35 protein-coding genes and 4 pseudogenes (1 of these 39 running past the window's edge) are annotated in these 57671 nt (G+C 62.4%); 16 read left to right on the forward strand and 23 right to left on the reverse strand.

The annotated features are described in order from the left end of the window. The first annotated feature begins 469 nt into the window (after positions 1-469). Both J2X92_RS28540 and J2X92_RS29625 read left to right on the forward strand, forming a co-directional pair. Entirely contained in the window at positions 470-1645 is a 1176-nt protein-coding gene (locus tag J2X92_RS28540; RefSeq protein WP_307581095.1) for a hypothetical protein, read from the forward strand. A gap of 243 nt (positions 1646-1888) precedes the next feature. After that, positions 1889-3334, forward strand: a pseudogene (locus tag J2X92_RS29625) (ISNCY family transposase). Positions 3335-3527: 193 nt separating this feature from the next. Here the strand turns inward: J2X92_RS29625 and J2X92_RS28550 are convergent. Together J2X92_RS28550 and J2X92_RS28555 are read right to left on the reverse strand one after the other, a co-directional pair. Continuing rightward, on the reverse strand, positions 3528-3869 hold the full coding sequence (locus J2X92_RS28550) for a transposase (RefSeq protein WP_307581096.1): 342 nt from the start codon (positions 3867-3869) through the stop codon (positions 3528-3530). A 197-nt stretch (positions 3870-4066) separates the two neighbouring features. Continuing rightward, positions 4067-4903: a WYL domain-containing protein gene (locus J2X92_RS28555; RefSeq protein ID WP_307581098.1), complete on the reverse strand. Its 837-nt coding sequence runs from the start codon at positions 4901-4903 to the stop codon at positions 4067-4069. A gap of 47 nt (positions 4904-4950) precedes the next feature. Here J2X92_RS28555 and J2X92_RS28560 point away from each other — a divergent pair, with 47 nt between their 5' ends. From J2X92_RS28560 to J2X92_RS28580, 5 genes are all read left to right on the forward strand, one after another. Continuing rightward, positions 4951-6366 (forward strand): Wadjet anti-phage system protein JetA family protein, encoded by a 1416-nt coding sequence (locus J2X92_RS28560; protein ID WP_307581100.1) that lies wholly within the window; start codon positions 4951-4953, stop codon positions 6364-6366. Positions 6367-6369: 3 nt separating this feature from the next. Continuing rightward, entirely contained in the window at positions 6370-7020 is a 651-nt protein-coding gene (locus J2X92_RS28565) for a DUF4194 domain-containing protein (protein WP_307581103.1), read from the forward strand. Beyond that, positions 7017-10412, forward strand: a complete 3396-nt coding sequence (locus J2X92_RS28570; RefSeq protein ID WP_307581104.1) for an SbcC/MukB-like Walker B domain-containing protein — start codon at positions 7017-7019, stop codon at positions 10410-10412. Before J2X92_RS28565 ends, J2X92_RS28570 begins: the two co-directional genes overlap by 4 nt. Further along, a complete protein-coding gene (locus tag J2X92_RS28575; protein WP_307581107.1) occupies positions 10409-11647 on the forward strand; it encodes a Wadjet anti-phage system protein JetD domain-containing protein in 1239 nt (412 codons plus the stop codon). Before J2X92_RS28570 ends, J2X92_RS28575 begins: the two co-directional genes overlap by 4 nt. A 339-nt stretch (positions 11648-11986) precedes the next feature. After that, positions 11987-12220, forward strand: a complete 234-nt coding sequence (locus tag J2X92_RS28580; RefSeq protein ID WP_307581109.1) for a LuxR C-terminal-related transcriptional regulator — start codon at positions 11987-11989, stop codon at positions 12218-12220. A 6-nt stretch (positions 12221-12226) separates the two neighbouring features. On the opposite strand, the gene J2X92_RS28585 is transcribed toward J2X92_RS28580, so the two are convergent. Further along, positions 12227-13306: a hypothetical protein gene (locus J2X92_RS28585; RefSeq protein WP_307581111.1), complete on the reverse strand. Its 1080-nt coding sequence runs from the start codon at positions 13304-13306 to the stop codon at positions 12227-12229. A 149-nt stretch (positions 13307-13455) separates the two neighbouring features. On the opposite strand from J2X92_RS28585, the gene J2X92_RS28590 reads away from it, so the two are divergent. The 6 genes from J2X92_RS28590 to J2X92_RS28615 all read left to right on the forward strand — a co-directional run bounded on the left by J2X92_RS28590 (position 13456) and on the right by J2X92_RS28615 (position 26822). After that, positions 13456-15885 carry a tellurite resistance TerB family protein gene (locus J2X92_RS28590; RefSeq protein ID WP_307581113.1) on the forward strand — a complete coding sequence of 810 codons (2430 nt, stop codon included), beginning with the start codon at positions 13456-13458 and terminating at the stop codon, positions 15883-15885. Further along, a complete protein-coding gene (locus J2X92_RS28595; protein WP_307581114.1) occupies positions 15882-17189 on the forward strand; it encodes an ATP-binding protein in 1308 nt (435 codons plus the stop codon). The genes J2X92_RS28590 and J2X92_RS28595 overlap by 4 nt, the downstream gene beginning before the upstream one ends. A gap of 7 nt (positions 17190-17196) precedes the next feature. Further along, complete coding sequence (locus tag J2X92_RS28600; RefSeq protein WP_307581116.1) at positions 17197-19398, forward strand: DEAD/DEAH box helicase; 2202 nt, start codon at positions 17197-17199, stop codon at positions 19396-19398. A 276-nt stretch (positions 19399-19674) separates the two neighbouring features. Further along, complete coding sequence (locus J2X92_RS28605; protein WP_307581118.1) at positions 19675-22323, forward strand: PD-(D/E)XK nuclease family protein; 2649 nt, start codon at positions 19675-19677, stop codon at positions 22321-22323. Continuing rightward, positions 22323-25706 (forward strand): UvrD-helicase domain-containing protein, encoded by a 3384-nt coding sequence (locus J2X92_RS28610; protein WP_307581120.1) that lies wholly within the window; start codon positions 22323-22325, stop codon positions 25704-25706. The genes J2X92_RS28605 and J2X92_RS28610 overlap by 1 nt, the downstream gene beginning before the upstream one ends. A 411-nt stretch (positions 25707-26117) precedes the next feature. After that, complete coding sequence (locus tag J2X92_RS28615) at positions 26118-26822, forward strand: hypothetical protein (RefSeq protein WP_307581122.1); 705 nt, start codon at positions 26118-26120, stop codon at positions 26820-26822. A gap of 266 nt (positions 26823-27088) precedes the next feature. Here the strand turns inward: J2X92_RS28615 and J2X92_RS28620 are convergent, their stop codons facing one another. The 9 genes and pseudogenes from J2X92_RS28620 to tnpC all read right to left on the reverse strand — a co-directional run. After that, positions 27089-28366 (reverse strand): MBL fold metallo-hydrolase, encoded by a 1278-nt coding sequence (locus J2X92_RS28620; protein ID WP_307581124.1) that lies wholly within the window; start codon positions 28364-28366, stop codon positions 27089-27091. Positions 28367-28601: 235 nt separating this feature from the next. Next, on the reverse strand, positions 28602-28775 hold the full coding sequence (locus tag J2X92_RS28625; protein WP_307581126.1) for a hypothetical protein: 174 nt from the start codon (positions 28773-28775) through the stop codon (positions 28602-28604). 278 nt (positions 28776-29053) lie between these two features. Then, positions 29054-30751 (reverse strand): phage integrase family protein, encoded by a 1698-nt coding sequence (locus J2X92_RS28630; protein ID WP_373424900.1) that lies wholly within the window; start codon positions 30749-30751, stop codon positions 29054-29056. A 309-nt stretch (positions 30752-31060) separates the two neighbouring features. Continuing rightward, the gene (locus tag J2X92_RS28635) at positions 31061-31642 is read right to left on the reverse strand and encodes a DUF5710 domain-containing protein (RefSeq protein WP_307581128.1); all 582 of its coding nucleotides are present in this window, start codon (positions 31640-31642) and stop codon (positions 31061-31063) included. Then, on the reverse strand, positions 31605-32435 hold the full coding sequence (locus J2X92_RS28640) for an AP2 domain-containing protein (RefSeq protein WP_307581130.1): 831 nt from the start codon (positions 32433-32435) through the stop codon (positions 31605-31607). The genes J2X92_RS28635 and J2X92_RS28640 overlap by 38 nt, the downstream gene beginning before the upstream one ends. 9 nt (positions 32436-32444) lie before the next feature. Next, positions 32445-32879: a hypothetical protein gene (locus J2X92_RS28645; RefSeq protein ID WP_307581132.1), complete on the reverse strand. Its 435-nt coding sequence runs from the start codon at positions 32877-32879 to the stop codon at positions 32445-32447. 45 nt (positions 32880-32924) lie between these two features. Further along, a pseudogene (locus J2X92_RS28650) lies at positions 32925-33269 on the reverse strand (ShlB/FhaC/HecB family hemolysin secretion/activation protein); the annotation flags it as partial. A gap of 11 nt (positions 33270-33280) precedes the next feature. Further along, positions 33281-33628: pseudogene (locus J2X92_RS29610) on the reverse strand (hypothetical protein); the annotation flags it as partial. Between the two features lie 317 nt (positions 33629-33945). Further along, positions 33946-34877: pseudogene (gene tnpC, locus J2X92_RS28655) on the reverse strand (IS66 family transposase); the annotation flags it as partial. A gap of 590 nt (positions 34878-35467) precedes the next feature. On the opposite strand from tnpC, the gene J2X92_RS28660 reads away from it, so the two are divergent. Continuing rightward, positions 35468-36625, forward strand: coding sequence for a sialidase family protein (locus J2X92_RS28660; protein WP_307581134.1), 1158 nt, complete (start codon positions 35468-35470; stop codon positions 36623-36625). A gap of 718 nt (positions 36626-37343) precedes the next feature. Further along, positions 37344-37430, forward strand: a complete 87-nt coding sequence (locus J2X92_RS29630; RefSeq protein ID WP_444875723.1) for a hypothetical protein — start codon at positions 37344-37346, stop codon at positions 37428-37430. A gap of 272 nt (positions 37431-37702) precedes the next feature. Here J2X92_RS29630 and J2X92_RS28665 read toward each other — a convergent pair whose 3' ends face one another. The 5 genes from J2X92_RS28665 to J2X92_RS28685 all read right to left on the reverse strand — a co-directional run bounded on the left by J2X92_RS28665 (position 37703) and on the right by J2X92_RS28685 (position 40900). Beyond that, positions 37703-38326 carry a 2OG-Fe(II) oxygenase gene (locus J2X92_RS28665; protein WP_307581136.1) on the reverse strand — a complete coding sequence of 208 codons (624 nt, stop codon included), beginning with the start codon at positions 38324-38326 and terminating at the stop codon, positions 37703-37705. Continuing rightward, on the reverse strand, positions 38323-38940 hold the full coding sequence (locus J2X92_RS28670; RefSeq protein ID WP_307581138.1) for a 2OG-Fe(II) oxygenase: 618 nt from the start codon (positions 38938-38940) through the stop codon (positions 38323-38325). The genes J2X92_RS28665 and J2X92_RS28670 overlap by 4 nt, the downstream gene beginning before the upstream one ends. Beyond that, the gene (locus J2X92_RS28675) at positions 38915-39526 is read right to left on the reverse strand and encodes a 2OG-Fe(II) oxygenase (protein WP_307581139.1); all 612 of its coding nucleotides are present in this window, start codon (positions 39524-39526) and stop codon (positions 38915-38917) included. Before J2X92_RS28675 ends, J2X92_RS28670 begins: the two co-directional genes overlap by 26 nt. Continuing rightward, entirely contained in the window at positions 39527-39826 is a 300-nt protein-coding gene (locus J2X92_RS28680; protein WP_307581141.1) for a hypothetical protein, read from the reverse strand. It lies immediately after the preceding gene. A 72-nt stretch (positions 39827-39898) separates the two neighbouring features. Beyond that, positions 39899-40900: a hypothetical protein gene (locus J2X92_RS28685; protein ID WP_307581143.1), complete on the reverse strand. Its 1002-nt coding sequence runs from the start codon at positions 40898-40900 to the stop codon at positions 39899-39901. A 747-nt stretch (positions 40901-41647) separates the two neighbouring features. Between J2X92_RS28685 and J2X92_RS28690 the strand changes: the two genes are divergently transcribed. After that, entirely contained in the window at positions 41648-42298 is a 651-nt protein-coding gene (locus tag J2X92_RS28690; protein ID WP_307581146.1) for an integrase core domain-containing protein, read from the forward strand. Positions 42299-42589: 291 nt separating this feature from the next. Here J2X92_RS28690 and J2X92_RS28695 read toward each other — a convergent pair whose 3' ends face one another. The 6 genes from J2X92_RS28695 to J2X92_RS28720 all read right to left on the reverse strand — a co-directional run. Then, complete coding sequence (locus tag J2X92_RS28695; protein ID WP_307581148.1) at positions 42590-43138, reverse strand: hypothetical protein; 549 nt, start codon at positions 43136-43138, stop codon at positions 42590-42592. Between the two features lie 1061 nt (positions 43139-44199). After that, positions 44200-44907 (reverse strand): hypothetical protein, encoded by a 708-nt coding sequence (locus J2X92_RS28700; RefSeq protein WP_307581150.1) that lies wholly within the window; start codon positions 44905-44907, stop codon positions 44200-44202. Between the two features lie 346 nt (positions 44908-45253). Beyond that, positions 45254-45436, reverse strand: a complete 183-nt coding sequence (locus J2X92_RS28705) for a hypothetical protein (RefSeq protein ID WP_307581152.1) — start codon at positions 45434-45436, stop codon at positions 45254-45256. A 120-nt stretch (positions 45437-45556) separates the two neighbouring features. Beyond that, complete coding sequence (locus J2X92_RS28710; protein ID WP_307581154.1) at positions 45557-46549, reverse strand: exodeoxyribonuclease VII large subunit; 993 nt, start codon at positions 46547-46549, stop codon at positions 45557-45559. 235 nt (positions 46550-46784) lie between these two features. Then, entirely contained in the window at positions 46785-47222 is a 438-nt protein-coding gene (locus tag J2X92_RS28715; RefSeq protein ID WP_307581157.1) for a DUF6386 family protein, read from the reverse strand. Positions 47223-47225: 3 nt separating this feature from the next. Further along, a protein-coding gene (locus J2X92_RS28720) for a LysM peptidoglycan-binding domain-containing protein (protein ID WP_307581160.1) crosses the window boundary here: on the reverse strand, positions 47226-57671 show its 3' portion. Its footprint extends 1299 nt past the window's final position; the window shows 10446 of its 11745 coding nt (coding positions 1300-11745); its start codon lies beyond the right edge, outside the window; it ends in the stop codon at positions 47226-47228.

Consider the following 57671-nt stretch of genomic DNA (forward strand, 5'->3'; position numbering starts at 1 on the left):
AGATGTCGCCATGGCCATGCCTTCGAGCTCGGGGCGGCCAACTTTGCGACATTTGAACTTTGCTGGAATGCGACATTACAACTTTGCTCCCACACATCCGAGAAATACAATGTATGTTATGTTAAATTCATAACACGAGCCGTGGCCATCAAAATCGGGCCGACAAAGTGGTTCTAGTAATTCGTTTGACACTCCACAACCAATTTCTTTGACATATTGGCGGCCACAGATCCCGGCACATACGAGATCCGTCAAACGCTCTGCCAAAGTGGATCGGGCCGAATCCAGGCGGCCCATTCATTGTCGACAGCATCAAATCTCGCTAGACTGGGTGCCGGCTGCCCAAGCCTGCTGTGCACCCGCTTTTCAGCGGAAGGTGAACCCGGGCCGTTTCTCCCCCTCCCGCTTAGTACCTTGAACTGGGCGCGGCAATGTGCACACCGCAACGCCCAAAACGTTCGAGGTGAACATGAAATCAACCAATGCGTCCGGCGATCTCACACGCGCGGACAACGACGTCGAGCAATCCCTGTTGTCGGGGCCTTGGGAAAAAATCCGGCAGAGAGTTGAACCTTTGCTCGGTGACCTGGAAAGTCATTTCGAAGGCCAGCAGTTCCGTTGGCAATTCGTTCTCGACCAGCTGTTCACTGCCGAGGATCTGCGCGTCGCGGCACCCGTGGCGCGTGATGGGAATGCACCTTCAAACTGGGTCGCGGTTCAGCCCTTAGCGCCCCGCCGTGAAGACAGCCACGACTTCAAGACGAGGTACGCGCCCAGCTTTGTCGAGGCGATCGCGTCGCTGATCGATGAGTGCCGACGACTAAGCATGCTGCCCTCGTCCGTATCGCTCGATCCGAGCGGTGAGGCCCTCGAATTGTGGTCAGGTCCTCAGCAGATGTTCCGCATATCGCGGATGAACCTCCGTGCGGTGAGCGACGCGCAGCGCGCTCGTTCGGAAGGCACTGTCATTGGGTTGAGAAAATTCGATGACCCGGAAATGGAACTCCTTCGTCGGGTTCGGCGCTGGCCAGGGCTGTCCGGCGTCGTGCTCAAAGACAATCGTCATACGGAGGATCGGGATCGTGCCGTCGCCTTTCCCTCCGCGGCGTATCCGCATCACGCGGTGCCGAAAGAATGGTTGCTCTCCGTGCGGGCGCTCTGTGCCCGATGCGGTCACCCGGATCCCGACCGCAGGTTTCTGGAGGCCGTCACGGCAGCTGTATTCGATGTCCCAACGTGGAACCACCTCGCGTCGAAGTGGCGCGGCCGCGCGTCCAGTGCTGCCCTTGGTCCATGGCGGGTTTCATTCGCAAAGGACTCATCGTCGAAAGAGCAAGACCGCGGTTTTTATGCCGATGGAATCGATGCGGTCGCTGACTTGCTGGCGCGCGCTCCCAACGAATTTATGGGAGGCCTGCCACAAGCAGCGCTGATGTTCTCCTCACGCCTTGGAGTCCCGGAGTACGGGTTGGTGCAACATGATCCCGCGTACCATGGGCCCGACAGCGAGCGCGGCGATGCTGGTTGGTCGGTTTGGGTGGCTCGCCTCGAAAGGATGTCCGCGCCCGAAGATGGATCGGTGGCGGCAGTGAAAACTGCTCTGGCCCAATCGACAAGTGCCATGCTGGAGTCACTTTTCGCATAGGCCCGCCCAACGGAGCGGCTCGATCAACTTGATCGCTGACCACGCGGAACAATACTTTCCTGACACGTTGAACGACAAGTTGCTGAGCCGGGGCTCGCGCGGCGGGCCGAGTTCGTCAATTATTTAACATAATTAAGCTTGTATCGGACGAATTTGTAGCGGCTGATTAGTAATGTCGTGTTTTGACCGAATAGAAATGTCGCATTGTTGCCCCGGTCCAGCTTCTGGATCCGAGGCACAGCGATGGCAACACCGGCGGCAACTATCACCATGTCGATGCGCGAAGCTGATCGCCTCAAGACCATCCAGGCCGTGGTCGACCGGATGGCACGCGTGGGCCAGGCCGCGCAGCGGCTGGGTCTGAGTCGACAACTCGAGCGTCTGGTCCAGCGGTACAAGAACGAAGGTGTTGCCGGGCTGGTCTCGCGCAAGCGAGGTCAGCCCAGCAACCGTCAACTGGCGCCAGGCGTCGCCGAGCGTGCCACTGCGCTGATCCGGGACCGGTATGCTGATTTCGGGCCAACACTTGCGTGCGAGAAGCTCCGTGAGTGCCACGGGCTTGCGTTGGCCAAGGAGACCGTCAGGGCGCTGATGACGGCGGCCGGCCTGTGGACGCCCCGCAAACAGCGCGGCCAAGATCCACCAGCCTCGCAACGCCGGGCGTGCGTCGGCGAGTTGATCCAGATCGACGGCAGCACCACGCCTGGTTCGAGGAGCGTGATGTGCACTGCACGTTGCTGGTTTTCATCGACGACGCCACGAGCCGGCTGATGCAGTTGCACTTCGTGCCGACCGAGTCGGCCTTCGCGTACTTCGAAGCCACGCGGGCCTACCTCGAGCAGCATGGCAAGCCGGTGGCGTTCTACAGCGACAAGGCCAGCATCTTCCGCGCGGTGCGCGTCTCGACCGACTTCGGCCGCGGCACCACCCAGTTCGGGCGCGTCCTCTTCGAGTTGAACATCGACATCATGTGTGCCAACACGAGCCAGGCCAAGGGCCGCGTGGAGCGCGCGAACCTGACCTTGCAGGATCGCTTGGTGAGGGAACTGCGCCTGCGGGAGATCAACACGCGCGAAGCGGCCAATGCGTTCGCACCGCACTTCATTGCCGACTTCAACACGCGTTTCGCTAAGGCGCCGCTGCGCGAGTTCGATGCGCATCGCCCTGTGCGCGATGACGAAGATCTGGATCTGCTGTTCACCTGGCGGCTGCAGCGCAAGGTGTCGCTATCGCTGACGTTGCGGCACGAGAGAACCATCTATCTGCTCAAGGAACGCTGGCCAACCGCAAGCTGATCCATCGGTACATCGATGTCTACGAGTACCCGGTGGCCGGATCGAGCTGCGGGCCAACGGTGCAAACCTGGTCTACGAGCGCTACGACCGACTGCCGCAGGTCGACACGGCCGCCATCGTCGAGAACAAGCGCCTGGGCCATGCGTTGCAGGCGGCCCTCGTGATCCAGGCTCAACGTGACGATCGCCATGCATCGAACACGCCCTCCAGGACGAACTCGGGCCAACCTCCGTATGCCAAGAAGGCTGTGCCTGGCAGCAAGCGCTCTCGTCAGTTCGCGGCTGCAGATCTTGAGGCTGCGATCCGCGTGATCGGGCGCCCCACCCTGCCCCTCCAGAACCGGAAGCTCAAGGGCACTCCTGAGCTTGAGGCGGTACGTCCCGCCTCCGGCTGAAGGGTCTGTGAGAGTTCAAAAGCAAGGCAGTCACGGCGTTCGCCGGGCTCTATCAAGAAAGAAGAAATGCGACATCTGAACTTGGCGTTGACAGAATTTGTGCGAGCAAAGTTCAAATGTCGCAAAGTCGCTCGACCCGCGTTCTGGGCATGGGGTACGGCCATGGCGACACCTGCGGCGATGATCTCGATGATCATGCGCAGACAGACTCAAGACGATTCGGGCAGTGGTCGACCGGATGCTCGCGCTGAGGAACTCGCTGAGGCTGATCTTGTTCACCCTCTACGCGCACGGCAACGAATGCCGCATCTTGCTTTCGCGCGATGTCGCCCGCTGGCACCTGGTAAGCCGCGATCCACGTCCTCAGCAGGTTCGTGTTGACACCGTGCTCCATCGCCATGCGGGCCACCGACACTCCCTGCTTGAGACAGGCAACGATCAATTCCTTCTTGTCGGCCTCGTCGCAGACTCTGCGACCGTCACTCTTGCGCCCCACAACCAACCGGCCTCTCAATTCTGCGTATTGCTCTGTCATGTCTACATGTCCATGTTGCTCTACATGGGCACGTAGCCTCACAGCTCATCGTTCACTGAACAAGGGCGTGGTTAATTGACGTCTTACGAAAGATTCTGGGTATATGCATTGCTCCGATAGGAGCTCCTCGACTGAAAAAGAGACAGCAGATGCCAGTTGGGCTGCACTTCTCTAGTACAGCGCTCCATTTCTCGGAGCTACAGATCTTTGGGAAACAAAGGAAGAATGTCCTTGGGCCGTGCTACGCAGAGTTGAAACTGCGGGGGCAGTTGCGTATCGGGCGTTGTCGCGATGTTCAGTTCCTGGATCACGTAGCCGATCAGGCATCGACGCATCTTCAGCTTGCGAGCCGATACGCCCGGGAAATACTCGTCCGCGATCATCTTCTGCTGTTGTGGTGCTAGCGCTGGATGAGCAACAACGTCTACGCTTATCAGCGTGTTCCATGCCTTGTCTTCAGCACGCCCTGCCGGTGCAGTCTGATCAAGCGCTTCGATCGCGGCAATCCGTCCGAAATTGAAATCCCGAAAGTCTTTTCGCGTGTCGCACCAAGCTCTGACGTGCCACCGTCTAGGTGCGCGAACGACAGCGTGGGGATAAATGAGGCGTGGCGCGCCAGCAGGATTCGACATCGAGCGGTACGCCACCTTCAACCCAGTCCCGTGCCTGATTGCACCGGCGACCATGGCAAACGTCGTCGGAGAAATCACGGACAGGTCTCGGCGGCAGTCTTCCACTTCAGCGCTGGCCCCTTCGGACGCCAGCAGCACCCGGAGGTAATCATCGGCGGAGTGGCCGCGCTCGGGGAGGGATGCCCCAGGCCGAATCCGCAACGGCGAGTGGCTGGTCTGGCGGTAGGCGATGTCCGAAGAGTCCGCGGCAAGGTCGGCGATCAATCGACTCGCCCACACCGCCTTGATGCCGAGGAGGTCCCTGACTCGGGGGTTGTCGATCTGACCTTCCCAGATCAGGACGGTTCGAAGGTCGCGCAGGCGTGCTCCGGAGTTCGGTTGAGTGACCAAATTAGCGCTCACAATAATTTATCTTGCAGTATAAATTATAGTCGACTATAAATTCGTCAATGAACCTCTTCGATCGACTGCCGCGAGATCTGTTTGCGCCGCTGACCGGCCGCAACAACCGTCGGGCGTGGGAGTTGCTGCATCGCCTGTCGGATCGGTTCTTCGGTGTGGACTCTGTGCCGCCGTATGTTGAAGGCTATCTCAGGGATCAGGTCGTCAAGGAGGTCGAGCGATTTCTCCTGGACCGCGGGTGGGATTCCGAAGACGGAGATGCCGCAGTGCTCACGCCGATCGTGATCCAGGCCAATCAGCTTTTGGCACGGCTTGTCGAGACGGGATGGTTGGTTCAGGAGCGAGTTGGATTTCGGCAGTTCATCTCGATGGATGACACGGTGGCCCGCTTCATGGACACCCTGCAGCAGTTTCTAGTTCAAGGACCGCGCCTGGTGGGTGGAGACATTCTGATGATCTACAACCAGGTGCGCGAGGCAGCCAAAGACCCTCGCGCCCAAGCCAGTGGATTCATCAGCGCAGCGCAGTTGTGCGTCGGCCTCATCAACTCTCTTCGCACCACCACGGCCCGGGTCAGCGACTTGATGAAGCAGCTCACGCAGGAGTCGGACACCCCGGTATTCGTGAAGCGGTTTTTCACGGAACACATCTCCGAACTCTATGTGCGTGACTTCAAGCAACTGAAGACAAAAAACCATCCCCTTCGGCTGCGATTCGAAATTCTTCAGGCCGTCAATACCATCGCTTACGACGACGGGGCGCGCCGTCAGCTCCTTTCAGGCTATGCCGAACTACCAGGAGCCAATGGCGCTGACGTCGCTGAGCAGGTAGAGGCTGATCTGCAGCGATTTCGACGGTTGCTGGACGTCGAAAAATTCCTGGACCGGTTGGACAACGTCGTGGATGCGGCCACCCAACGGGCAGTCGCAACATTGGGCTATCGCCTGAAAGCGTCAGAACGGTTGGTTGAGGTTCTCGACGACACGGTGCGCGCCGCGCTGCTGACGGTGAAGTCCGGGTTGCCCCTCGAGGGCGCTCTGTTCGGCACACCCCTTCCATTCAGCGAGAACCGTCTTCGACTTCCCGTCGCTCCCGCGCCAAGGCCGGTGCGGCGCGCGCTGTCCAAGCGCGAGATGACCCCCCGCGAGCGCGCATTGATGCTGTTGCGCAAGGCAATGATCGAAAACCGCGACGTGTCACCCAAGGCGCTCAAGGCCTACGTTGCTGCCCACATTTCGCCGGGATCCCGCATCACCGCAAGTGAGTTGCCGATTCAGACTGTCCACGACGCGATTTCATATCTCGGGCTGGTGCGTCTGGCCCTGATCTCCACGCGGCAGCCCCAACTGCTGGAGAAGAATCCGATGTTGCGCAATCTGGGCTTCCGCGCCCAACTTGTTGCGGGTAAGCGTGCAGAGACAGTTTTCTTCGAGACGTCCGACTTCATCATTACCCGGGAGTGAACCATGCCCAAGAACTGGAATGCGGTCGCCGACCGATCTGACGGCCTCTATACCGTGGATATGTGCAAACAGGCATTGCATCAGCTACTCACGCAGCAATGCCTGTATCGCCGCTTTCTGCATCAGGTGACGGCCTATCGGCTGATCAGCGCCAATCGTCCGGAGTTCGAGGAAGCGGTGGAGCTCTCGGGCTGCCGGCTGTATTTCAAGGACCATCGCGAATTCTGCTGCATCGTGCCGGATGTCGCCAAGCCCACGCTGTTGGATCTGCAGCAAACGGTCTTCCTGCTTGTCCTCAGGCGGCTGTATCACGAACACGGGAGCGTCGGCGACTTGACCCCTGACGGCGATGCAATCGTCACGGCGACCGAGCTGACGGCGACCTACATGGAGATGTGCGGCAAGCCGCTGGAAAAAGGGCGGGGCGATGTCATGGCGCTGATCAAAATGGCATGGAGCAATGGTTTGGCCAAGGAAGCCGATACAGCGGATGACGATCCTCAGCCTTTTGCCGTAGCGATCCTGCCCGGAATCGCAGAGGTTCTCAGCGAGCAAGCGGTCGGTCGGTTCGGCGCCAGCCTCAAAGCCGCGCTGGCTGTCTCCGGCATCGCGCCTGACGAGAAAGAAGTAACCGAAGAGGACGTGCAGCAATGAAGATGCTCTCGAAAATGCACCTGGTCCAGTACTCGTTCTGGGATTACGAGACCTTCAACCTGCGCGCGGAGGGAACCGCCTTCATAGGACCCAATGGCGCTGGCAAGACAAGTCTTTTGGATGCCATCCAGATTGCGCTTCTGGGCGCCCATGGCCAGTACACGCAGTTCAACGCGCAGTCGATCTACAAAGACCGTCGATCCGTGCGGGACTACGCACTGGGCATGCTTCGCTCGGACTCGGACAAGGGGATCGTGACACGCAAGCGAGATGAGGCGCTCGCATACATCAGCCTGGTGTTCGAGGGGGATACGCCAGCGGATTGTGTAAGTTGCGGAGTCTGCATCCATGCGCTTGCGACAGACAAGCAGCATCGCGTGCTCGGACTGTACGTGCTGCCGGGAGTGAGGCTTCAGCTCGAGGATCACCTCGGGGCATTGGACACAGGCGGGAAGGCGCCACTCGATTGGTCCACGTTCGACGCACTCGCTCGGAACCTCGCCCGGACGAGCGGCCGCACACCAACCATCACATCCAAGCCGGAGGCGTACCTCGGGGAGCTGCTCCACGCGCTCGCACCGCGCGGCCGGGGCATCGACAAGGAGAAACTCGTACGCTCTCTGATGCAAAGCCTGCGCTTGAAGCACGTGTCGAGTGTCGACGACTACCTTCGCGGATATCTGGTGGATGCTCAACCTATCGACAAACAGGGAACACTCAAACACATCAAGACCGTTCGATCGCTGCTCAAGCAAATCGACGAGGTGGGCACACAGATCGTGGCGCTGGAAGATATCGACAGGCGCTTCAATGGCGTGTCAACCCTGTACCGGAATCGCGCCGTTTCGAAGGCAGTCCGGATGCAGTTGGAAGTGGAAGCGTCGGACCAGCGAGCGTCTGATCTGGACATACAGATCTCTTCCTTGGAGAAGAATCTCAATGAATTGACTCAGGCCAAGATCTTGAAGACCACGCAGTCGCTGGACCTCAACGCCTCGCATATCAGGTTGCTGACCGAATTCAATTCCGACCCGGCCGCCAAGACACCGGTGCAGGCGAAACTGGTCGCGAGCGCGCTCGCCACGAACTTCCGCAATGCGCGTACCAACCTTGACCGGCTGTGCCTGGCCGTGCGTGAAGCATTGGAGGTGGTGCCGCAGGTGCTCGAAGAGCCTGCCGAGAGCCTTCTCTTGCTGAAGGCCGATGCCCAAAACTGGGAAGCTGCGGCTGCAACCGACGAGTACGTTGACTTGCATGGGTTGCGCGCAGTGCTGGAGCGGTTGCGGCTGACACTGCCGGATCTTGAGCATCGACTCAACGCCCTTCGAATCGAAAAGATTGATGCAGAAAGAGATCTTGCTGCAACCACACAAAAGATCAGTGCTGCCAACAACGGCATTCGCCTCCCCAAAGACAACGACATTGCCATTGCGATGAGCCTTCTGGAGGAGATGCGGATCGCCTGCAGGCCGGTCGCCAGTCTTGTCTCCGTCACCGATTCGGCCTGGCAACCTGCGATCGAGACATTTCTGGGACGCAACCGCTTCGCACTTGTTGTCGAAGAGGGCCGCGAGAACGAGGCGGTGCGCGCACTTCGAAGAACCCGCCAATACCTCTACGACGTCACCATCGTGCAACCATGGCACCTGCGCGATGCGATAGGTAGAAAGCCTGGTGGGGGCACGGTCGCAGAACTGATCACAGGCAAGCATGCCACTGCCCTGGCCTTTGTGCACAGGCTCTTCGGCCGCATGGTGCGGGTCGACACCGAGGAAGAACTGCGCACCAACGACCGCGCCATGACCGTCGACGGCATGCTCAGCGCCAATGGGGGGACCCGGCGTCTGCGCACTGACGCAGCCAGACCTTGGGTGCTGGGCGTGCAGATTTCAGAAGCCGAGAAGAAGCAGCTACGGGAGGATCTGGGCAAGCACACGCAGGCTGTTTCCGTTGCAAGTGAGCGGTGGGCTGCCGCCGATGCCGCTCTTGCGATGGTCAAGGCTTGCCTGAAGACCACGACGCTCGCAGCGTATGAAACAGCCCTGACGGCGTATCGGTCGGCAGCTGAAGAACAGGCGGCTGCCGAACTCGCGGCGGACGTCCAACTGCCTGATCACCTTGAAAAGCTGGGAGCGAAGGTCAAGGGCGCGGAACGTGCAGCGAAAGAAGCTAACGATGCGCTGCAGCTCCTGGCTGGTCAGATAGCAACCGCATCCGCAAGCCTTGGGAACAAGCGTGAGGCATTTGAAAAGGAGTCCGCGAAGCTGCTCCTCTTGCAAGAGGAGTACACCAAAGCGGTCGGTGACAGCGACTTCGATTCAGACGCGGCGGTCGAGAAATACGAGCATCTTGTGGCGGCTGCGCAGGACATGGCCGTGACATTGAATCGCCTGGTCAGCGAGGAAACCTCTGCAGGAAGCCGGATCGCCAATGCGGAAGCCGCGGCGCGCTCGGACCTCAAGGACTACATCAACCAATGGTCGATCAATCTCGTGGATGAGCGCAGCGACTGGCGCTTGGCCGCACTCTGGACAAAGCGCCACCTGAGCAAGCTCAAGGACTCCACCCTCGTCGAGTACCGCCAGCAAGCCGAAGAGGCGCGTGAGGCGGCGAATCGGTCCTTCAGGGCGGATGTCGCCTTCCGAATGCGGGAAGCCATCATGCGCATGGAACTCGATATCAAGGACCTGAATCGCATTCTTCAGTTGTGCCCGGAATTCACCAACAACGAACGCTACAAGTTCCTTGCGGAGCCAGCCGAAACTCACAAGCACATCTATCAATTGATCATCGACAGCGCAGCCGCGGAATCGGGAGAGCTGCCGCTGGAGCAGACAGGGACGACCCAGGATCAACTCGTCAAATTCCTGGAAGATTGCGAGAAGGGGCTGACGACTGACAACCCGTTGGAAGACTATCGGTTGTTGTTCCGGTTCGATCTCGGCATCTTCGTCAATGGCGGCGAGGTCGATCGCCTGAGCAAGCGACTGGGCGTGGCCTCCAATGGGGAGCATCTCGTCCCTTTCTATGTGATCGCAGGGGCGTGCCTGGCAAATGCTTACAGAATCAAGGCCGGCGAGCGGCATGATGGATTTGCCCTGATGCTGACCGACGAGGCCTTTCATGGATTCGATGAACAGAACACCTACGTGACCGCCAAATTCCTTTCCGCCCTCGGCTTGCAATGCGCATTTGCGGCTCCTGATTCAGACCGCGGCAAGCTGGTGTCGGTATTGGGATCGCTGTACGACCTCTTTCGCGTCGGCTCCGACGTGTTCGCGGAGGAGGAAGTGATCAAGGAGCCTGCGCGTGCGCTCATGATCAGTGACATGCCGATGCAGAATCCGGAACTGATAGACCTGATGGTCGAAAAAATTGCGGCTGCCGCATGACCTCTTTGGCACAGGAGGCACTGGGAAAATTGCTGCGGCGTGCGGAGAATGCTGCCGCCAAACCAAGCGCAAGGAGTGTCACCTTGCGCTTTTCCGAGTCAAGTTTTCCAGCGTACTTTGATTTGCGACTGACGCGCGAAGAGCGCACTCGCTGCCACGGGGAGTTGGAGCTCGCAAAACGTGCGGGCGCCATCGAAATCCAGTGGGACCGGCGAGCCGGGCCCGGCAATCAGGTCGAGGCTCTGCGATTGATTGATGCGAGTGCACTGGCAAAATTCCTGGATGCCGATCCGCGCTGGGATGTAGTGGCGAGGGCCGAAAGCGCGCTGGCCGAGGCTGCGGGTCGCCACCCCGTGCTGCTGGGCTTGTTTCCCACCTGGCGAACGGGCAAGAAAGTCTGCAACACCACAGCAGCCGAGTATCAGCGCTGGATCGATGCGGTCCGGATTCTGGACCTGTGTCGCAGTGAGCCCGCAAGGGACGTGGCGATCCGGCGCTTCAGCACCCGCGTCCTCGGCAACAGCAAGAAGGTCGAGTCGCTGACGCCACTCTTGAATGTTCTGCTGCAGGCAGAACTCGATGCGCCGGATCGAGACGTCGAAGACATATTGCACGAACTCGGCCTTGTGAAGTACCCACCCACGATTCTTTTGGCAGGCGCAGCCCTGGTGAGAACCAGCAAAGGCCGAGCTCACCATGCCGATGAACCATATCTCGGGCTCCCGCCGGCTTCGATCGAGCGAATCGAATACCTTACCGATTGTCCGAGCCTGATGACCATCGAGAACCTCGAGACATTTCATGAAGCGGCAAGGCTTGCAGCCGACCGTCGTGATTGGGTAGTTCTGTACACGGGGGGAATGCCGTGTCCTTCATGGAAACAAGTCTTCTCCAAGCTCGTGGCAAGCCTATCCGCCATGTCCACCATTTGGCATTGGGGGGACATTGACGCGGGTGGATTTCGAATTGCCGATCACATCGCAACCTGCTGCGCTGCTTTCGGGCAAACCCTGCAGCTTCACGGCATGGTCGTCCCCACGGGCCTTGATTTCGGTGCGGAAAATGCGCCGCGGTCACTGAAGCGCAATGAACTAGCGGCAATCGCGAAGGTATGTGAGCCTCGCGGCTGGACGACTGAACTGGAAGCTCTTGTACAGCGTCCCTACGCCATCGAACAGGAACTTCTGGATGTTGTATTTCCAAGAGACGGCGCGGCCATTGAACCTAGATCGTGACAGCACCACTCTTGAAATCGCGGAATCGACACGAGGCGTACTTCCTTTGGCTAGCGACCGGTATCGCGGTAGCGCTGGTGGGCGTCGCCATGGCCGTGTCGGTTCACGCGGCGGATAAGCGCTATCCGGCAGTCTTCGTAAAGTCGATCAAGATCGACCAGCCGTCGAGCAAAACAGCGTGGGAGAACAAAGATTTTCTAGACTGCCAAAATGTCGTCTTGACTGTCGAAGATGTGCTTTTCGCGCTACGCCATATGCGGAGGGTCTCGAAGAGTGTTCAAGGCCCTAACCACGGTGCTCGCGTGTCGGAAGGTCTTCCCATGCACCGCCAAGGGGCCGGTGAACTTGACCCGCCGGCAACGGGAAATCCTGCACCTGATTGCGCGCGGGATGACATCGAAGGAAATCGCCCAGCAATTGAAATCAACGCCCGGCTCCATCAACAACCACATCATGGCCTCGATCGCGGCCTTGGGTGCAGACTCACGCTCGGAAGCGGTCACGAAGGCGCTGAGGCTCGGTCTCGTTCGTTCCGAAGCTAGTGCGTTGGCCGACTTGGCTCAGGAACGTTGAGCGTGCTCAGGCATTCCCTTGCAGATCCGCTGGAGGGCAAAGCGCCTCTGCCGCCCACGGCGGCGCAAACTCGTTGTTGAGCCTTTGCATCCATGAGAGCTCGGTGTTCGATGCGGCTTTGGGCAGCAGGAAATCCGTCTTCGAAATCGCCTCAACAACACAAAGACCACTGCTGCCAATACCGAGCCTGAATTCCGGATTGGCAACGGCAGTCACCGCCGAATGCGTGCGAAACTGGCCGACAGGGTCGTCCACCAGGGTTGCCAACGTGCGGACCAAAGCGGAGATTTGATCGCATGCCAACGTCAGGCGCCGCGGCGTTGATGCCGAGGTCACGCCCCCGCCAGGCGATCTAAACAGTGTGCCGTTGAAGTTGTAAAAGGCCCCGACTCCAGCCTCCCGGAATTCACTGACCTGGACCGTGGTCAATGGCGCTCCCGACTGAAGAAGCTGCCCCCTGATCTTGAACTTGTCCATGAACTCGGGCCAGTTTCTTGCCATCGTGTCGAAGAGATCAACATTGGCGAAGCCAAGTTTTTCAGGATGGGGAAGGACGTCCAGGAATGCAACCCCATTTCCGCCGACAAGGCAAAACGCCAAATAATCGTCCGGCTCAGAGAAAAAGCGGCCTGGACGGATGGGTTTCGTTGTCAGATGGAAGTGCAAGATGCCCCAATCCGCGAACAAGAGATCCGTTCGTGCATGCTTGGCTTCGCCGCTGGTGTCATTCTTCCGTATCAGCCCACGGCCCTGATAAGGGTTGACATCAGCGCCTTGTTCGAACCGTTCGATCAGCTGCTGCAAGCCCTTCTGTGTTTCATCAGGCAGATTGGCAACCGGAAACTTGTCCGACAAAACGACAGGCCTCGGATACGGATCAACATGGCGCTGACGAAAATCGAGCCAGCGCAGCAACGGTGAACTGAGGTTCGGCTTTTCTTTGTTGAACTTCAGGCCAAACTTGTCCACAAAAGCCGCAGCGAGATCCTCGAGATCGGATTCAAATCTTGTCGCGGTTGAATTGGGGCGAGCATCGCTGAGCATGGTCTCGATATTATTAGCAAGTCGTCGCAAATCGGTGATCAAGCACTACCACTCAGTGGCCATGCTTGAGTCGGAAACAAGCGGGTCCTGGTTGAACGGCTTTTCTTGCCCGCAAAACTCGGTTACAAGGCTACCAAGGGCCTTGTTTGCCCCAAAACTAGTGCCCGCGACGGAGGGTAAGGGAGTTCGTTTTGGCAAAGAAGAAATCGGGAGGCGGAGCAATTGGCGCCATCGTCTTGGTGGGACTGGGCATGCTGGCCGCGGTCCCCAAGGAAGCGTGGATAACGATCGGGTTCGTCGCCGTTGGCGGCTGGCTGTTGTATCTGTTCTTTCGCGGCAAGGGAAGCAGTTCGAGTTCTTCCCCTCAGGCGTCCGAGACACGGGCGAAGCCGTTGGACTCGCCGCGTCCCTCGTACACGCCATCTCGCACCAGCCGGACCCCGGCACCTGCTCGCTCCGACGAAGACGAGCCGGTATTGGTGGGAGGGCCGGCGGCACCGACGCAAACCTTCAAGATCCCTGACAGTGCCCTTCCGAAAGGCACGGGGCGCTGGGTTCCGCACGGGGAAGCCGTGACAGTGGCTGGAACCACCCTCGCTGGCGGCATGCTCTACGTGGGTGCGTCGCTGCCGACCCTCGCCGGCCGAGACGACCCTGCCCTGATCAACACCCAGAAGAGCGTCCCCCGCGATGGCGACTATCGGGAGCGCGGCTTCGGGTATTGGCCAAGCTATTCGGAGGTGCCGCCATCGGCGCGACGCGCCTACCTCAACTGGCTCGCGGATGGCCGCAAAGACCCGGCCGCCGAGATCGGGTACGTCTTCCTGTACTTCTACGGCCTGGAGCGGCGGGCCCTGCTGGACGCGCCGAAGGACGCTGCGGCGCAGGCCGACTGGCCCTTGATCGCCGAGGAACTCAACCGCCTGCTTGCCATCTATGGCCACAACGGTTCCTTCAACGGCTATGCGAGCAAGCTTCTGTCGTGGGTGACCCTGTCGACGTACGCGGGCCGGTTGTACCTCGAGCCGCTCCCCAGGTACGAGCGAAGCTGGGAACTTCCACTGCACCTGCGTCTGGTACTGGGGCAGTGCGCCTTGGACAGGCATCCGGTGCCCGCCCACGTGGCACTGGCGTGGGCTCGCCTGGACCCGAACCGGTATCTGCGCACCCCCGCCGTGAGGTGTGCCGAACAGTTCGAGCAACTGTTCGTGCGCAAATACGGCGAAGCCTTCGGGGACGGCATGCTACTGCCGAAGAGCAAGACGAAGCTCAAATTCGCCTATACGCCCGCCTCTTCTGGCTTCCATGGCTACGACAACATCAATCTGGCCTTTGGGGATGTGCCTGACGTCACGGTACTCACCAGCCCATTGAAGAAGCTGCAGGGCCTGGTCGAAGCGACAACCGTCGAGCTTGAAAGCTACAGCCGGTACCTGGGCCGCAATCCCACCGAAGGGGCCTCCCTCAATGCGCTGCTTCTCTTGCCAGCCTCGCTGTGGCCGAACACTGTCCAGCAGCCGTTGGCGGAACTCAAGTCCCGTGCAGAGCGGGGCATGGTGGTGATGAAACTCGGCGACCTGCTCGATGCGGTCGGCGCCAGCGGCACGGTCACGAAAGACAAGCTCGCCGCATTGGTCCGTGCACTGGAGACCCTGCACATTGGCGTGGAGCCAGACGTTCTCGGGGGCGCCAGGACGCCGAAATCCGAGGAGAGCATTGTCCTGTTCGGAGCCGGTGCAAACGAGCCGGAAAACCGAAGCAGCGCAGCCTACCAGGCAGCCGCCCTCACCCTTCAGCTGGCCACGGCCGTGGCTGCTGCAGACGGGGCAATGGGCCCCGAGGAACTGCGGCAGCTGCGAACGCAGGTCGAGGGCTGGACGCACCTTTCTCCCGCCCACCAGCAGCGGCTGCGGGCGCACTTGCGCCTGCTGATGGACTCGCCCGTCAGCCTCACGGCGCTCAAGAAAAAGCTGGAGCCCATGGAGGCCAAGGCCAAGGAGGCCATCGCAAAGTTCATGGCAGTCGTTGCCCAGGCCGATGGCGTTGTCTCCCCAGCCGAAATCAAGATGCTCGAGAAAGTCTACAAAGTTCTGGGTGTCGACCCCAAGAACGTGTTCACCGATGTCCATGCCGCGGCGGCGGCGGGAATCTCCGCGACTTCAGCCCGCGTGGCATCCGCATCGGCGCCGGGGCCCGGCGCTTCCACTTTGGCCCAGAAGCCGGGAGGCTTCCAGCTGGATGCGGCGAAGATTGCCGCACTGCAGAAGGACACCGAGCAAGTGTCCGCACTTCTGGCGAACATCTTCAAGGAAGAAGACGCGCCGGCACCGGCTGCTGTACACGACATCCCTGACGAGGAGCCCCTGGAGAACACACCCGCCGTGCTGGCCGGGCTGGCTGGACTGGATGAGGCACACACCTCGTTTGTTCGTCTGTTGCTCTCACGCCCTGCGTGGAACCGCGCGGAGCTCGAGGACACGGCGTCCGACCTTGAGTTGATGCTCGATGGCGCTCTCGAGCGCATCAATGAAGCCTCATTCGATGCGCATGACGTCCCCTTTACGGAGGGCGAAGACCCCGTAACCGTGAACAAAGAAATCGCAGAAAAAGAAACCGCATGAGCTCGCCCACCACCATTCGCCCGAAAGACCGGGACGCAGTCATCCAGTCCCTGCGTGCGGGTGTCGTTCCGCGCGCGGGACAGCACCTCGTGCAGGTCGGCCGTACCCGAGAAATCCAGACGCTCGTCACCGACATCGAACGCATTGCCGATGGCGGCTCGACTTTCCGTCTCGTCATCGGTGAGTACGGCGCCGGCAAGACCTTCTTTCTGAACCTGGTCCGCGCGATCGCGATGGAGAAGAAACTGGTCGTCGCGTCTGCGGACCTGAATCCGGACAGGCGCCTGCACGCGAGTGGCGGCCAGGCGCGGTCACTTTACGCAGAGTTGATGCGCAACCTGGCCACTCGCACGAAGCCTGAAGGTGGCGCCCTGGCGGGCATCGTCGAGAAGTTCATCGCAACCGCCAAGGCGGAAGCCAAAGCGGGCGGGCTGGAGACCGAAGCCGTCATCCGGCAGAAGCTCGAACACCTGACCGAACTGGTGAACGGGTACGACTTCGCGGATGTGATCGCTGCCTACTGCCGCGGCTTCGAAGAAGGCAACGACCAACTCAAGTCGGACGCGATCAGGTGGCTTCGCGGCGAGTTCGCGACAAGAACCGACGCCCGCCAGGCACTCGGTGTCAGGTCGATCGTGGACGACGCGGCTGTCTACGACCAGCTGAAGCTCCTGGCGCGCTTCGTGCGCTTGGCGGGCTTCTCGGGACTGTTGGTCAATCTTGACGAACTGGTGAACCTGTACAAGCTGGCCAACACACAGGCGCGCAACTCGAACTACGAGCAGCTACTGCGCATCCTGAACGACTCCCTGCAAGGTACCGCCGTGGGACTCGGCTTCATCCTCGGCGGAACGCCGGAATTCCTGATGGACACCCGACGCGGTCTCTACAGCTACCCTGCCCTTCAAGGGCGGCTGGCCCAGAACACCTTCGCGGCTGGCGGTCTGGTGGACTTCAGTGGGCCCGTCGTGCGGCTCTCGAGCCTCACCCCCGAAGACTTCTATGTGCTGCTGCAGAAGATCCGCCATGTCTATGCACTGGGAGACGCGTCGAAGCACTTGCTTCCGGAGCAAGGCATCGGCAGCTTCATGGAGCATTGCGCGAACAAGCTTGGGGAGGCGTATTTTCGGACGCCACGCACCACCATCACGTCCTTCATCAACCTCCTCGCAGTCCTTGAGCAAAACGCAGGCACGGACTGGAGGCAATTGCTCGGTGGCCTCGAAGTGGCGCCCGACGATGGCGGAGCCTCAGACCTGACGCTCGAAGACGAAACGGACGAGCTGGCTTCGTTCAAGCTCTGAATTCCCGATGGCTGGCGAGAGTTCCTCCTTCCATCTGCTGGACGAGCGCATTCAGCGCTTCATCTGGCAGCAGGGTTGGGAAGATCTGCGCGAGGCTCAGGAGCTGGCGGTACCGCTCATACTTCCTGCGGACCAGGACGTCATCATCGCCGCGGCGACTGCCGCCGGAAAGACCGAGGCGGCGTTCTTGCCGGCGCTCACGAATCTGCTCCATGGCAGCGGGGAGGGCCTCATCGTCTACATCAGTCCCCTGAAAGCGCTCATCAACGACCAATTCGGCCGTTTGGACCGGCTGTGCGAAGCGCTGGACATCAAGGTCTGGCCCTGGCACGGCGACATCACTTCCGGTGTGAAGGCCAGGTTCTTGAAGAAGCCCGAAGGGGTTCTGCTCATCACCCCAGAGTCCCTCGAGGCGATGCTTTGCAACCGAGGCACCTCGATCGCCGCTGTGTTCAAGGAGGCGCGGTTCTTCGTGGTGGACGAACTGCATGCGTTCATTGGTTCGGAGCGGGGAAAGCAGCTGCAGTCGCTGATGCACCGCATTGACCGAGCGGCTGGCCGTCGCATTCCGCGCATCGGATTGTCCGCCACGCTCGGCGACATGAGCTTGGCCGGCAAGTTTCTGCGCCCTGGTGGAGCGCCGGCGCTTGTCGAATCAACGTCTTCGGGAGTCGAGATCAAGATTCTGGTCAAGGGATACGAGGAGCCGACCGCCATCAAGCAGGTCGACGGTCAAGAACCTGACCCTGTAAGCCCGGCGCAGATTGCCGCGCACCTCTTCAAAGTCCTGCGCGGCTCGAACAACCTTGTCTTCCCGAACTCCAGGCGGGAGGTCGAACGCTACACGCACATCCTGAACGAGCTCTGCGAGCGTGAGCAGGTACCCAACGAGTTCTGGCCGCACCATGGCAGCTTGTCCAAGGAGATTCGCTCCGAGACCGAGGCGGCGTTGAAGCAGAAGGAGCGCCCAGCCACCGCCATCTGCACCAATACCCTGGAGTTGGGCATCGACATCGGGGCCGTCAAAAGCGTCGGCCAGATCGGTCCCCCTCCTTCAGTCGCGAGCCTTCGCCAGCGGCTTGGTCGCTCTGGTCGGCGCGAGGGTGAGCCGGCCATTCTGCGTGGCTACGCTGTCGAAGATGCCCGGTCCGGGCTGACTTCCCTGAAGGACAGGCTGCGATTGGACACGCTGCAGATGGTCGCAATGATTTCGCTGCTCCTGGAAGGCTGGTTTGAGCCGCCACAGGTCGCAGGCACCCACTTCTCCACGCTCATTCAGCAGCTGCTTTCGGTCATCGCCCAGAACGGCGGCGCGTCGGCCAAAGAGCTCTTCACCCTGCTGTGCGCGCCAGGCTCGCCTTTCGCCGGCATTACTTCTGGGGAATTCCTGGAACTCCTGCGGCACCTCGGGACGAAAGAGCTGATTCTTCAAGAGTCGTCCGGCGTGCTCCTGCACGGCCCGCTCGGTGAGAAATTCGTCAACCACTACACCTTCTACGCGGCCTTCGCCTCGGATGAGGAGTTCCGGATCGTCGCCGGCGGCCGCACGCTCGGAACGCTGCCGGTCAGCCAGATGTTGACTGCCGGCCAGCGGATCCTCTTTGCTGGCAAGACTTGGCGCGTCGAGGAAGTGGATGACGCTCAGAAGACCATCTTTGTCACGAGAGCCTCGGGTGGTGTCCCGCCCCTCTTCTCTGGTGGCCCCGGTCGCACCCACACCCGTGTGAGACAGCGCCTGCGCGAGCTTCTCCGCGGCCAGGAAGTACCCGCCTTCCTGGATGTCACGGCTCGGAAGTTTCTCCGCGAAGCGCGCGATGAGTATGAGCGTCTGGATCTGGACAACAAGGTGACGCTAGACCAGGGGAATGAAGTGATGCTGCTGACGTGGCTCGGAGATGCCGCGAACGAGGCGCTAGCCTGCCTGTTCATGCGACGAGGGTTCACGGCCATGGCCGCGGGACCGGGCGTCGAGGTCCACAAGAAGGCGGGCGGCGTCCAGGAGGTGCTGGATGCCCTTGGCGATTTCGCCGTTGAGGACGTCCCCGATCTCGACTTCCTCCTTGCGGACGCCAAGAATCTGGCCCGGGAGAAGTGGGACTGGGCCTTGCCCGATGGGCTTCTCCGCAAGGCTTACGCCAGCCAGTACCTGGATCTGGCCGAAGCCGCGGATTGGGTCAAGGCAGTTGGCCAGGCGCAGGCTGGGTTGTAGGCATCCGCGATCCCTGTGTAGATGTGCGGCGCCGAACACTTCACGATCGCGCCAGCGCAGTCTCCGTGGCGGCATGCATGTCGGTCGGCGCGGTGGCCAACCGGGGGAAAGCGCCCTAGTGGGCAACTCCAGGCAAACACCGCACGTTCGGAGGTTGTGCTGACAGTTTTATTCTGCTGAAATGAACTTGCAGTTCGGGCCGGAGGAGAGAGCGGGCGACGGCATCTGAGCGGTCGCTTGGCGCATCACGTGCCGAAGAACAATGAGGAGAACGTGATGAGCGCACCCGTTCGGAATACGGCCGTCGTCTTTGGCCGCCTGCAGTCCAGAGAGCTACGGCTCGTCGCAGCGCGCAACCGCGCCGCAGGCCTGCAAGTCATGACCATCGAGCAACTGGCCTGCCGCTTGGCGGGAGGTTTCTGCCGGCCGGTCGAGGATGGGGCGCTTCGCAAGGCTCTCCAGACTGCGCTTGGGCAGACCGCGCTGGGAGAACTTGAGGAAATCAAGCTTCTCCCAGGGATGGTGGATGCCTGCGTGGGCACGCTGCGAAAGGTTTGGACGGCTCGCATCGACCTGTCCAGCTCCGGCGAGCATCCACGATTGGCTTCGCTCGCGGCCTTGGAAACTGCCCTGCTTGCCCTGCTCCCCGCCGGAATGAAACGGCCCGGAGAGCTTGTTGATGCCGCCCTCGCACGCGTTCAATACGCGCCAGCCAGCCTCGGAAATATCGACGTTCACGGGATGACCGAGTTGGAACCTTGCTGGAGGCCCCTCCTGCAGCAGCTTGCTGCCATTACGAAAGTCCGATGGCATGCCGGCGCCCGTTCCGTTCCGGCATGGCTGGACAACATGGGCGTGGAGGTGGTCATCTGTGCCGCAGCTGCTCCCCAACGCGAGACCATCAGCGCTGCGTCCGCCTTGCATGAAGCCGTGGAAGCCATGCGCTGGGCCCGCCAACTTGTCGCCACCGGAGTGGCCCGGCCGGGCGAAATCGCCATAGCCTCCACGTCACCTGGCGACTTCGATGACCACTTTCTGGCGCTTCGGGCTGACGCGAACATGGATCTGCACTTCGTTCACGGGACGACGATAACTGCGAGTCGCGAGGGCCAGGCTGCCGCTGCCCTCGCGGACATCCTGCTACGTGGCGTCACCCAACGCAAGTTCCGGCGCTTCGTGGCACTCGCAAGAGCCACCGGCGGGCCTTTTGCCGAATTCCCGGATGGCTGGTTGAAGGTCCTGCCATCCGACGCCCCACTGTCGTCCGCACAGTCTTGGCAAAAGCTGCTCATGGGCCTTACGGCACAGCATTGGCCAACCGAGGCGGACATGACCGCGCAATTGCGTGAGCTTGTCGAACTTCTGCAGTCTGGTCACTCTGGAGCAGAAGCTGCGGGCGCCGCCCTCCTTCGTGGCCGTGCCCTCAGCATCTGGAAGAAGGCTCTTGCTGCGGGCCCTGCGGCCTCCCTGGACCTCACGCTCCAAGGAATGCGCGAAGACGATTGCCTCGAGCCTTCTGAGAGCGTCGTCTGGATCCCCGCCGCTCACCTCGCCGCGTCCCCTCGACGGTTCGTCAGGCTTCTCGGCCTGAACTCGTCCCGCTGGCCGAGGCGCCAGTCCGAAGATAGGCTGCTGTCCGACCACATCCTTCCGAGAGAGCGACTCGAGCCGCTTGCGGTGTCGGAGGCGGACCGGCGCGACTTTGAAACCATTCTGCGTACAACGGAGCGCCAGGTGGTGCTGTCTTATTCCCGTCGGGACAGCGAGGGGCGGCTTTTGGGCTTGAGTAGCTTGCTCCACGAAATGCCGGCACCGACCTACCTGAGACGCCACCGGCGGGCGGACCACGCGTTCAGTGAGTCCGATCGACTCGCCGCCCGGCCAGAAGAGTTCGGCGCGGCGGCCCAAGCAGCGAGCGCCGACCGGTGCTGGCGGGGCTGGTGGCAGCCCATTCTCACTGCGAACGATGGCCGAATCCGGGCTGAGCACCCGGTCGTCCTTGCGGCCCTGAATCGCCGGCAGTCTGCAAGTTCACTTGCACTGTTGTTGCGAAACCCCCTTGGGTTCATCTGGCGTTACGGTATGAAGCTCGGAGCGCCCGAGTTGTCCGAAGAGCCGTTGGTTCTCGGTGCGCGAGAGTTTGGCAACTTGGTGCACTCTGTTCTGGACACCGCATTGCAGGCCACGGTGCGGCAACGGGCCGCTGGCGGTCAAGTCGACTTCGCGGCCGCGGTGAATGCTGGGCTCTCCGAAATTCGCGCCAGGTGGGAGGCGCAAGAGCCGATACCGCCAGACTTCATCTGGAACCGTACGATCTCAGACGTCGGGCAGCTGGCCCGATATGCACTCGAGTCGACAGATCAGCGCGCCGACGGCTGGAGTTCTTTCAGTGAGGTCGCATTCGGTGGCTCCAATCCGAAGTCCGATGCCCCGCTGCCATGGGACCCCGCACAGGAAGTGCTCATTCCAGACACATCGTTCCGCGTGAGCGGTTACATCGACCGGCTCGACGTCGAAGCTGGAAATTCACGCGCCCTCGTCGTTGATTACAAAACGGGCAAGGTGCGCGACGAATTTGTCTTGAATGGCGGAAAAGAACTCCAGCGGTGTTTGTACGCGTTTGCCGTCAAGGCGCTGCTTGGTCACACGCTGGTGGTCGAGCCGTCTCTGCTCTACCTGCGCGAACAGCAATCGATGCCGATGACCGACCCCGACGCCGCCTTGACTGCACTCAAGGGATACCTGAACAGCGCCCGAGCCAATCTGGCGGCTGGCAATGCGGTTCCGGGTGTCGAGGCAGCTGACAGATACGACGACTTGGCATTCGCACTTCCCGCAAACGCCGCGGCCAGTTATTGCAGGCGCAAAAAGATGTCAGTTGCTGAGTTGATGGGCGACGCCACGCAAGTTTGGGAGGCCAAATAATGGCGACCGTACCCCTGGCAGATGCTGCCGCTCGCCACGCGGCGCTGAGCGCTCACGGCCAAACACTTCTCGTAGAAGCCGGAGCGGGTTCCGGCAAGACGGCGGTCCTGGCCGGCCGCATCGCGATGATGCTTCTGCAGGGTGTCAACCCCACGAGCATTGCCGCGGTCACATTTACTGAGCTCGCCGCGAGCGAGCTGTTGCAGCGAGTACGTCACTTCGTGGACCGCCTCTTGCGCGGCAACGTGCCGCTGGAGTTGAAGCTGGTTCTTCCTGACGGGCTAAACGAGGCGCAACGGCAGTCGCTGATGCAGGCGCAGGCGAACATCGATGACGTCACTTGCTCAACCATCCACGGTTTCTGTCAGCGGCTGATCCGTCCCTACCCGGTTGAGGCCAACATCGACCCGGGTGCCTCCATCATGGACCGCGACCAGACAGAACTCGCTTTCCACGATGTTGTCGATGAGTGGCTGCGAGAGGAATTGAGCGCTGACGCTCAGGGGGTCTTGGCAGAGCTGATGCTAGCGGATACCGAAGGAACACTCGCAACGGTCAAGCTGATTCTGAAGCGTCTGAAAGAGCAGGAGGACGTGCGCACGCCGGCTGCAGGGTCACTGGAAGACGCATTGACTGCTTTCAAAGATGCGACGGTGAGATTTGCGCGAGTTCCGCAGGACGCTGGCTTTGCAGAACCAGAGACTGGCCAGGCCATAGCAGCCTTTTGCGGCATGGCGAATGGCTTGGATGCCTTGGACATCAGCAAGCCTGCCGGCCTTGTCGGACTCTTGCAATCGAAGCCTCATGCGGTCTTATGCAACAAGGCGGGCGAGTTCGGTGCTTTCCAAAAAAAGGGCAAGTGGGAGAAGGCTGCGAAAGAGGTTGGCCTCTCGACCGCTCAGGGCGGGCAAGTTGCCGCGGAGGCCACCACCGCGCACGCAGCCTGCTGCCAAACGTGGAACGCAATGCTTGCCACGGCCTCGGCGCAAGTCACAAGTGAGTTGCTCCCAGTGCTGCAGCCAGCCATTGACCGAATGCAGGACTACAAGCGCTCTGCGGCACTCATGGATTTCGACGACCTCTTGAGGTCAGCCCGGAATCTGCTGCGTGGCCACCCGGCCGTTCGCACGGCTCTTGCGGGCAAATACCAGCACGTGCTTGTGGATGAATTTCAGGATACGGACCCGGTTCAAACCGAAATCTTCTGGCGCTTGTGCGGGGACCCGCCGGTCGGGATCGACGATGCGAACTGGCGCGGCTTCCGGATTCGTCCGGGCGCCCTCTTCCTTGTTGGCGACCCGAAGCAGGCCATCTACCGCTTCCGCGGTGCCGACGTGCGCGCTTATGTGGAGGCTCGCGAAGCGCTCCGGTCCCAAGACCCGAACAGCATCATCCCCATCACAGTGAACTTTCGTTCGTGTGGTCCGATTCTGGACCACGTCAACCAGCGTTTCGCGGCACCTCTCGCGCTCGCCGGACAGCCGGGCTTTATTGCACTGCAGGCCTGGCATCCTGCGCGAGAAGGCGGTCCCTGCGTTTCGGCGCTGGATGTCCGCGTGGCAGACGCGAACGGCAGGGCAAACGCCGAGATGATACGAGACGGCGAAGCAGAAGCGGTCGCGCGCCTGTGTGCCTATCTCATCGGCAATGAACTCATCAAAGACCCGGACACCGGAGAGCGTCGGCAATGCCGAGCGGGAGACATTGCCTTGCTCGCGCCGACTGGTGCGGAACTGTGGAGATACGAGCAGGCATTGGAAGACCGTGGCATCCCGGTCGCCACGCAGGCTGGAAAAGGCTTCTTCCGGCGTCAGGAGGTACAGGACCTCATCGCCATCACCCGCGTGCTCGCCGATAGCCGCGACAGCCTGGCCTTAGGGGCGCTGCTTCGTGGCCCGGTGGTCGGCCTGGCCGACGAAGAGATTCTGGGCATCCTCTGGGCTCTGAGAGACCGAGAAACGGGCCAACCAGCTTCCCTCAGTCTGAACCTGGATGCGGGCCTCATCGAGCATCCGCTCGCTCGCGATGTCTTGCAGCGGCTGCAGGGTCTGCGGCTGAAGGCTCGCAGCACGACCGCACACAATTTGCTCGCGCAGGCTGTAGACGAACTGCGCGTCCGACCCGTGTTGATGCAGCGCCATGGCCGCCAAGTGGAGCGTGCGTTAGCAAACGTGGACCTCTTTCTGAACCTCAGTCGTGCGTACGACATTCGAGGCCTCACAGCGTTTTCGGACGCTGTGCGCAATGCATGGGAGGACGACAGCCGCGCCGTCGAAGGCCGGCCGGACGCTCAAGAGGAGTCGGTGTCTCTCTTTTCGATGCACGCGGCCAAAGGACTGGAGTGGCCAGTCGTTGTGCCGATCAACGGTGCCACCACGACGATGGCGCCCAGTCGAGATATCTTGTCCCGCGACGACAACACGCTGTACTGTCCAATTTTAGGAGTGGCACCTGTTGGGCATGAGGCAGCTCTGGACGCAGAGAAGGCCGAACTCCAGCGCGAGCGCGTCCGGCTTTGGTACGTGGCCGCCACTCGCGCGCGCGAGTTGATGGTCATTCCGCGTCTGGACGCGCCGGTTGCCAGGAATGCTTGGAGCGCCCTCGTGGACCTCGGACTTGCGGCACTTCAGCCAATCGCTATGCCCGAGAACGTGCCGGAATTGGTTCCGGGCGCGCCAGAGGCTGCGAACACACAGACCAGGGAAGTTTTCCAGCAAGAAGCGGCCCGCGTGGCTGCGGCCAGTCATGCCATCAATTGGATTGTGCCCAGTCGCGAAGAAGACGCCGCCAAGCCACTGGAGCAGGCAGAGGTGCCGGAGGTCTACATCACCCCTCAAGGCGATGAAATCCAAGCGATCGGTGAATCTGTCGCAATTCAGGGTGGCCGCGAGCGCGGCTTGGTCCTGCACAAGCTCTTGGAAGAGGTCCTCACAGGCGAAACGGCTGACAATGCCGACTCGCTGGCAGCGCGAGCCGCCGAACTTGCAGCGATGCTCGGTGCAGTGGTCTCCGACAATCCAGCGAATGGCCTTTCCCCTTTCGATCTTGCGACTGCTGTGCGCAGGACATTGGCAATCGATATCGTGGCGGCGCTTCGCCCATGGCTTCTGCCTGAGTTCAACGTCTACGCTTCGAGCGACATCGAAGGCAAAGAATACGTTCGCACGGGGATCGTCGACGCAATTGCTTACGACGAGGATGGAAAACCTCTGGCGGTGCTGGACTGGAAGAGCGACGTCGCACCGACCGCCCACGTCGTTGAACACTACAAGGCCCAAGTTCGCTCGTACTTGGAGATAACTCGCACGCCGAAGGGTTACGTCGTCTTTGCGACCACTGGTGCGGTTCACGAAGTCACTTCATCGGGCAGCGAGAACGGATGAAAGACAGCTCCACCACAGCCGGTGCTGAAGACACAGTACGCACAGCTATTCCGACAGGCCAGCGATCGCTGTACGAGACCGACCGCCGGTCCGCGTCAAGCCGATGCAATCAGCATTCCTTCCTGCGCCACCGCGCTCGCGAGGGACTTCATGAACAACCAGTTCTGCTGAATCAACTGTTCGCTGGCTTCGTCCGGTGCGAAGCCAAATGCACGCAGTTGCCTGTCGTATACGGCTGGCGGCCATGCGGGGTGTCGGCGGCCGCCCTGAGCCACTCCGGCCCGGGGAGCACAAAGCCTGTGAATGGGATGAAGTCGTAGAAGCCTCTCACCGGCTCAGACCGATCGCCACCTGTTTCGCCGTCGCAGGGTGTCGAGAAGGAATATCTTGAGCAGATTTACGATCCTACCTATGCCCATTAATCAAGAAAGTTGTGAAAGCTTCTATCAAGGAGCCTTCGCCGAGCACCATATCTGCAGCTTGTTCTTCCTCTATGGATATGAGGCTCAGAAAGTTTCTCCAGATGTTGGCATCGACCTGATAGTGACAAATATCGCTCGATCTCGATTCAAAGGGGAAGTGCCTCTGCGCAGCGAGATCCAGGTCAAGAGCGTGCTGCTCGACGCCAGCGGTGCTTTCGCCAGTATTTCTGCTGAGGAACTCGAATTCCTCAGCTCAGGCGATCACCGGTACTGTGTGTTCGTCATCTTGCACGGGCTTCGCGGGAGCTGCGACCCTCAGAGCTTTGAACGTGGCGACGACCCCGATGCGATCAATGCCGTCGATCGAGACTTGCAGGCTTTCGCCGAGCAACTTGCAGCCACTGAAGGCCGAGCACGCCGCCGACAAGGCGCACTTTCCATTCACGATTTCGACCACGTGGAGCTTTCACGCTTCTGGTTGCATTCCTCCCAAATGAAGCGAATGCGCGAGGAGCGCGTATGGCGGCTGAGGCCCAATGGCCTGTTTGGCTTGAGGATAACTTTGGAAGGTCGATCGGTCATCGTTGGCGAAATTCGCTTGATCCCGGAGCTGAACGACATACGCTATATCACTGCAAACTGCAGCGCAGGTGGCAAAGTTCGCAAGGGGGCCCTGTCGATGGACGACTATTGATGTCTTCGGATGAAGCAGCTCCTGCGTGCTCCGCTCTCCAGGGACTCGCTCAGCGAAGCTCCGATTCGCAATCACATGCGATAACGAGGAACTGAGCCGCCATGGCCCCACCCGGCAATTCCGGCTGACCGATTCGCCGATACCAACGCCGTGCCGCAAGGGTGGATTTCACGCGGCGTCAAAGCAGACTCCAACGGTCCGATTCACCGGGTGGGATCCGGGAAGAGGTCGGAAGAGGTGCTTGGACTTTACGACGGTCCCACGGCTTAGCAGTTGCAGTCATGCGCCCTTACTCTGAACAGGAACGGAATGGTCGGGCAATTTAATTGCACTTCAGCCACTTCGCGCTCAAGCTTGGAATGTGGACAGTGCGTGCATCCTCGCTCATGCGGCTTCAAGGCCCGAAAGGTGGGCCCGGGATGTTTGGCCGACCCGCCGGCGCGCAACCAAAGTGAGACCGTGCTGCACTGCTGCAAGTGATCGTATGCCATCGCGTTGCTCTCTGACCCGTGGTGCGGAGCTGTTGCAACAACCCAGTCTGCCATGCCCGTTGGCCAGTCCAGCAATGCCTGAGAGTAATCCATCGGGTCGCCCAAAGGCGAGTCCCCCGTGAAGACCACCCCCAGATCAAATGGCCAGTTGGCACCAGGTGACAAGAAGACGAGGCACTCTTCGTTTGTGGGCGTCAACCGAGCCATGTACTTCATCATGTGGTTCGGGGGCGGGGGCACGAGGAGCTCGATGGAGTTCAACGGAACCAGCAAGTCAGGCTCTCCCCCCGATGATCTGCGCGTCTTGGCGAACTCATTGAAGTCGAACCACCGCACTGGCACCTGATGGCGAATTGCCTGAACTGCAATCTTTCTGATGCGTTCTCCGGTGTCGATCAAGTTGACCCAGAAAGCAGTCCAACGCCGATCCAGCGATTTTTTGGAGCCGCGGTAACGAATGCGCCTGCGTCCGCGAGCGAACACCTTGGCGATCGCAGAATCGTGCGCTGGATCGAAGACCGTGTTGGCCGCCTGTTCGTTCAGCCATTGCAAGTTCAAGACCGCTCGATCCTTCTTCCCATCGGGGCCCGCCCGCTCTACCACCCTGTCTCGTTGAGTTGCGAGGCGCTGCTTGGCAATGCGTGAATGCACGCGCGCCTCGAAGCTGTCATCGGCATCCTCTCGCTCGAGGTCCCGGTCGACGCTTCTTCTCTCCTCGTCAAGCTCAAAGGCCTCGAATTCGGCGACCAGCGCGTCAACCACTCGGTCAGGATGCCGCAAGAGTTCTGGCAGAGCGTCGGACCAGGCACCCGGCAACCAAAATTCGTCCGCTGTTATGGCGCCACCTTCAAGCAAATCCGTAAGCCCGCCCGCGTGATCTCTATCTGCGTGCGTGCAGACCACGATATTCAGGTGGCTGACGCCGACGTCAGGCCCGGAAAGCGCGCTCGCGAGACCCTGACTGCTATAGCCCCCGTCCACCAGGATGTTCTGGCTTCTACGCCGTAGAAGGAATGACTCACCTTTGACCGGCAATGCCACAAGCTTGTCCATACGCCTCCAATTTTGTTCGTGCGAGTGTGCAGCAGAGGACTTCAGCACGCTCCCTGATGCTGCCGAGTCTTTGTCACCTGGGCGGCAGGTGCCGTGGGATCAAACCGGGCCGTCCCACTCCGAATGCAGGATGCGAGACACCACGTGGCGCGCCAGTTCGCGTAAAGGAGGTAGGAAGGTGCAGGCAGTCACAGCTTGAGCAGTCGACGTCGCAAGACTGAGGAATTATTGAACCTCAATCGGCTGCCAGAAGCGACCAGCACATGCGGGCGAGTTCGGCTTCGAACTCGCTGCTGCCGAGCATCGGCGAATCTTCAAGCACGGCAGCACGCACCGTGCCCTTCAATGCGCGGGTCTGCACGAAGGTCTGAGCCGGCGTGGGCGGACGCAACGCAGGATGTGCGTGCACTGCAGGTGCTGGGCGATGCGCTCCCCAGTCTCGCGCAAGGACTGCACTGCCGAGCCGAGGTGATCGGCGCGCCAAGCCAGCTTTACCAAAGCGCGCGCCTGGTCCGCGCTCGCGAACGCGTCGAGGTAGATCCGCACAAACTCGCGCCCGCGAGTCTCGGAACAGTCCCGCCGCCCCTGCCTTCCGATCCCGGTTGCAGAGGATCGGTTCCTGCCTGTCCCAGCCAATGCCACCGGCGCGGAGGAATGACACAGCTGCGTGCCGGGATGGGCATCGGACTATGTTTCTCTGCGGGGCGGGAAAGCATCCCCGATCTGCCGCGCTCGCTTGACCTCGTCGGTATGAAGATAGACCGAGGTGGTCGCCACGGAGGCATGCCGCAGGTTGTCCCGCACGGTCGTCAGCTCGACGCCGCGCGCGAGCGCGTGGGTCGCATGGGTGTGCCGCATCCAGTGCGGCGTGGCGCGCTTGAGCTTGTCCGCGGTGGACGGGCTCACGCTCTCCAGCGTTTGCGCCGCTTGGAGGAAGAAGCGGCGCATGACTGACCACAAGCGCGACGCGCTGATGCCGGTGCCGTCTTCTGCCAGGCCGGGCACCATCGCGGTTCTGGGATTCCAGTGCGACCGCGTCACGGGCAGACGCCGTTGCGCCAGATATTGGTCGAGCGCGCCTCGCGCCAGCAGCGGCAAGGCCACCTTGCCGTGCTTGCTGCCCTTGCCGACCACATGCAGCCAGTCGTCGCCCTGCGCGTCGTGCTCGATGCTGCCCAGCCGGGCATCGACCATCTCGCCGGGCCTGAGGCCCGTGGCGTACCAAAAATCCAGCACGAAGCGCAGGCGCTGGGCGCCCTCCTCGCTCCATCCGCCGATCCACTCGATGCCGTCGGCGGTGGAGCGAATCAGTGTCCATTCGTGCTCCGTGAACACGTGGGATCCATCGAAAGCGCCGCCACGGCCGGTTCCCTTGACCTTCACGCCGGCAAACGGATTGGCCAGCACATAGCGCTGCTCGATCAGCCAGCGATACAGGGCGCCGATCACGGACAACGCGTACGCCACGGAGCGCGGTGCCAGCGGTCCCTGGAAGGGGCGCCATTCCGCGGACGTGCGCGGCCGCGCGGGGCCGACCCAGCGCTCCCGCGGCGATGGGCGACGCAAGAAGGCGCGGTAGGTGATGGCATCCTCGGTCGTCAGCGACGACAGTGCCTTGCCGCGCTCGAGGATCGCCCACAGCATGAGCCGCTCGGCTTCCTTGCGGTAGGCGCGCTGGGTCGCCGCCGCATCCTGCAGGCCCAGCCAGGCCTGGACGGCCTCGTAGTCATTGCTCGCCGACAGGGTGCAGGTGGCCTGCGGCGCCCGGAAGGCGCCCCGGGAACCGTCGACCGCCTGCGGCACGACCAGGTGCTCCCACGGCGCGGTCTCGGTCTTCGGCACGACCACCAGCGCCCTCGCCCGTTCGGTCAGGACCGGGTGGGCGGCAAAGAACGTCTCGATCTGACCCGCGCTGCGCGCTCCGAGGCCGGGCACGGCGGCCCACCACCGGCGTCGGCGCGGCACGCGCACCGTCAGATCGGCCAGCGTCCGAATGCCGGCGTTTTGCAGGGCCCGCGCAGCGCGTGTTGGCAGCCAGCGCTCAACGGTGTCCGTCACCATCGGCGCAGGCAGGGGCAAGCCCTGCAACTTCTCGATGGCATCCCTGACCGCTCGGGCGCGTTGCTCGCGCTCGGCCGCAGGATGCGCGATCAGCGAGGCCAGGTCGTCGCGGTGCCGCAGCCGCGCGTAGGTCGCCAGCTGGCGACGGATATCGCCCAGCATGGCGCGAGAGGACTGTCCTGTGGCCTTGCTCTCCCCGAGGTACTGCACGACGGCGGCGCGCGCCGGCAGGCCCGCGTACCAGGCGCGCAGCGCCGCCAGCTGCGACAAGCTCGGGAACTCACCGCTTTGCGCCCCTTCCCCGCTCACCATGGACTTTTTCATGGGCACCAGTTTAGCCCATTGAAGTTGCTATCGTGATAAGAAGACTTATCTCAATAGATGCATCAAGCCAGGGAACATACCAAGGCGCATCAAGCGGTCCAGCGCACTGCGCGGCTCCCATCGGATGCACATGCCGGCCGTCGCGCCGCCGCCGCTCGCCGCGTTGCTGTCGCCTGCCGCGATGTGCCGCCGCGGCGTTTCCCCTCGACCGACGGGTGCAGTTTGTGAAAGCGACCCTGGCGCCCAGGTCTACGCCATCACACAGGCGGGCTTTAGACTCGCCATCGCAACGAGGCGGCCGCTCACCGATCAAAGGCTGTAGCTGCCATCGAAGTCGTACTCGCCGTCACGCTCCAGCAGATGCTGCAGGATGCGGTTCCAGTCCGAGGAGGTGATGCATAAGAACGGCCCGTCTGGCTCGCAATGCAAATGGAAGTCGCCCATCTTCGCGCCGCAGTCACGGCAATGGTTCATCCAACAGCGGCTTCCTTTGGTTGCGGACCAGTCCGGACGGTAGTCGGGGGCGAGTCGGCGCAAGTGCCGCAGGATGCGTTCGTCCACCGTGGTCACATCGCTGATGAGCAGCAAGTCGCCGTCATGCGACTCATCCGGACGATCATCCCTGGTGTCTCGCACATCGGAGCATGCGAGGCAAAAGACCGGCGAGCGGCCTTTGCATTTCCAGCAGCTTGACCAGGCCTGCAGAAGCAGGACCGGGGCGACCATCAGCATCGCATCGGCGGCGGCGCCCGCGTGCCAGCAAGCAAATGGATGCAGGGCAATGCCCTCAGGGACGTACCAGCGCTTGGCATCAGCATCCCAGCGCGCCCCGAACTCGCGGGCACTGTCCTTCTCAGCGAACGGAACATTCAGGTAAGTGCGGACTGCCATCAGATTTATCTCCGTGTGCCTCGAACCTCGGGCTGCGAGTCGGGGGCTGTTGCGCCGGGCGCATCTGCCGTACCTGCGCCAGTTGGCGTTGTCGTTCGGCGATCGCCATCGCCTTGGCGAGGTCGTTGCCATGGGTCTTGATGGAGAAGGATTTCTGCAAGCTCTTGCCGTCGCCGGCATAGGTCAACGCCAGCCACCAGCCCGGATGCCCCGGATCGGTGACACGATGCTGCACGCCGGAGATGCCCGTCTTGTTGCTGCGCCGAATCACTTCGCCCTTGACGATGGGCGGCGGACAGCCGGTCGGCAGCGGCTGGGGCGGTGCCTCGCGCACGAGTGCTTCCGACGGGTGCACACGGCGGTGTCCCTGCATCTGCGTCAGTTGTTTCTGGCGCTCGGCCATGGCCAGCGTCTTCGCCTGGGCCGCGCCGTAGCGCCCGACACCGAAGTATTTCTGAACAATCTGGCCGGGGCCCAGGTAGGTGCGGGCCGTCCAGCCCGTCAGCTGTCCGTCGGAGCCCACATGGCGGTGCACCCCAGGAATGCCCGACGTGTTGTTGCGTCGCATCTGGTTGGCGGCTGCCGCTCGAGCGAGCGGTGGGTGCATCCTGACGATGTCGTCGCGCCACGCCTGCGCACGCTGCAGGGCCGGGGCCTCGCCACCATAGATGGTGAAAGCGAACCGCTTGAAGTGGCTCACGCCCCCGCGCGTGATATTCACTTTCCAGCCGGATGGGTCACGCCAGATCCCGTACATGTCGTTGGATTTGGCATCTGCGTCTGAGACGGACATGGGACTCCTTCAAGAATCAGCGTGGACGCCCGCCTGTTCCGGCGCCTGGGGTGCATCGGCGGTTGCACGCACCGCCACACGCCGCTTCTTCACCGTGACCACCGGTGTGCGAGCAGGAGCCGTGGCCCAGTTGACCGGTTCGGGATCGGAACGCGGCGATCGTGGAGCCTCTGCGACCAAGCGCTCGTCCAAGCGATGGATCGCGCTCTGCAGTTCCTCGGTCTTGGCCGATCGCATGCGCAGCGCACGTCCGATTTTTCGGGCATCGAGCACTGCCACGACGTCGCCATTGACTTGCAGGTAGCGGCCCTCCCGGTCTCTGGCCAGCGCGCCGATGCCCGCCACGCCGTGGTGGACGGTGCCGAGAAATTCCATGCCGTCGCGCGCGTTCGCAAACATGCGCCAGTGATTGCCCAAATGAATGACGAAAGAGATCTTGCTCATGGCGGTACACGAAATTGTCTCGGCTGAAAGCTCCCCGGAAGCTGATCAGAAACTCGCGTTGAGATTGAATTCGAAGGTGGTCTTGGCCGTCCGAGACCCCTCCGACTTGGAGATCGGCGCCCCCATGAAGAAGTCATAGCTGAGCTTGCTCCACTGCCCGCGCACGCCGATCACGACCCCTGCCAGATGCGTCCCAGCAGATCCGCGGTAGCGCGCCCACCGACAGCCCGTAGTCGGCCCCGACATACAGCTCCGCCCCGCTCTGCTCTGAATCTGTGGGAATGGCCCAGCCGATGTCATTGCGAACCAGCCAGCCCCGTTCCCCCATCAGGCTGATCTCGCCATCGGAGCCGCGCACCGGTACCTCCCGTCGATTTGGAAGCGCCCTTGCCGGCGCTGGTCGCTGCCTCGGGAACGACGACCCGCATCGAGCGCGCCGCGCTCCAGATTGCCCTGAAAAAATCTTGCTCATCGTGTTCCTCTTCCCTGTTCGCCCATGCGACCGCAACGCACGCTGCCAAAGGCAATGCTGGGGCGCCGATGCCGGCGTCGCCATGAGCGGATTCTGGGATCGAGGGGAGAGAAAAAATGGCAAGAACGCTCGGGGCGAGCGGATTCAGTTTGAAAGCACCACTTTCCGCACACTTTCGAGAGACCGCGCCGCAACACCCCGCACTTGGCGAGTGCGCAGGAGTAGTCATTCGTAAGCGCTCTATGAACCGCGCCCTGTCCGCAGTCGTGCACGGCATGTAAGCCGGTCTTTTTTTGCCCGAGGTGAGGTCTTTAATTCAACCTGAGGCCCCTGAGGTGGGGGTTTTTTCAGATCCTGCATGTCCGGAGTTGTTCAACTTCGGAGCTTCATATGCGACCGATCATGACGTGGATAGTGAGGCTGGCAATTCTGATCATCTTGATGATTGCCAGTCGCACCGCGAACTGAAATTCGCTGAGGAAAGAGCCTATCGTTTATCCGGTGGCTCCTTCCCTCCCGCTGCTCACGATCCTCTGTCGGTGAGCGATTCCTGTATACCCCTGTGGCCGACGCCGCCGGTGGGATGGGGTTTCATTAAGGCACGCCGCCCAACTCTATGTTCCAGGGCAGCAGCGCCTCACAGTCGTCAACGGTCTGCGCCAGCGGCAGCTTCTTGAACAAGGCGACGAGGTACTGATAGGGCTCGACGTTGTTGGCCTTGGCGGTCTCGATGAGCGAATAAAGATTGGCACTGGCGTTCGCGCCGCCGACGGTGTCGACGAACAACCACGACCGTCTTCCGAGGACGAAGGGCCTGATCGCGTTTTCCCCTGGGTTGGAGTCCAGCGGCCATGTGCCGTTCTGCAGGAAGCGCACGAGCTTCGGCCACTGCCCGTGCAGGTAGTGCAGCGCCTCGCCCAGCAAGCTCGTGGGCGATACGCTGTGCAGGCGCGTGAGCAGCAGATGCTCGATCTTGCTCACCACTGCTGCGCTGTAGCGAACGCGCAGCCGCTGTCGGCGCTGTGGCGTCCAGCCTTCGGCCAGTGCCTCGGCGCGGTAGAGCTTGCCAATGAGCCGCGCGAACCGGGTGGCGATCTGTTCCAGCGTTCGGGCCGCCTTCGGGATCGACTCCTCGGCCTTGATGAACGGGGCGGCGCGCATGAACCCAGCATCCAAGGTGCGTCAGGCCGTTGGCCTTCGCGATCCCGTTGTAGACCACGTAGCCATCGCTCATGAGCGTTGCACCCGAGTGCACGCCAGCATAGAGCTTCTCGGCGTGCACGGCGCCGCGCCCCGGCGCGTAGGCGAATAGCCGAACCGCTGGCTCTGCGCCGATGGCGTTCATCTGAGCCCACATGTAGCTCTTGGCCTGGGCCTTGCGCCCAGGTTCCTTGAGCACTGGACATGGGTCTCGTCGCCGTAGATCAGGTCGTCAGGTTGCAGGGGCAGGCGTACTTGATGCGGTGGTGTTGCAGCACGCGTACCTGCTCGGGGATCACGTCCATTTGCTCGCTGACTTCGGCGCCGTACCGCTCTCTTTCGATGCGTTCCGGTTCTTCCACCCATGATCTCCGCTAAAGCACGTGCCTGGACATGGCCCTTGACTGTCAACGCGCTTGCGTCGCAAACCATTCTGTATCCGATGACCGAATTCTGATCGAAGTGGCAACGTCTACTTCTCTGATCGGGCCAGTTTGTCACGCTCTTCCAGTTTTCGTTGAGGGGCACCCGGCGCTCTTGGACAGTTTCCATTGGTACGATCCCAATGCCAATCTCGGCAACAAGAAAAGAAGAGAGAGTCATGAGGGATCTGGTTCGACTGTTCGCGATCACCACATTGTCAGCAACCCTGGCGGCGTGTGGCGGAGGAGGAGGCGGAGGGGGTGGCGGATTGGGCGCGCTCGGTCTCGGCGGCACGCCAGGCACCGGGACCGGCACTGGCACCGGCACTGGCACTGGCACTGGCACTGGTACTGGTACTGGTACTGGTACTGGTACTGGTACTGGTACTGGTACTGGAACCGAAACTGCAACCGGTGCCGGCGGCGGCACGGAAACCCCGAGCAATCCGGCTGGTGCCTGGCTCACCTTTTCGCCTGCCGCGGTGGAGTTGGACGTGTTCTATGACACACCGACCGTCTTCAGCGTGACGACCACGTCCACGAAGACCATCGCCGAGCCGGTGAATGTTGGCATCATCGATCGCCAAGGCGTGATCATGGCCAACGCGCGGATATCCATGGTGACGCAGCTGAAGTATTTCGCGTCGATGACCACCAACCGGGCTCTCGCCGCAGGCACCCATACGGGCAGCCTCGAGGTGCGCGTGTGCTACGACGACCCATTGACCTGCGCCCGGCCGGTGGAGGGTTCACCCTGGCAGTTGCCCTACACGATCAGGGTGATCGACCCTGCCTCGTTGAGCTACCAGCGCTGGGAGGTCGCGCAGACCACGCCCGGCTATCTCGACAACTTCGCGCTGAGCTACCGGGCCGGCAAGCCCATCGTCGTGGCGGCGGGCTTCTACACGCGCGTCATGGAGACCTGGGCCTCCGACGACGTCGGGACCACCTGGACCAAGCTAACGTCGCCCACTTCGCCCACGCCCCTGGTGCGCGGCTTCGCCCTGGCGAGCGACGACACCGCCATCTACCTGAGCGGTGGGCAGAACCTCACGGCGTCCGGCCCTACGGCCCCGACTGCCCAGTACCAGAGCCATATCTGGAAGTTCGACGGCACTGATTGGCAGGCCCGCACGGGCGCAGCCGGCTTCGCGCAGCGCGCGGACCATGTAATGGCCAAGGTTGGCAGCAGCCTCTATGTCGCGGGCGGCCGCAACGGCGCCGGCTCGTTCCGCGATCTGTGGCGGTCGGTCGACGATGGCGCGACATGGTCGAAGGTCATCGACACGCTGCCCGCGGCGCTGGGCAATCCGACCTGCGCCCTGAATTGGCAGGGCTCGCTGCTGCTGGCGGGGGATGCGGTGGCGACGTCGCCCGATGGGGTCAGTTGGACGGTGCACGGCGGCTATCCAGCCAAGTTCCCGAAGAAGAGCGTCCAGTGCGCCGTGCTCGGCAACCGGCTGTTCCTGGTCGCTCCCGATGGCAACAGCTACTCCGTGTCGACCACCGACCTGGCGAACTGGAAGTACGAGCGCTCGCCGGTCCTGAGCGCCGCCTCCAACGCGCCCGGCATGGCCGCGATCGACGGGCGACTGGTGGTCACCACCGGCCAAGGCACCTCGGAGAGGTCGGTTTTCCGTACGGTGCCCTGAAGAACGGAGCCACCGGGACAAAGCGCCGAGCCGGATGGCCGGCTGGCGCCACTGGCCTTGGAGAAGTCCCACCGGCTGCTGAATTTCGACAAGCAACGGTGAACTCTGGCCGCACAGGCACGAACTGAGGCGAGAGCACCGCCTGTGTAAGAGGCTGGAGCCCGAGAGTTGGCGGCCCGCATTTCATGCCTCTTGCGCGCGGGCGCGCCCGCGCGCAGAACATAAGCCCCACCGTGTGATCCACAGCTAGGTCCTCAATGCTGAAGCGGCCCGCGATAAGTTGAGCACTTTCGGCGTGATCCGCCTATCGCATGACATATGATCGCGGCGTCAGGTCTTCAGCCTGACTCCCTGCTCGCTTCATACGAGCTTTAGGCCCGCGTCATGCGGGCTTTTTCTTTTGCGGCGTCGGCGGACTCGGCGACCGCAACAGACGTCAACTCTCGCCTTCGAAAAGCTTGGTTTCCCCCGACGCATCGGAAATCACATAGCCCTCGTCTCGAGCCTCTACCAGCCTGAGCACGGTGACCTATGTCGGGGAGCCACCGAACCAGTCGGGTGAGGCGGATGAGCAGTTCCAACCGTCTACAAGATGGCCACTTTTCCAGGCGGAGTTGCAGATATAGACTTCCCAGCACACTAGCGGGGAGTTATGCAGTTTGCTCTTGTAGACGGGTTGCGCCGCGAGGCCACGCCGGGTGCCGTGGGCGAATGCCCGATGTGTCATGCAGTCATGGTTGCAAAGCGCGGCCCACGAGTCATGCGTCATTGGGCACATCGCGGTCGACGGGAGTGCGACCTCTGACGGGCTACTACGTTCGATGTCGATGACCAAGCAATGAGAGCACAAACGAACCGGTCAATGAAGCAGCGTCCACGTGGGACGGGAGCCACCGCCTCCCGCTGGTGAAAACTGCTCAAAAAACAGGCCGTCCGCATTCATCAATGCATGTGCCAGCCGGCCCGACAATAGCCTTCGCAACAATCCCGCACGGCCAGGGGCGCTCAAAAATTCCCACCCGACAGGCTGGCGCGGGCGACGGATTCATGTGGACAGGACAAGTTCGAACGGCCCATTCAAAGTTCAAAACGCCCGGTGCGCCCATCCAGAATTCCGTAGATGCGTTGGTACGAATATCGTTGACCTCGCACGATCGACTTGACTTCGTGCGGGAAATTGCGGTTCGAAGGAAAGATGAGCAGCGTTCCAGCACTCGGCCGCAACTCGAGGCCCTGCTTGGGAAAGCAGATCTCCCCGCCGTCGAAATCCGAGTTTAGATAAAGGATCGTCGTGATCCCTCGCTGCACATCCCGCATGAACACACTGCCATCCGGCCTCAACACATGGTCGTCGACATGCATCTTCAGCCCTATGCCCGGCGAATAGGCAAAGAAGTCGTGTTGCGCGAGAACAAGACTGTCTGATGGCTGCGCCAGGAAATGCTGCTCAAAATACTGCTGAACGGCTTCAAAGATAAAAAACGCGAGCTCCTCGTCGTGGCATGGAATGATCGACCTGCTGTCGCGAGATCGCGTATCGACGATGGTGTCTCCATTTCGGCCATAAACCTCATGCATGCGGAAGTCGCGTGCCTGCAGCCGGTTCTCGATGTGCGAAACGCACAGGTCCAAGGGCAAAGCGCAGGCACCTTGAAAAATAACGGCGCTAGGCTTCTGAATGGATTCAGCGTAGGTGATCACAGATCGAACCTCCAAGTTGTTTGGAGGAGGCTGCGTGCACCGGATTGAATCGGAGTGACGCCGTGTTTGTATTTGAAATGCCCGGGGAAAGTCACCAGCTTTCCAGCCACGGCATCGATATGCAGATTCGCGTTGGGGAAATGCAGTTTTCCTCCTTCGAAGTCCCGCCCTTCCGTCGAGAGATATAGCAAGGCCACCAACTGGTTCGCCCAGTTGAACATCACCGTGCCAAGGCCGTAGTCTTGATCGGCGGGGTCCTGATCGTCGCAGTGCACAGGACAGCCCGGCCCCTCGAAGTAGAGAAGTATCTGATTCGATACAAGGCTTATGTTCCGGCCCCGGTAGTTGTATTCCGATGCCAACGCCTCCACCTGTTGCCGAACGACCGCAACCAATGCGTCCTTGGCCGGCAGCTCCACGTCAAAACTCATGCGCCCGCGCTCGCGACCATGATTGGTGTTGTACGTCCTGGACGGTGTTGAGCTCCTCTTCCAGGCATCCAGGATGGCTTGCCGGTGGTCAGCTATCTCCAACTGCCTGATCCGGATGCCGTCGCGCCCGTCCGGTGTGGACACGGTGAAGCATGGGTTAAACAGCGGCCGAATCTTTGACATAGTAGTGTCTTGCAATGGCGATGCGCTTCCCCTTCATCACGGGCGCCACCAGGTGAGGGAAGAGATAGTTCGACGGAAAGGCAACCAGCGTTCCCGTAAGCGGCTTGACCGAAATGTCGTGATCCGGAAAGACCAGTTCTCCGCCCTCGAGATCGTCAGTGCTGATGTAGAGCAGGCCCGCGAACTGGTTCAGCAGGTGCATGACGTATCTGTCGCGGCCGAACTGCCGGGGCGGCTTGAACTGATCGTCCACATGCAGGCCCGCACCCGCGCCGTCGCTGTAAAGCATGAATTGCTCGCGGGACACGGATCCCGAATAGCCTTCTCCACGCGCGTGGAGCGACTGAAGCACGAACTCGTCCAGCATCTGGAAGAGCATCGCGAACCGCTCCGGCTCGCGTCGCTTCAATTCCTTGGAGCGACGCAGCCTCTTGTCTTCTTCGCCGATATTCGAATAGATGTCGAAGGACAGTTCTAGCTCCTCCGTCTCGAAGGCTGAGAAGCAATCGCGTATCAGTTCGGCGGGAATGGAGATTCTTGAAACCTCCACGCCCCCACCGACCATGTGAACCGGGTTGGGAAACAATTATTCCCCGCCGGCGCCGATGCTGCCCGTCGCGCGGGAACCGTTGGTGCCCGCAATGCCGTTTTGAAGCGCCATGAAATTCGCGCTCGTCATCGAGTTGATGATGGCCGAGGTCAACGCCGGGACGTTGATGCGCAGCGGGCTTTCGGGGGTGCCGTCGCCGATGATGTAAATGCTCCCCACCACTACCGGGGCGTGCGCCGTGGCGGCAACCTCGCGAACGGTTGCGGAATCCCTCTTCAGCGGCAGCACATTGCTCTCGGCCATATCCGCGGGCTGCATTTTTTGAAGTTGTTGCACAGTGAACTCTCCTTGGGGTGAGCTTCGACCAGCGTCGAAGCGGGTGGACGGGCCATGACGACCCGGAAAAACTCATGGAATGGGCGGCGTCTCGAACAAGGTCGAGAAGACGTGGGGATAGCCTGTCGGCGGCAAGGTCGGGTTGGAATTGACTTCCAGCCACCACGCGTTTCCAAGGGCGTCGATGACGCCGTCCAGCGAGTAAAGAATGGGCGCCGGGAATCTGGCCTCCAGATCGCCGGCGAGCGCCTCGGCCGCCAGCTTGGCTTGCACGAGAAGCGCTTCTGACAACCGAGGCAAAGCATTGTCCGCAAGCTCCGTCGTGCAGGGAGATTCGTAGTCGCGCCCATAGCGGAAGTCGAGCCAGGCCGAGACTCCGTCGGCAAGCACCTCGTCTCGCGTGAATCCCTGGTGGGCCAAGGAACTCGCAATCGCCTCCCCATCCCCCTGGGGACGAGGCATCCGAGGGGACTGGGTTTGGGCCAGGAGTTCGATGAGCTGGTCGATGCGATGCACGCCATCCCCCGTCACAGCAGGGTATGAGTAGGTGTGCGCATGGAAAATGGTGCGCCCCCAGATCCACAACTTGAGGTTCACACCTTGGATGAACTGCTCGGCGTACCGTGTCTCCAGCGATGGCGAGGCGCTGGCGGCCATTTCGGTCGGAGCAACCCCGGCCCGAAACGGTCCCGTGATGTGCAAACCGAAGGAGCCTCTGGACCCCTTAACGATGTAGTCCTGGTCGGGCTGCTCCGGAGCCGTCCACCACGCGGGTGTCCGAAGGCCGTGTTCGACCATGTGGGCTTTGAACAGCAGCTTGTCGCTCGACAGCGACCACTTTATGGGCGCATAGGGCAGCCAGCCGAGAAAGCCGGTGGCCTGGTTCGAGATCTTGCTGGTGTTGAGCAGACGGCCGTCGATGCGTGCGCGAAACTGGGGGTGCAGGGTGAAGTAGCGATTCCTCGCCTTCACTTCCATCTGGAAGGACTCCACATCGATGGAACTCCGCGCCGCATGCTTCTCCCCCCAGCTTTTGATTGCGCGGATATGGTTCAACAGCATCGTCATGTACATGGCGAGAAATCTTCGGCAACAGGAAACGGGGGGATTATTGAGGCGCCAAGCCTTTCGAGATCGGCCGGGCAGCACGTTCAGCCAACATATCCACGCCGGCTGCGACTTGTTTAGCGTTTCGGACCGATTCAGGGGGTTTTTGTCCGGTGCGCCCATCGAGAGCCGCCAAGTGCGGCAGGTCACCGTCGCCGCACTCCCATGCGCGGGCGTTATGGCCCACGCAGGGCAACGGCGAAGGCCGGCCAATGATTGACCTCTCCCACGCCCACGTCGTCGACGCGCACGAGCTGGCCGGCCGCGCCGTGGCTGGAAGGAAACGATGAAACTGGAGTCCAGTAATAGATCCGCCGCTTCAGCAGTCTGTTGGCGATCCTGCCTGCAGGCGAAGATGCGGAAGGTCTAACCAAGATCCAGACGCGATGGATAGGTTGGGATGCTCTTGCTTCTTGCGTCCTGTCTGGCGCGGGCTTGGTAGATTCCGCATGGCCTTGTGCCTGCTGGCTCGATTGGGTGTGCCGTCATCGCCGCGTTCCGGTGCCCACGCACGATGACCACCGCCACGCGCATGCGCATCGGTCGTGCAACCTCACATCCAACGAGCAACGTTCGCAAACCCCACTGGCGCAGCAAACCCGAGTGGGCCTGCAAGCAGGTGATCTACCTTGCCTCGCATGGCCGCAGCTGCCGCGAGATCGAAGCCAGCTTCAATCGCATGCACGGTAGCCACATGACCGTGGGCCACAGAGGGTGGCCGAGTACATCAAGGCGCATGCGCTCGAGATCGCCGAACGCCGTCGCGCAATGCGCCGGCGTCCGCCCCGCTTCTTTGCGGTGGGCCACACCTGGGCGCTGGACTTGACCTTCGTGGTTAATGCGCAGGGCTTCACGTTCGCGATGCTGGGCATCCTCGATCACGGTTCGCGCCGGCTGCTGTGCCTGAAGCAATTGCCGCGCAAATGCACATTGACGCTGTTGGGTCATCTGTTGCTGACCATGGCGCGCTGCGGCGTGCCGGCTGTGATTCGCACCGACAACGAATCGATGTTCGCCAGCACGTTGTGGCGCTTGGTGCTGGCGGCGTTGGGCGTCTGCCATCGGCGCAGCCGGCCGGGCTGCCCGTGGCAGAACGGACGCATCGAGCGGCTGTTCGGAACGTTGAAGCCTTTGCTCAGGGCGATCAAGCCCAACTCCGTCATGGCCTTGAAAGCCGCGCTCGCGGAGTTCAGCTGGTTCTACAACCACGTGCGGGTCCACCAGAACCTCAAAGGACTGACGCCGATGGAGGCATGGCACGGCCGCACGCTGGCCGACGTGCAGCGAGCGCATACCCACGGCACCGGCCGATGGGTGCCGGCGCTGGAGGAACACCTGACGGGCCACTACGTTCGATGTTGGTGACGAAGCAGCGAGAGCACGAACGAACCGGTCAACGAAGCAGCGTCCACGCGGGACGGGAGCCAACTCGTCCCGTCAATGAAAAGCGCTCAAGAAATAGGCAACCCGCCTCGGCCAAACAGGCTCCAGCCGTTCGAAAAGTGGCTTCCGCGACGAGCACGCGAAGTTGAACGCTTGAAAATTACCTGCCTCCGCGGGATGGCAGAGGCGACGGATTCATGTGGACAGGCCTTGAGGCCGCGCTTACCCGTCAAGGTGGGTTCGCCGGTCGCTTACAACTCTTTGAGCCAACGACTACTTGCGTCGGAGGTGCGAATCTTCGTAACTCTCCTTGTTTGCCAAGTTCTCCCAAACCACCTCACACCCTTGTGGAAGCGTCGTGCTGACATTGCTGGCAGGTCTGTTCCCGTCATCGATCAAACGCACGCGCTTTGGCCCAAAGACAACGGTGTAGCTTGCGTCTTGCTCTGGAGCAAAGGAAGCGATTGGTTGAACGACAGAGAAGGTATTTGTAGCGCCTGGGTAAGTCCCCCCGAACACTTCGAGTGTGTACTGCGGCATCGACACCCCGATCCGCCGACCTGAAGGGATGTTGATCTCAAGCTCCTTGACGTTGGGATAGCCTGCCACGCCCGCATTCAGCAATCCTACAAATTTGGTGCCTCTTACGTTGCAGAGATCGCCGTCATGGAAATTCACATGCAAGTTTCTCGAATCAATGCCCTCGAAAGTGACCCGCAATTTCGCAACGCCGCCTTCCTTTGGCGCAACGTAGTTCGGTCTGACGCTCTGACAGGCAGCAAGCATGAAGGCCGTTGTGCAAGTAAAAACCAGGAGGGACAAGCGACTGAAATGCATCGGTATATTGGGAAGGACAAGTGGGCGAGCGAAAGTCCGGACGACCGCTTCTGGCCGCCTTCAGGCATTTGAAGCGTCAGGGTCCGACTTCCGAGACGGAAGTGTCTGTATTTGTCTTCTCGGGCGCTTGTGGCCGGGTGTCGGGGGTCGTGCAGGCTCCAGCCGCAGCAGATACGGGAACTGACATTAGTGTCTCGCGCAATGTCAGTAGCACGCGGCGTGCACAGCCGTCGACGAGCAACGTGGCACGTTCGACTTTCGACGTCTTCCCCTCGTAATACCGAAAGGTTTGCTGCTTACCTGTGCCGAGTGGGAGCGTCTTGGCCGCTCTCGACGCTGCAAGTTCTATCGATTCCCGCAACAGGTCGCCGGCAAGAAGACGCAAGGCTGCACCGTCTCCCCTGCTCCAGTGGGCGACTGGATCCGATTCAGCAAGCGGAGCAGAGACAACGCGTATCACCCCTGCATAGATCGGCACCACACTAGCTTTAACGCTCACCTCATTGTCAAGAACCAACGCGGTCTGATCTTGCGTAAGCGCGAAGACGGGTACGCTATCGATCTGCCAAGTGTCCCCCGCCAGACCGCTTGGGGGCTTCGCGCTGCGTGCCAGTTCCGCGTGTGTGTACTTCGAGAGTACCGACCTGTAGGGCGCTAGGATTCGGTCCGCTTCTTCCTTTAACTTGATCTTCTGAGCATTTTTGGCTGCCTCATTAATCAGGCTATGAGCGATGACCGCTGCCAGAAGGCCTGCTGCGTTGGGTGCTGGGTACGCGATGGAACCGCCGCCGACGCCAGCACTGTCGAAGTTCTCGACCCCTTTGAATGCAACCGGGTCAGTAGATGGCAGCCGAAGAACCCACTGAGGCGAAGACGTGGGCCCCTGCGCTTCAGCGTTCTGGGTCGGTTGTTCCGCGGAAACTATTGCGGGGCCTGCGGGCCCGACCTGTGCTGCGACGCAAAAGCTCGCACCCGCGATCACCCAGCCCGCGACTCCCTTCCATCTTACGCGCCGTGCGCCGGAGGTCGATGCCGAGGTCATGCGACTATTTGACCGCTGAGGCGACGGGCTCCGTGCGTGGCGATAGGTTGGTTTCGGTCAGTGGCTTCAACACTGCATCGCGGCTCGCCTCCAGCGCCTGGAAGTATGCGTTGGTCAAGCCCGGAAACTTGGGGGGCTCGTCCCACTTGGCGCCGGCACTCAGGCTCACGTTGACAGGGACGTACCAGTTGTACGTGTTGGTCTTGAGATCGACGAGGTATGCCGCGCCAACAACGGTGGCCTTGGGATCGCTGGTAGGCACGTACGAAGCGTAGGTCCGAACGTATCCGAGTTGCTGCACGTCAATGACCAGCAGTTTGTCGACAGCCAGTTTGGCGCGGACTGGAGCAAAGTCCTTTCGGGCGGCTGTCGGTACTTCGGTGCGAATGTCGCTAAGCGACTTCAGGTCGATGGGGTCTTTGATCACCACAGCGTCGACACTCTTCTTTCGCAATGCTGCGGCGACATCTTCCTGCAACGCGGCCAACTCGTCGCGCGTAAGCGTCTCGGTGTGCTTTGTCAAAGAAGAATTGGAAGCGCTCGCGAACGCATGGCAGAGCAGGCAATCGGCGCCTGGAAAGTACGTGTCTACCTTGGGCAGGGCAGACATCGTTACTCCGACCTTGCCGCCCTTCGCAGCGATCGCGTCCTGGTTCAAAGGAACGGGTTGCTGCGGCTTGAGCGCGCAACCGGAAAGAACAACGCTCAGCAATAGAGCCGCCGTAGGAAAACCCCACCTCATCGAATTACCTCTGGTTTTGTGATGAACGAAGATTACACACGTAGGAGTACCTCACCAAAAAGCGTGTTGTTGCGGAGAGAGATAAAAAGCCAGAATCCGCGCAATAGTGCCTTGAAACGGGAGTCCTTCGAAACGGAGCTTGGTTCCAAGCGGGTCACGGACCGCAGAACAGCCCCATTGGAGGATGGCGGGGGATGTCGGCTTCTCTCTTGGCCGATGTTGATGACCAAGCAACGAGAGCACGAAAACCAACCTGTCAATGAAAGCCAGCGTCCACGTGAGACGGGAGCCAACTTGACTTGAAAACGAAAACTGCTTAGAAAATAAGCAGGCCGCATTCATCGAGAAGTGCGGCCAGTCGCGGGTTGGGGCCGTGCGGGCCGTAAGGATCGAACGCGAAGGCCACCAGGTGGCACAGCCAGTCGAACAAGTACAGCGGCAGTGCAAGGGCCGCGCGCATGACGGCGAGCACGACAAGCAGCACGGAGAGGAGGTTCACGAGCTAATCGAACGACGGCATGGGGACGGGACACAGGACAGGGCTTAGCGGTTCACTTCGGCCCCGCCTCGGTGCGGGCAATCACCCAGGTCGGGCACCAGCAAGAACTTGCAGCGGTCATCACGTCAAGTAGCGCAACGCAAGAAACAGCAGGCATCCGACGAACACGCCAGCCGCGAGGTAGGGCCAGCGTCGTGTTGCGGAGCCGGCGCGCGCCAGTTCCACTTGCAGGGCTTCGACTTGCCGTCGGTGCTCCGAGCGCGAACGCGCGTGCTCAGCCGCCTGAAGCTTTGCAGAGGATGCTTGCGCCCTCATGTCCAACTGCGCGCGCATATGCGCGCCTGCGGCGGTCGGCGTGCTCGCCACAAAATCGGCCACAAGACCCGCGAGGTTCGAATCGCCCGTGTGGCCCAAGCCTACGACGCGGTATGCGTTCGTTGCGGCCAGCGCCTCGATCACCTGCGGGCTGTCGAACACGCGCAATTCCTCGACCGCCCCGCCGCCGCGAATCAGCGCGATCACGTCGCCCGAGGCTTTGGCAATGGCGTTTGCGATGGCAGTCGCATCTGTCATCGACACATCCAGTCGTTCGAGGCGCAGGGGCGGCTGCATGTTGGCGAGTTGGCCGGCGAAGTCGTCAAAGACCTGGCTGGCTCGCGCGCAGATGACCGAGACCCTGAGGGCCTCGACCGAGGGAAACGGCACCGTGGGCCGGCGCAACCTCTTGAGTTGCTCCACCGCGCCGCGCTCCTGGCGCTCCTGCTGGATGGCTGCAGGCGATTGCATCAGCGCGATGTCGCTGACTTCGATCCTGAAGCTCAGGCGGCTTTGGTACAAGTTGGGGACGATGCGGCCAGAAGCCTGTACGTAGTCACCCGCACGAAGATCGTGTTCGGCCACCAGCGCCTTGGGCAAATTGAGGTACGCAGCGTCCTGATCCTCATGCAGCGGGACGTTGTAGTGAATCGGGTAGTTGGACGAAGGGATTTGGCCCAGCATGCCCTTGACGGACACGAACAAAGGAGTTTGCTCAACATGCGCCTGGGCGGTAGCAACGATGCTCGCGTAGAGGTCAGCAAGCGAGCGTATGGAAACTTCAGAGACGGCTGGCATTGGTGATGGCTTGGGCGAACTTTCCATTCACCACGACGGCCTAGGTTTCATCAAGAGATGGAGGAGGACGATGCGCGAGGCATTCAAATCCAAGCCCATCCATCCGCCCACAAGGTGCCTCCACAGCGATTCAATATGAGCCGGATTCTGGAGAAACTCCCGGCGGAGCGGGCTGACACAGGCGATTGGTTCGTGTGGGCCGGACACAGCTACTGCGCTAATGCGAAAGCTGCAACTAAGCAAAGACGGGGCGCGAGAAGTCGTTGCATCCTTCTTCTCCCGGCATGAAGACAACGGTAAGCAACGAGCCTTCCCGCTTCACAGCTACCGTATAGCTTCCCGCGGCTAGATCAACAAACACACCGCGCAGACCCTCCGGCTCCAAACCACCACTAGTCACCTCTTCGCCTGCGCCGATGAAGACTCGCCCAGAAGACACTTGCACATTGATATGGGCCGAATCTGGCAATGGACTCTCAGCGAAGGAAACACGATACGTACCATCGCTCCCAAGTCCAAAGAAGGCAACATTTCCCTTGTTGACCTCAATCAATTCATCATCCGATGTGGTCCACCAATCAGCATCATCATTCAGTCTGTGTTTGAGTCGTGAAGGATCAAATACACAGAGAGTGGCAGTGTCCGTACTAAAGCTAAATTCTTTCATTTTCATCTGCTACCTGGGAATAAACACAACACTAGGAATCGGATCGCCGGGCTGAAGGCCCGCCGCTCGTCCAGCTTGGTATAGAGAAACGCCGACACTCTTGTTGATGGACGCATCAAGCATCTTCAATCGTTGATCAGATTTTCCACCAACAATCAGATCAATAGGGTGATCAGCATTTAATTTAGTCATGTCGGGTTCAACGCCGAATCGGCGTAGATAGCGTTCGGCGACCTTTTGACGATATTGTTCTTGCAGGTTGCCGATTCGAACTTCACCTGTTGAAGGTGACCAGATGAGTTCTCCATTTTTCGCTCCGCGATCAAGGGCGCGCTGCTTGATCGCAAGCTCTCGCTCAAGATATGACCTCTCCGAAGCAGATAGTGTCGGGTCATTGAAGATCTTTGGCATCTTGACTTCAAGCGCCCCCCCAAGTCCTCTCGGACGTGTAGCAGCACCAAAAAGTGGAGGTGCTTTCGCCGTTAGAGTTTGCTGATAAGCATTCGTCCCCGTTCCCACAACCTGCCCGAGAGCCGCGACGGTTTGCAATACCCCGTCCTGCGTCCGTGGACTTGCACCAGCCAAGCCGGCAATGCCCCACGCAATCGACCCTCCAGGCGAAGCCATCATCGTGCTCAGGCGCTGCGCCTCGGCGCTAGGCTGCGGATACACCCGCGCCACTGCCGCAGCTCTTGCCTGATCGGATGGCGTGTGGCTCGCATAGCGCCATGCGTCTCCAAGCTGCCCGTTCGCCAACGCACCACCGATCGCGCTGAAGGAGTTGTAAGTCCCATTCAGAATCTGCTGATCGACGATCTCGGCACTGAAGCCAGGCGCCGGGTAGTTCCCCAGCCGTGCCGTTTCGTTCGGATAGCTCGGCACGGCCGCTTCGGCTGCATTGCCCCAGTCATTCAGGAATTCTGAACCCAGGCCCCAGTCATCGTTCGTCGAAGCGGCGCCAGGCGTATAGAAGTGCGAGGTCGTGCCCAGCGACGAATACGACTTCGAGCCCTGCAGCGTGTATCCCGCAATCGCAGGCACATCGGCACCGGACGGCAACTCGACTTGCAGCCTCGCATCGTTGGGATCGGTGCTCGACATCACCGGCGTGCCATCACCCAAGGAGGGAACGCTCTTCGACGGAACCCACCCCGCCCCGTCCATTTCCACCTTGTAGCTTTCCGAGCCCATACCACCGGTATAGCCCGGCCCGGCCGCCAACTGCACCCCACCCGCCATCGACAGATTCGCATACGGATTGGCAGGAGCGTTGCCCGCCGTGATCCAGCTGAAGTCCGGCTCCTGGTTGCTCGGCATGGCCGATACCCCGGCCCAGTTGTTGTTCTTTCGGAAGAGCGCATCAAGCTCGTTGTCGCCTTGGCCCCCACTGCTGCCCGAGGACTGCCCGTTCGCCGCTGCGATCGAATGACCCAACGCATTGCCAAAGGCATCAACAGCAACCTGGGTCGCACTGACGCGCCCACCGCGCAGCGCCGCCGTCGTGATACCCCCGGCGAAGCTGGACACGGCCCGGTTGGCGAACTGCCCGAAGCTGTCCGAGCCGAAGCTGTTGCCGATGGCGCCGCTCACTCCCTGCGCGACCCCTGCACCGACCGCACTCGCCGCCACGCTCCTCCAGCTGAAACTCGACTGCAGACCCGTGGCTACCGCAATGCCCTGCGTCAGCGAGTTCGCGACGGCGCCGCGCACCACCGCATCGCCGATCACATTTCCGGTATTGATCAGCCCGCCACCGAGTCCAGCGGTGACGCCGCTGCCGATGGCGCTGAGGGCCACTTGCTTCCAACTGAACTGGTCCTGCGCCCCGATGGCGACACCGACAGCCTGGCTCGCTATGGAGCCCACGGCGCCCCCCACCACTGCGGCGCCAATGCTTGCGGCTGTCAACCCACCCGCTCCGCCCAGCACGGCGACCCCACCGGCAAAGCCACCTGCGCCCGCTGCCCCGGCTGCGCCGAAGTAGGCGCCGGCCGCCCCGGCCGTGTAGATGGTCACCACCACGGCAATGACCACCATGATGATCTGCCCCACCACCCCGCACCCGTCGTCCTCGGCCTGCGGCAAGGCCAGCATCGTGGGCGAATCGCTGGCGATCTTGCTCGGGTCGTAAGGCCTGAAGGTGCCCGCGTTGTCCGCACTCGCCACCCTGGTCGGAATCCGCAGCACCTGCCCGGTCCTCAGGTCCGCATCGCTGCCCAGGCCGTTCGCGTCCGCGATCAGGTACCACAGGCTCGCATCCCCGTACGCCCCCCGGGCAATGCTCTGCAGGGTGTCGCCCGCGCTCACCGCGTAGCTGCCCGGGCTGCCTGCGGGGTAGTTGCCGTCGATGGGCCGGTAGCCGAAGCTGAAGTCGCTCTGGGCGCTGAAGAGCGGCCCGTTCTGCGCCAGCGGCGTGCCCTCGAAGCGGTTGTCCGCCAAAAGGCCGTAGCGCCCCAGCACCTCGCCGTTGACCACCAGCTGGCGCTGGCCGTTGGCCTGCACCTGGGGCGTGCCCTCGTAGGCGTAGTAGGCGTACAGGGCGTTGCCGTTCGCGTCGTTCACGAAGTTGTGCGTGCGCAGGGTCGGATGGGTCGTCTGGCCCGAATCGCCGACGAAGACCAGGTGGCCGTTGGCGTCGTAGTGGTAGCCCAGGCCGCCCCGGGTCAGCAGCTCGCCGGAGCGGGAAGTGACGGTGACGCTTTGCGCCGTTTGGTAGCCCTGGGCGCGCACCACGGTGTTGGTGGTCTGGCTGAAGGTGCCGTTGACGGTGTCGGCCACCAGGTAGCCCAGCACGTTGCCCTCGGCGTCGTAGTCGTAGTTCACCGCGTTGGCCGACAGCATGAACTCGGTGCTGGCCTGGTGCGCCAGCCGGCCGTTGGCGTCGTACTGGCTGTGGCGCCACTGCAGGGCGTCGTTGCCGGTGTTGGGGGCCCACTGGCGGTGCAGCGCGAGGTAGTCCGGCCCGACGCTGGCCGCCGGCCCGCTGATGATGACGCGGTGGGCCGCGTCGTAGCCGCGGCTGTCCACCTGGGCGCCGTCGCGCGTGGTGCCGGTGAGGCGGTTCAGCGCGTCGTAGTCGTAGGTCTCGGTGGTCTCGCCGGCCTCGGCGGCCCACTGGTTGCTGCCGGCGCCCACCAGGCGGATGCCGTTGTGGGTGTCGGTGTGCCGGTTGCCGTTCAGGTCGTAGCTGATGCGGTGGCCCTTGGTGCCCAGGCTGCCGTTGGCGTCGGCGGCATCGACCACGATCTGGCGGTTCATGGCGTCGTACTGGAAGTAGCGATGGGTGTCCTGCTCCACGGGCATGGCCACCAGCTCGGTGCTCAGGGTCTGGTCGCGCAGCCGGGTGCCCACGTGGGTGCGGTTGCCCACCTTGTCGTAGTCGATGGTGAGGTAGGCGCGGGTGTCGGCCACCCAGCGCATGCGGCCCAGCGCGTCGTAGGCGATGCGGTTGTCCTGGTAGCTGACGCCGCCCTGCTCGGTTTGTTCGCGCACGCGCCGCCCCGACAGGTCGTAGGCGTAGCGGCTGACCTTGCCCAGGCTGGCGTCGTCGATGCGCACGAGCTGGCCGGCCGCATCGTGGCTGTAGGCCAGGTTCTGGCCGCGGGTGCTGGTCTGGTGGGTCAGCTGGCGCGCGTTGTCGTAGCTGTAGCTGTAATTGGCCCCGCCGATGTCGCTGTGGCCCGCGAGCTGGCCGAAGTAGGTGTAGGCCCAGGTGGCCAGGGCGCCGTTGGCGTCGATCTCCAGGATCTTGCGGTTGCGCGCGTCGTAGGCCGCGCGGGTGGCCTGGCCCATCGGCTGGGTGGTCTGGATCAGGTTGCCGCGCAGGTCCCAGGTGTACTTCAGGGTCTCGCCGGCGCCGTTGGTGCTGCGCAGGAGGCGACCGGCCTGGTCGTAGGCGCTGGTCTCGCTGATCTGGGCCTGGCCGAGCAGCGCCGGGCCGAAGAGCGTGGGCCAGCCCCAGATGGAGGCGGCCGTGTGGGTGGTGCGCACCAGACGGTCCAGCTTGTCGTGCAGGAACCAGGTGCCCTGGCCCATGGCGTCGATGGTGCGCACCTTGTCGCCGAAGGCGTCGTACGCGTGGTTGACCACGCCCTTGTCGATCAGGTTGCCGTCGGCGTGCAGCTCCTGCGCGAGGTTGCCGCCGGCGTCCCACACCTGGCCGTTGACGTGGTCGTTGGCATCGCGCACGGCCACCTGGCGGCCCATCTGGTCGTAGTAGATGCGGGTGACCGGTGCGTCGGGGTTGACGATGTTGCCATCGCCGTCCACGCCCGGGTTGCCGTAGGCATCGGTCTGCACCTGGCGGATGAGCTGGTTGTTGGCGTTGTAGCTGTAGGTGGTGACCCAGTTGGCCGAGCGCGGGTCGCTGATGCTCAGCACGTTGCCCCAGCGGTCGGTGTTCTGGTTGACGATGGGGCGGCGCCAGCCGTCGGTGCCGTTCTGGCCGATGCTCTGGCCGATCTGGCGCCCGCCCAGCAGCGGGTCCTGGCTCAGGGCGTAGGGGCCGGGGTCGGTGGCGGCCCAGCTGTACTGGGGCGGGGTGTCCGGCGTGCCGGGGGTGCCGGGCACGTAGGCCGGGGTGGTGTCCACGATGGTGACGCTGCCGTCCGCGCCCACGGTCATGTCGCCCAGGGCCTGGCTGGTGGCCGCGGCCCCGAAGCCGGGGAAGTAGCCGTAGCCGTACTCGTAGACTCCGGCCGGCAGGTGCAGGCCGGTGATGTTCGCTTCCCAGTTGCCATCCGCGCGCGGCTGGATCTCAATGGGCGTGAAGGGCCACTCAAAGCCCTTGATGCGGTAGAAGAAGCCGCTGATGGAGCCCAGCGGCGGCGGGGGCAGGCGCACCACGTAGACGCTCTGGTACATGTCGCCCGTCTGCTCGTCGTAGCCGATCCACTCCTGGCGGGTTTCCACCGCCAGGCCGTCGATGTGCGGCAGGCCTTGGGCCGGCGTGGCGGGGGTGCCGGGCACGCCCGCGACCTTGCCGATCTGGCCGGTGACGTGCGCATAGGGGCCGGCGTCGCCCGGGTGGGTCCACAGCAGCTCGTACTCATAGGTGCCGGCGGCCAGGCCCGCGAGGTCGACCACGCTGTGCGCGTTGCCTTCGGGGTAGGCGATGGCCTGCTCCACCCACGGGTCGCTCGAGCCCGCGATGCGCAGGCGAATGACCTGCAGGTCGCCGCCGCCGGGGCCCTGCCACTCGAGGGTTTGGGCGGCGCCGTTCACGCCGGTGGGCGTGCCGATGGTGGCCAGCACGCGCGGCGTGATGTTCAGGCTGCCGGTGGCGGTAATCTGCGCGGCCTGGCCCGGCTGGGCGGTGAAGACGCGGTACTCGTAGCCGCCCAGGGGCAGCCCGGAGGCGTCGTAGCGCAGGCTGTCGCCGAAGTTGACCAGGGGCACGTCGGCCCAGGCGTTGTCGTCCGTGCTGCCCGCGGGGCGCAGCTGCATGGTCACCTGGGAGCCCGAGGGCGGTCCGACCGCGGCGCCGGGTGCGGCGATGTGCACGGCCTGGCCGGCATAGCCGGCGCTGTCGCGCTCGATCAGGGTTTGCCAGTTGCCGAACTGGTCCTGCTTGGCGACGGTGACGTGGGCGATGCGCTGGATGCCGCCTTCGGCGGCATGGACGTCGTCGGCCCAGTTGAAGGCCACGCCGTTCAGGCCCTGGGCGGCGCTGAAGACCTGGCCCAGGGTGCGCACGGCGCCTTCGCCGCCGGCGCCGTCCTTGGGCGCATAGCTGAGCGTGACCTTGATCTGGCCGCTGCCCAGGTCGGCGAGGTAGCCGGACCAGTCCAGCGCCACGGAGTTGGTGCCGCTCCAGGAGACGGGGTTGCCGTAGACATCCTCGCCCGGGCCGCTGCTGGCGGCGATGCTGGCGCCCAGCATGGCGGTGTGCACGGCCACGCCGCCCTGGGTCTCCCGGCGCTCGGCCAAGGCTTGGCGGGTAATGTGCCCGAGCAGGTCGTAGGTGGTGTCGGTGCGGCGCACGTCGGCCAGCAAGTCGGCCTGGTCAGCGCTGCCGACGGCGTTGCGCAGGTCGAGGTCGCCGCGGCCGTTGCCGGCGCTGCGGATCTCCGCGTTCTGGCGGCCTTGCAGGTCGTACAGGGCGATCTTGTCCACGCCGTCGCCGGCGTTGGTGCGCCACAGGCGACCGGCCAGGTCGTAGTCGAAGTACTCGCCGGGGTGGCCGTTGACGCTCTTGGACACCAGTTCGCCGAAGGCGTTGTAGGCCATGGCGGTGTCGACCACGGCGCCGGCGGCGCCGGGCTGCCCGACTCCGCCGCCGAGGGTGGTCTGGCCGTTGGCCTGCGCCGGGGTGCCCTGCCACAGCAGCACCCAGTTGCCTGCGCCGTCTTGCTGGAAGATGCGAATCGCGGTGACGCTGGCGATGGGCTCGTTGGGCACCAGGTCCACCCCGCCTGGCGTGGTGGCCGCCTCGGCCAGGAAGGACTGGGTGTGGGTGACGGCGTGGCCGGGCTCGACGGTCTCGGGGTTGGTCTCGTCGCCGGCAATCACAACATCGGGCGTGAGGTAGTCGAAGTGGACCTGGAACGGCCCGCCCTGCGTGTTGACGATGTTGGCCAGCTGGGTGAGTGTGAGCTTGCCGTTGAACCCGATGGGTTCGCTGCTTTCGCCAAAGATGGTGCCGCTGCCTCCGTCGAGCATGCCGGCAGTCGTGACGGTGGCCTGCGGGTTGACCACGTAGATGCCGCTGGCGGCAGCGGCGCCGTTGACGTAGCTGGCGTTGTCGCTGGCGGTGCCGGGGTCGATCACGTGGGTCTGGCGGCCCAGGTCGTCGTACTGGTAGGCGCGGTACAGGGTGCGCGTAACGCCGTCGTTGTCGGTAACGCCCTGCCACTCCTTGGCGATCAGGCCCTGGCTGTTGTAGGAGCTGAAGTGGCTGGCGCCCATGGCGTCGGTGCTTTGCACCATGTGGCCCAGGGCGTCGTACTGGGCGTAGCTGGTGCGGTCGGTGTGGGCGTAGAGTTCTGCGTCGCGCACCGGATCCAGTTCGGAGATGACGGTGCCGGCGAGGTAGAAATGATCCCCGACGAGAGGGTTTGACATGCGCACCAGCGGCCGGTCCATGACCGCGCCCTGAGCCTGCCCGACATAGCCGACCGCCCCCTTGAACGTGGCGCCGTAGTTCTGCACCAGGTCGTCGACCTCGGCCATGCTGGTGGTCAGCACGTGGTAGGCCGAGAAGGCCTGCATCTCTGGCGGCCAGAAGGCCGGCAGGCGCAACTGCACCTTGTACAGGGGCACAGTGCCCTCGCTTTGCGAGCCGGCGATGTAGCCTGTCACGCCTTCGTCATGCCAAATGCCCGAAGCCAGCAACGCGTCGCGTTCCGCCAATGACTGCGTGTAGTAGTGAATCGGCCCGAAGAAATCACTGCGCAGCCGGTACATAGGCACGCTGCCTTCGAAGGGCGTGGTCGACATGAAGCCAACGTCGCCCTCCACCACCCATCCCCCTGCCTGCGCGCTGGCGATCTCCGGATTGGCAATGGCCACCCAGGATGGCAAGGGAGCCGCACTCAGCGGATTGCCATTGGCATCCGCCCCGTTGACGTACTCGGTCTTGAGCACGACGTTGCCGTAGGCGTCGCGCCGAAACACGGTCAGCGGCGTGATGGCCGCGCCGCTCTCGGTGCTGGTGCGCGTGGGCTCGGCCACGGCGGTGACGCGGCCCAGCGCGTCGTAGTAGCTGTAGGTGGAGGCGCCGGCCGCGTCTGTGGTGCGGGTGAGGTTGCCCACAGCGTCATAACCGTAGCTGGTGGTGAGATCGCCGCGCGTGCTGGTGCCGTTGGACGCGGCGCTGTATTCGACGTTCTTGCGCGTTTCGCTCGTCTTGCGGTTGTTGCGGTCGTAGGCCGTTTCGGTGCGACGGTCGTTGGTCGCGTCCGCCACCGGCAACGCCGGCATGGACACCGCGCCGGCATTCACCGCGCCGGTCCAGCCCGCCAGGCTGCCGGTGCCAGCCCAGGCGGTCGCGGCTTTGGCGTACTCGGTGTGCACGGCCACGTTGCCCGCGCTGTCGAAAGCCTGGGTGGTGACGTAGCCCATCGCATCGACGCTGGCCACCTGCTGGCCGCGGCGGTCGTAGAACTGGGTGGTGAGCGTCCAGTTGCCCGCGCTTTGCAGCTGTGCCACCTGGGCCAGGTCGCCGAAGGTGCTGTAGGTGTTGCGCGTGGTCTTGCCGGCCATGAAGCCTTGGCTCGAGGCCAGGCTGTTGTCGTGCACGTACACGGTGGGCTCGGTGACCTGGATGGCGCGGCCCAGCCGGTCGTAGTCGGTCAGCAGGGTGCGGTCGGCATCATGGTTCAGGCCGGCTACGGTGGCCTGGACTTGGGCGGTGCCGAGGCTGGCGGGGCTGCCGGCGGCCAAGCCGCTGGCGGCGCCGTAGCGCGTGAGGCTGATGGCATCGCCGAAAGTGTTTCGGGCGTAGCTGGTGACAAAGCCCAGCGCATCGACGTCATGGGCCACTCGGCCGACGAGATCGTAGGTCTTGTAGCTGTATTTGCCGCCGATGTCGCGGTTGGTCACCGCATTGCCCAGCGCGTCGTAGGTGGTCTGGGTATAGAGAGCCTGGGTCTGCTCAACGCGCGTGGCCACGCCGCTGTCGCCAATGCCGTCGCCGTTGGTGGTGATGTCCTCCGCGCCGGTGTACACGCCCACGCGCGGATAGATGACGCGCACCTGGCGGCCCACTTGGTCGTACTCGTACGAGGTGAAGCGCTGCTCAGGGCGCCCGGCCGCTTCGATGCGGCTGCGCAGCTGCCCGAAGGCGTCGTAGATCAGCCGGGTGACGACGCTGCCCACCCCGCTGGCCGCCGCGTTCACCGTTAGGCGGCCGTCCGCCCCGGGCATCACCGCGGTGAGCTCGACCTGCGGCGAGACTTCCACCAGCATGCGCCCGGCGCGGTCGTAGCCGTAGGTCCACACGGCGCCCTTGGCGTTGGTGTAGCTGGTCTTGTTGTCCAGCGCGTCGTAGCTCCAGGCTTCGGTAAAGCCCATGGGGTCGGTGCTGGAGAGGACGCGCCCGGCAGCGTCGCGGCTGTAGCTCGTGCTGCGGTCGTTGGGGCTCGCGACGACGGCAGCGGCCACGGCGGCCGCCGTGCTGGCGGTACTGGACGGAATGGCCAGTGCGTACTGCTGGGTGCTGCGCACCTGGCCCAGGCCGTCGTAGTCGGTCCGGCTGACGAAGCCCAGCGGGTCGATGCCGTAGATGGAACGCCCCGCGGCGTCGAAGACCTGGCGCGAGATGCGGTCGTTGGCGGCGTCCGTGCTCAGGCGCGCGCGGATGTCGCCCGGGCTGGCGGTGGTGCTCAGGCCCGTGGTGCCGATCGCTCGCGCATAGCGGCGCGTTTCGACGTTCTGACCGAGGCCGTCGTAGATGGATTCGGTCGTGCCGCCCTGGGCATCGACTCCGAAGACCTGGCGGTTGGCCTGGTCGTAGGCGGTGCGCTGGATGCGGTCGGCCCCTGCGTTGGCCGAGACCGCCGCCTGCAAAGCGGCGTCCGTGTAGGTGGTGGCGGCGCCGGGCGGCGCGATGGCATTGGCATAGGCTATCTGCTGGGTGACGTTGCCGAAGGCGTCGTAGATGACCCGGTTGACGCCGCCCAGGGCATCGACCGTGAAGGTGCGGCGGCCCGCGCCGTCGTGGGCGAACACGCTCGTGCGGTCGGTGGCGGCGTCGGGCTGAACAGCCGTGAGCAACGCGCTTTCGCTCAGATGCGGCAGGTCATAGCCGTTCGCGGCACCGCTGAAGCCCAGCACGTCGATGGCGTTGGCGTACTGCACGCTGCGCACGATGCTGCCGGTGCCGTCATAGGTGTTGCGCGTGACCGCGCCCACCCCGTCCACGCGCCAGGCCAGGCGCCCCGCGGGGTCATAGACCATGTACTGCGACTGATCGATGTCTGGCGCAACCGTAAGATTGCCGAAGACCGAATCGATGTCGTTGCTGACATAGCTGAGCAGCGGCCACGCGTGCGCGGTCTGCCGAACCAGCCGACCCACGCCGTCGTAATCGTAGGAGGTGACCTGGCGCATCTCGCCCACGCCAGAAGCCAGATCGGACGTGTTGGTGTAGCGCAGTTCGTACCGCAGCCGGTTGGCGCCGTCGTAAAGATAGTCGGTGGCGCGGTCTTCGTCGCTGGCCACCGCGCTGTCCGGCGCACTAGCGTAGGCGATGGCGTTGGCGTACTGGCGCCGGCTCGTGACGTTGCCGTTGCCGTCGTATGCGATGTGCTGCACCGCGCCGGTGCCCGCATCGAGGGCATCGACGCGCCAGCTCAGGCGGTTGGCGGCATCGTAGACGTTGCGCACGCGCGCATCGTGAGCGTCGTCGGCCACGGGCGCGGGCGCGCTGCGGCCATCCCAGGCGGCCAGCGCCGCGGCGTCCAGCGCGTTGGCGTAGGCACGGGTCTCGAGGACATTGCCGTTCGCATCGTAGGT

This window comes from Variovorax paradoxus, assembly GCF_030811855.1.
Classification (GTDB): Bacteria; Pseudomonadota; Gammaproteobacteria; order Burkholderiales; family Burkholderiaceae_C; genus Variovorax; species Variovorax paradoxus_L.

Excerpts from the sequence above, each read along its gene's own strand:
- J2X92_RS28685 (WP_307581143.1), bottom strand. The coding sequence starts at position 40,900 with ATGTACATGACGATGCTGTTGAACCATATCCGCGCAATCAAAAGCTGG.
- J2X92_RS28575 (WP_307581107.1), top strand. The coding sequence starts at position 10,409 with ATGACCTCTTTGGCACAGGAGGCACTGGGAAAATTGCTGCGGCGTGCG.
- J2X92_RS28600 (WP_307581116.1), top strand. The coding sequence starts at position 17,197 with ATGGCTGGCGAGAGTTCCTCCTTCCATCTGCTGGACGAGCGCATTCAG.
- J2X92_RS28540 (WP_307581095.1), top strand. The coding sequence starts at position 470 with ATGAAATCAACCAATGCGTCCGGCGATCTCACACGCGCGGACAACGAC.
- J2X92_RS28635 (WP_307581128.1), bottom strand. The coding sequence starts at position 31,642 with ATGGCAGTCCGCACTTACCTGAATGTTCCGTTCGCTGAGAAGGACAGT.
- J2X92_RS28670 (WP_307581138.1), bottom strand. The coding sequence starts at position 38,940 with ATGTCAAAGATTCGGCCGCTGTTTAACCCATGCTTCACCGTGTCCACA.
- J2X92_RS28645 (WP_307581132.1), bottom strand. The coding sequence starts at position 32,879 with ATGAGCAAGATCTCTTTCGTCATTCATTTGGGCAATCACTGGCGCATG.
- J2X92_RS28595 (WP_307581114.1), top strand. The coding sequence starts at position 15,882 with ATGAGCTCGCCCACCACCATTCGCCCGAAAGACCGGGACGCAGTCATC.
- J2X92_RS28640 (WP_307581130.1), bottom strand. The coding sequence starts at position 32,435 with ATGTCCGTCTCAGACGCAGATGCCAAATCCAACGACATGTACGGGATC.
- J2X92_RS28560 (WP_307581100.1), top strand. The coding sequence starts at position 4,951 with ATGAACCTCTTCGATCGACTGCCGCGAGATCTGTTTGCGCCGCTGACC.
- J2X92_RS28630 (WP_373424900.1), bottom strand. The coding sequence starts at position 30,751 with ATGAAAAAGTCCATGGTGAGCGGGGAAGGGGCGCAAAGCGGTGAGTTC.
- J2X92_RS28610 (WP_307581120.1), top strand. The coding sequence starts at position 22,323 with ATGGCGACCGTACCCCTGGCAGATGCTGCCGCTCGCCACGCGGCGCTG.
- J2X92_RS28615 (WP_307581122.1), top strand. The coding sequence starts at position 26,118 with ATGCCCATTAATCAAGAAAGTTGTGAAAGCTTCTATCAAGGAGCCTTC.
- J2X92_RS28605 (WP_307581118.1), top strand. The coding sequence starts at position 19,675 with ATGAGCGCACCCGTTCGGAATACGGCCGTCGTCTTTGGCCGCCTGCAG.
- J2X92_RS28710 (WP_307581154.1), bottom strand. The coding sequence starts at position 46,549 with ATGCCAGCCGTCTCTGAAGTTTCCATACGCTCGCTTGCTGACCTCTAC.
- J2X92_RS28715 (WP_307581157.1), bottom strand. The coding sequence starts at position 47,222 with ATGAAAATGAAAGAATTTAGCTTTAGTACGGACACTGCCACTCTCTGT.
- J2X92_RS28570 (WP_307581104.1), top strand. The coding sequence starts at position 7,017 with ATGAAGATGCTCTCGAAAATGCACCTGGTCCAGTACTCGTTCTGGGAT.
- J2X92_RS29630 (WP_444875723.1), top strand. The coding sequence starts at position 37,344 with ATGTGTCATGCAGTCATGGTTGCAAAGCGCGGCCCACGAGTCATGCGT.
- J2X92_RS28565 (WP_307581103.1), top strand. The coding sequence starts at position 6,370 with ATGCCCAAGAACTGGAATGCGGTCGCCGACCGATCTGACGGCCTCTAT.
- J2X92_RS28620 (WP_307581124.1), bottom strand. The coding sequence starts at position 28,366 with ATGGACAAGCTTGTGGCATTGCCGGTCAAAGGTGAGTCATTCCTTCTA.
- J2X92_RS28550 (WP_307581096.1), bottom strand. The coding sequence starts at position 3,869 with ATGACAGAGCAATACGCAGAATTGAGAGGCCGGTTGGTTGTGGGGCGC.